Genomic DNA, 56,664 nt, shown 5'->3' on the forward strand with positions numbered 1-56,664 from the left:
GTCTTTGGAATAAACGCCCTTGGGAAGTTTTCCCGTCACGTTGATGCGGAACGTCGCCGGAACCCTGATCCACGTTTTGCCGAAACGAGTCACCGCAACCATATCCGTTGAACCGCAGCCCGTCGCAAAGCAGCCGAACGCGCCGTGAACCGTCGTATGCGAATCGCCGATAATGCATACTGTGCCGCACTTCAGGTACGATTCATACACGTGAGCGTGAACGTGTCCCGTAGCCCCCTCTTCCCAGAAGCAATGATGAGAATTCGCGTATTCACGGCACAGCGCGTGCTCGTTTGCAACTTCGCGCGTCGACTCAGGGCCAAACTCGTTCGCAAAAAGAACTTTTTTTGGATCGAAAACCGGGTCTTTATCGTATCCTCTCTCCTTCATCAGACGGACAAGCAGAGGCCCCGAGCCGTCATGAAGCGCGGCAAAGTTTACGTTTACAACAACGGTTTCGCCCGCTTTAACGGATCTGCCCACATTTTCGCTTAAAATCTTTTCAACAAGAGTCTGTCCCATGTTCTCCTCCGTAAATTAGACTAAACTTTTTATTCCGACTGCGAACTCACAAAACACCGAATAAGTTCTTCCGCATTTGAAAGCTTATCGAAATCTTTAATTTTATTGACTAATGTCTGAATCTCATTTTTGGTGTAAAATGGAGTTACGTTACTATTGAATTTAGCAATAACATTCTCAATTCTTATAGGATTTTGTAGCGTCCCCAATTCATACCGCTGATCCTTGATATATTCATGCCCGTCTTTTGTCACGACCTTGAGCCAGCCGGGGAACCGACCGGGATTACGCTTGCTCTCATCAGCCACGCACTGAATCCGCGACATCAGATCGAGAACTGCGGGGGCTTTTGCGTACTTCATATCGACCTCCCACGGGCCGATCGCGCCTTTGATCGCCGCGATCGCCACGACGTACGGCAGGCTGAAGCGCATCATATAATCGCTCTGCGGATGAATCTTCGCCTCGCGCGGATCGCACACGATCTCGTAGCAGCGTTTTTCAATGCGGCACTCGGCTGACTGAATATCATCGGCCGTAAATCCGTATTCCTTCTGAAGAGCAAGCATACAATCGATAAACGAATGGGTCATGTGGCACACGGGGTACATCTTAAACGCGATCTCGGGCGTATGCCAAACTTTTCCGATGTCGCTAAATTCTTCCTGAAGGCCGTCGATGCCGCCCACGTGTGTTTTCCACATTCCGAACTTGCCTTCAAAAACCTTTTTCGGGCCGACATACCCGTGCTTGGCCATCAGCAACGCATAAATTGCGCTGTGAGCCCCCCAGCCCGGATGGATCTTTTTCGTCCACGAACCGTCGTTCAAAAACTCCTGAAGAGCCGCCGACTGGCTTCCACAAATGCCCAGCGCGTTGACCAGAGTTTCTTTGGAAAGCCCCATCAGCTTTGCTGCAACGCACACTGCGGCAAACGGCGCGACGATCCCCGTTCCGTGATAGCCGACATCGTGGAATCTCCCTTTTGCAGCCAAACCGAGGCGAACAATAATCTCCCAGCCCGCTACAATTGCCGTCATCATATCGCGCCCGGAGGCGTTCACATACTCGCCCACGGTCACTGCCGTGCTCGTCACGGCGGCGCTCGGGTGCACAATAGCGGCCACATGCGTATCGTCGTAATCCGCGCCGTGAATCAGTGAAGAGTTATACAGAGCCGCGTCGGCAAGCGAAGCCTTGTCCCTTCCGCCCCACAAAGTACAGCCAGCCGGGGACTTCAGCTCAAACAGAGCGTTCTTCACCGCCTCGGCATGAGGCAGTTTTTGGCACGACATCGCGACTCCGAATGTATCCATCAGGAGCATTTTTCCATAATCAATCACATTCAGGGGAATCTGCTCATACGTAAGACTCAAAGCAAATTCCGCCATTTGTTCTGATATTGTCAAATTTTCTGCCATCATAAGACTCCTTTTTCAACACATCAAGAATCATTTAACGTTCACGGCAAGGAGGAAACGTTCCGTCTCGGCAGAGGCGGAACAGGACACATGGAGCTTAACCTGCGCGAAATCAATTACGTTCTCTCGATCAAAAGCGAAGGCAGCGTCACCAAGGCGGCCCGCGCTCTGCACATTGCGCAGCCCTCGCTCACTCAATCGTTGAAAAAAATCGAAAAACGCCTCGGCGCGCCTTTATTTGACCGCTCTTCCGGCTCCATGCGCCTCACCTATGCGGGCGAACGCTTCGTCGCCGCCGGGCTCAAAATCCTTCAGATCTCGCGAGACCTTGAGAACGAAATCCACGACATCTTAAAAAACGACGCAGGGCGCATCCTCTTAGGAATCACGCTGTACCTCGGATCGTACATGTTTACCCGCATCAAAAAGATTTACTCGCAACTTCACCCCAACGTCGAACTTCAAGTTCTTGAAAGAACCTCGGCCGAACTTGAACGCCTCGTTTTATCGGGTGAACTCGACACGGCCATTCTTCCCTTTACGGGAACCGCCATTCAGGGACTCGCCTACGAACCTCTTTTTAAAGGGCAGGTCCTTCTCATGATGCAGAAAGGGCATCATCTTGAAAAATTCTTCTACAGAAAAGACGGCGCCCCCCTGCCGTACATCGACATCAAACTTTTAGGAAAGGAACCTTTCATTGAAAGCGCCGAAGGCCAGCGAATGAATCAGGTCGCGGAAAAAATCTTTGAAGCCGCCGGGATCAACCCGCCGATAGTCTTCAAATCCCGCAGCATCGAAACTATCAAACGCATGGCATCCGCCGGAATAGGTCTTGCCTTTCTGCCCGACTATTACCGAAATTTTATTGATAATCACACAAAGGCTTCTTATTGCCTGCTGGACAAACACTACATCCCGGACTGGCATGTTTGCGTCGTTTATCAGGATAAGAAGCCTCTTTCTCCAATCCTCAAGGAATTCACAAAAATCCTGAAAGCGGAATTTTTACACTTTCCGGAAAACTATTCTCCCATTAGGATTGAATAACGTCACGCTGCAACGGCTTTCTTACTCAGAGTCTTTTCAACAAAATACAGGAAAACTCCGATTACAAGGCCAATCACCGAGCTGATAGTTTCAGGCGCAATCAGCATTGCACCGGCAACAATCCAAATGACGCGGCGTAAAACTGACACGCGAGAGAGGAAATATCCCTGAAGGCCGACCGTCATGCAGAATACGCCGGCAACGCAGAAAAAGACAGCAAGTCCAATCTCCCACAAAGAGCCGATCATTACGAGCGCAGGCTGGAAAACCATGCAGAATGCGATTAAGAACGCAGGCAGCCCCATCCACCATGCGGCGTACCCAATGCGCGCCGACGAAGCTCTTGCAATCGGAGCGGCAGCAAATGCGGCCATAGCCACAGGTGGAGTAATCGCCGACATCGATCCAAAGAACAGAACGAACAAATGCGCCGCAACGGGAGGCACGCCTAAAGAGACAATAGCAGGCGCTCCGAGGATCGCTAAGATAATGTAGCAAGCTGACGCGGGAAGGCCCATACCCATAATGATGGAACACAGCATAACAAGGATCAGCAAAAGCCACAGTCTCCCGCCCGCAAGAGCAACAAGAATATTCGCGAGTTTGAGAATTAAGCCCGAGGTCTGAAGCGCAAGCAGAATCAATCCGGCACAAGAGCACGCCATAATTACCGTCATAGAACTGCGAGCTGTTTTTACAAGGATTGTAAGCCAATCTTCAGCAAGAACTTTCCGCAGTTCTTTCTTTGTAAGAGACAAAACGATCAGCAAACAGCAACAGTAGAAACAAGCCTTATCAGCCGGATACTGAAGAACTCCCAATACATAAACCAAAAGGACAAGCGGCGTAATGTAAATGAAACCGCTTTTTTTTATAACATCCTTAAACTTGGGGATCTCATTCTCAGGCAGCCCATGCATATTCAGCGACGCTGCGCGAAAATCCACACAGAGATAAAGCGCCAGATAATAGAGAATCGCGGGAATTGCAGCCGCTTTACAGACATCCCAATAAGGAATTCCCAGAATATCGGCCATAATGAACGCAGCTGCGCCCATAACAGGAGGCATGATAAGGCCGCCAGTTGAAGCCACTGCAGAGACGGCTCCTGCAAAAACGGGAGTATATCCGACTTCCTGCATCAAGGGAATCGTTATCGTTCCGGTTGCAACGACGTTAGCCACGGCGCTGCCGCTGATAGATCCAAATAAAGCGCTGCCGAAAATGGAAACTTTCGCGGGACCACCTCTCACTCTGCCAAATCCGCTATTCGCCAAGTCGAGGAAGAATGCTCCTCCGCCTAAAGAGTCAAGCAGTTGCCCAAACAGAAGGAAAATAAAAACCTGATTTGTAGAAACTCCTAAAATGCTGCTGAAAATTCCTTCCGTTCCCATATATCCCATCGAAATTAACTGAGAAAACCTTACACCAGGATGACGGAACATAGCGATGGGAACGTACTTTCCAAAATAGGCATAGGCAAGGAAAAAGATCGCTATTAATGGCATCGCAACCCCTGTGACCTTACGGGTTCCAAAGAGAACTAACAAAATAAGCGTCGTTCCAAAAACAAAGTCTTCCGTCTCAGGGAAAGTTAAACGCATTGGCTCCGCCATATCAAGCCACTGCCACGTTACGTTAAAACACACTGCAAGAGACACAACAGCAAGAATTATCCCAAGCAATAAAACTAAATTTTGATACTCGGGTTTCTTTGCCTTCGATTTTACAAGAAAAACAAGAGCCAGTCCCAAGCCAAGATGAATGCTTCTTTGCTGCATACCAGGAAAGGGCATTGTAGCAGCCGTATAAATCTGGAATAGAGTTAGAACCGCACCTACAAGGAGAATCAGTTTATCGCTCAATTTCTTTAATGACATGTCACTCGCCTCCTTGTTTCCTTATTCATCTTTTACGATTGACATAAAAGCGAGCAAAAACGATCGCTGCCGTTTTATTAAAACAACTTTTCTGCCCGCTCAACTACATTTTCTTCTGCGCCTTTACGCCGCCTTGCGCTGTTTGAAGAACTCTCTCGTCCTCTGCACAAGCGGCCAGATCAGGAAAATCGCGGAGAGGATTAGCAGGATCAGACTGATCGGGCGCTCAACGAACACTGCCAGCGAACCGTCAGCATAAACCATGCTCGACATCCAGTTGTTCTCCATCATGCCCCCGAGGATCGTTGAAAGGATCAGCGGCGCTTGGGGCAGGCCGAACTTCCAGAACAGATAACCGATCACGCCAAAGAAGATCATGACGCCGATATGGAACGGGTTGTTCTGATACGCAAATGCTCCCGTGACGCACAGAACAAGGACGCCGGCGGCAAGAATCTGCGGATTCAGCTTTAACACCTTCGTCGCAACGTGTTTGCAGAACTGAAGGCTCATCGGCAGCATAATAAGATTGGCAAGAATGAAGCCCACGATGATCATGTAGCCCATATCGGCGTGTTCGCCAAAAAGCTCTGGCCCCGTTTGAAGACCCTGAATCGTTAAAGCGCCAAGGAACAGCGCTGAGGTTCCGTTGCCGGGAATTCCCAGCGAAAGTAGGGGCACCATCGAGCTGGCCACGACGGCGTTGTTCGCCGATTCAGGAGCCGCGACGCCTTCGGGCACGCCCGTGCCGAACGGAAGGTCGGGACGCGATTTTTTCGCCTGATCGTAGGCAAGGAAAATCGCCATCGTCATTCCGGCCCCGGGAATGACGCCGAGGATATTCCCGATCGCGCTTGACCTGAGCCACGTGGGAAACAGGTGTTTGCACATTGCCCACGAAGGAACCGCGATTTTATCGTCTGTCACCGATTTTGCGGCTTCCAAAGCAATCGCCGCTTCGGACTTTCCTTTGCCGACGGCATCGCAGATCTTCAGGATCGAGAAAATCCCAAACAGCCCGATCATTCTGGGGATCAGAGGAATCCCGTCAAGCAGTGACGCATAGCCGAACGTATATCGGTCAAGCCCTGTCATGGGGCTCATGCCGATGCAGGCAAGCCAAAGGCCCAACGTCATCGATAGGAAGTTTTTCGCGATGTCTTTGCCTGCCATGCCGATAACGGTACTCATACCGAGAATGGCCAGCATAAAATATTCGGGAGGGCCAAAACGCAGCGCGAACGAGGCGAGGATCGGGGCAAAAAGCAGAAGGACAATGGCGGAGCTGATCCCGCCAAAGAACGAGCTGAACATGCAAAGGCTCAAAGCCCGTTTGCTGTATCCCTTCAGCGTCATCGGATACCCGTCCCATGCCGTTACCATTGCGGAAGCTGTGCCGGGAATCTCAAGCAGAACGGCGGGGATTGAACCACCGCAGGCCGAAGCCGTGTAAATGCCGACCAAAAGCGACAGGGCGACATGAGGATCCATTCCGAACGTTATCGGGATCAACACGGCGATGGTAATGCTGTCGTTTAATCCCGGCAGAGCGCCGACAACCAATCCGAGCGCAGTTCCTCCGATAAGAGCGAGGAGCACAAGCGGATTAAAAAACTGCTCTAACCCGAGCATTATATTTTCCATAAAATTTCTCCCTTACAGTTCAAACCGCGCTGAGATGCGCGTTAAGAGAAGGTTTCGGGCGCAAGGCCCGAAACCTCTTTTGTTAAAATTCAAAGAAAAGCATTGGCAGCGGAACGTTCAAAAGCACCTTGAACACGAAGAAGACCACTGCAGTAATGCTCACGGCCGAGATGAGGACAACGCCCCATCTTCTGTAGCCCAGCGTCACCATCGTGTAAATCGCGAGCACTGTCGTATCGATCACATAGCCTATTTTTTTAAGCATGAACACATAAAGCGACATGACCGCGACGGCTTCGATAACCTTCCACACGTTGCTGTTTTTGAATTTATTCACATGCTCAGATTTCGTAAGATCGAAATAAAGCTGAAACAGCGCAACACTTAACTGAAAGCCGCCCACCATCAAAGGGAACGTTCCTTCTTCAGAACCCATCTGATAAGCAGTAACTACGATCCAAATGCTGAAGATCACAAAAAAAACAGGCATTATGAGGTTGATTGCTTTTTCCTTGCTCAAAAAAAATTCCCCCTCTGACAGTCAGCTTTCGGTTTTACTGTTTCTTGGTCAGCACGGGCTTTAAAGCTTTGATCCCGTCGGCCGTAAAGTCGATATAAGCCTGATACTCAGCGGGGCTCTGAACGCCGGAAACCATTCCCGCTTTATCCATCATATCAACGTACTCCTGCGAAGAAGCGACTTTACGGAACTCTTCAACAAGATACTGATAAATGTCATCAGGAACGTCTTTTCTGCACGCGATGCCTCTGTTAGCGCCGTCGATCCAGCCCTTATAGCCCTGCTCAAGGAATGTGGGGACATCGGAAATCGACTTTTCGCGCTCAGCGGCCATAACGCCGATTCCGCGAACCTTGCCGCTGCGGATGGCGCTGGCAGCTTCGGAAACCGTCATATACGACACGTCGCAATGGCCGCCCATGAGCTGAGCCATCTGCATGGCCGCGCTGTTGCTGTGAATATAGGCGAACTTAAGATTCATCAGGCGAGCCATATTCAGTGCGCGAACGTGATGCCCCGAAGAATGGCCGGGCGTGGCGACTTTAATGGTTTGGGTCTTCGCGGCCTCAAGAAGCTCATTCAGGTTGTGATAGGGCGAATCCACGGGGACGGCAAGGAGCTCGGCGTCAGGATTGCAGCCGATGATCGGCTTAAAATCCTCATACGAATACTTCACGTTTTTCAGCAGAGAATTGTTAATACAGGAACTCGTATACAACATTACGGTGTAACCGTCAGGCTCGGCCGTTTTAGCCACATAGGTTTGGCCAATAACGCCGCCGCCGCCCCCCATGTTCTCAACGATCAGCGAACGCCCGTCAAAATACTTTTTACCGGCGGCCGTCGAAAGAATGCGGGCCATGGTGTCGGTTCCGCCGCCGGCCGAGAACGGAACAACGATTCTGATGTCCTTTTGGGGGAACCCAGAGGACGTGGCAGCCACGGCGGCTGTCGCGACAAGGGCGCCAAGAAGCATTCCGAACAACGGTTTCACAGCAAACTTTTTCATAACAAAAGCCTCCCTATAAAATGTTAACGGAACAGTTTTTGATACTCAACGTAAACCTGGTCCAGCCCTTTTTCAAGAGTAATGCGAGGGCAGCCAAAGTTCAGGCGCACAAATTTTTTGCCCTCGGGTCCGAATGAATCGCCGCGGTTAATGGCAACCTTGCAGCGGTTAATGAAGAAATCCGCCAGCGCATCGCCCTCCATGCCCGTTTCAGAGCAATCAAGCCAGGCAAGATACGTTGCCTCGGGATGTACCATTCTGATTTTGGGCATTTTTTCTTTTAAGAATTCCTCAATGTACAACACGTTGCCTTCGAGGTAAGCCAAGAGCTGTTCGAGGTAATCATCGCACTCGGTGTAAGCCGCAATGTACGCCGGAAGGGCAAAAATGTTCTGCTGGATCGCGCGGTTTCTCTTAAACTGCTTTTCCAGCTTAGCGCGAATTTCAGGATTGGGAACGACGATCCCCGAGCCTCTTAATCCGGCGGTGTTAAAGGTTTTTGACGGCGCATAGCATGTAACCGTCATTTCCTCATAGCGCTTATCGAGAGAAGCCAGAGGTGTATGCTTATGCCCGAACAGGATAAGGTCAGAATGAATTTCGTCGCTGACAAGGATAATGTGATGTTTGAGGCAAATTTCAGCGACTTTTTTCAGTTCTTCGACGGTCCACACGCGCCCTGCTGGATTATGAGGGTTGCAGAAGAACATGAGTTTTGCCTTGGGGCTTGACGCGCGGCGCTCCAGATCGTCAAAATTAATCTCATAGCGGCCGTTCTTATACAGGAGCCCGTTATCGCTGATGACGCGGCCCGTATCGCGCACGGCGTTTGCAAACTGCGGATACACCGGCTGCTGAATGACGATTTCATCGCCCGGCTCGGAATAAATCTGCGCCATCGTATTCATCACGGGCACAACGCCGGTGGCAAACATAAGCCATTCGGGCTGAATCTCCCAGCCGTGGCGCCTTTTAACCCAGTCTACGGTAACTTTCTGGAACTCGGGAACTACGAACGTGTAGCCATAAATGGGATGCTGAGCGCGCTTCGCGACCGCGTCGACAACAGGCTGCGGAGTCTGAAAATCCGTATCCGCCACCCACATGGGCAGCGCGTCCGGATTTCCCACGCGGGGGCCGACGTTATCCCATTTGGAACTCTGCGTTCCCCTGCGCTCGATCACTTTGTCAAAATCATATTTCATGTGCAGAAATCCGCTCCTCTTGATTTTTTTACAGAAAAACTGTCCCTTCTTAAAAGAACGGGAAGCTCTTTAAATATAGCCTTTTTCTCTAAAATAACGCTCTGTTCCGGGGTGAAGCGGCGCAATCTGCGTGTCAATCGTATTACGCGCCGTAGCGCCTTTTACGCCGGCGAAAATCGTCGTCCATTCGTTATAATTCTCATCCAACGTTTTTGCGATTTCATAAGCAACTTCTTCCGGGAAATCTTCGGTAACGAGCAGTGCATACGGGCTGCCGATGCTGTGATAATCTTCCGTCTGGCCAATATAAGTTCCTGCAGGACGAACGGCAGGCGAAAGGTATGAATGAGTTTTCAGGAAAAGTTCTTTTTGTTCCTGACTGAATTCAATAAAGCGAGCGCCGCCGCGCATGGCAAAAATTTCCGTCACAGCGACGTGCGGATCGCACGCGCAAATCCAAAGGGAGTCAATATTGCCTGTTTTTAAAGCATCCATGCTCTCGGAAGGGGTCAAATATTGGAGATTGTAATATCCGTTATCGCGCCCCATCGCTTTAAGCAGATCGGCAACCAAAAGCTGACCTGAATTGCCTTTATTGCAGATAGAGACTTTTTTGCCTTTCAGGTCCTCAATCGTTTTATAGGGCGATCCGGCAGCGACGATAACGCTTAATGTGCTGTTGGGAGAACCATATAATGTACGCAGTTGAGGGCAAGGCTTGATTTTTCCTGAGCCATGATAGTACTTATCAATGTATGCCGCTGATGCAACGCCAACCGGCAATTCTCCGGCTGCAACGCGAACCAGATTTTCGCCGCCGCCCGTAGTAATCTGCGGCGTCACGTTGATATTGGGATTTTTATCGCTGATCAATTTTGCGGCTGACGACACGTACATGTACGTCCATCCGCCGGTAGTTGTCGCCCCCATCATGATTTCGGCAACGCCATTAACCACGGGAATATTCTTCGATCCTTTAAATTCCATTGCGTTCGCCGAAGAAGCGGCGATAGACGCGATGCCTAAGACTGCGACCATTTCCTTGAAGAATTTCATTTTTCTCCCCCCTTATTCTTTCAATAATGCCTTACTTCAGCAAACCCTTCTCTTTAGCATATTTCACAACGCCGGAGTGAAGCGGTGCATAGGCATTCTTAACAGTCGCTTCAAGAGTGGAACCTTTTACGTTAGCAGCGATATTAACCCATTCGTCATAGTTCTCATCAAGGACTTTCGCGATCTGATAAGCAAGATCCTCGGGAAAATCTTTGTTAACGACAAGCACATACGGGCTGCCCACGCTGTGAAGATCTTTTGTCTGACCTTTGTACGTTCCGGCAGGGCGAACTGCGGGCTTCAGATACGGAATCTCCTTTAAAAGGGTATCAATGACTTCGGGTTCAAAATCAAGGAAACGGGCTCCGCCGGGCATGTTGAAAACTTCAGTCATAGCGGTATGAGGATCGGAAGTATTTGTGAAGAATCCGTCAATATTATGCGTTCTCATCGCGTCAAGGCTCTCGTTCATCGTCAGGAACTGGAGCTTATAATAATTGCCGTCCTTTCCCAAGGCTTTCAAGAACGCAGAGATAGAATCATACGCCGAACCACCTTTGTTTCCGATAGAAACCTTCTTGCCTTTAAGATCATTGATTGACTGATACGGAGAATCTTTATGCACAATCGCGCTGAAAATCGTCGACTTTGAGACCCAGATAGTTCTTAAGTTTTTATGAGCTTTAATTTTAGTTCCTGAAATGCCATCATAGAAAGATTGGATAATATTGCTTCCAACAACGCCCATTGGCATTTCTCCGGCAACAATGCGGATAATGTTCTCGTTTCCACCCGTAGTAATTTGTGCGGTTATATTTACAGAAGGAACATATTTGTTAATGATCTGCGCTGCGGCGGCTCCCCAGATATACGTGAATCCGCCGGTCGTCGCGGTTCCCATCATGAGTTCCCGTTTTTCCGCCGCTCCTGCATTTCCTCCAAAAGAGAACACCGAAGCAGCCATCAGGCACGCAGCAAACAGACACTTTCTCATTTTCTTCATCGTTTTCTCCTCCTGTTATTCTGTTATTAAATAAGCAACGCAATTTTCCCATACTTAATTTTTAGCGTTAAAATACAGTTTTTAGGTTTGATTGTCCAATACTAAAAAGATAATATAGAAGATAGAGAAAAACTATCTTCGATTAGGCCTTGTTAAAAAACGTCAAAGTTGCCCCAATCGATCCAATCATTTAAACTTTCCCCATGGAAACGATAAAGATATGAACTAACCTCCAGCGAGTGGAATCGAATCAAGAGAATGTTGCCGCCAGAACACCCGAAATCAGGTCAACGCGGACGCACGGCAAAATACGATAACCGTAGGATAAGCAGTGGAATTCTGTGGCTTACCGGAAGTGGAGCTCTATGGAGAGAACTTCCGGAGCGTTACGGCAAATGACAGGTAGTCTCCGCACATTTCAGGCTGTGGAAACAGCGGGGAATATTCGAGGCAATCTTTGCTGCGTTAAGTGCCAATGCCGATATGGAAAATCTCTCTATCGACTCGACGTCCTGCAAAGTACATCAAAGTGCCAACGACAAGGGGGAAACCCTCGGAAGGGGAAAGAAGGGGCTCAAGCGATCAGCATGTTCAGGGGCGGCAGGAATACGAAAATTCACGCAACAGGAGATGGTTGAGGCAATCCGCGCTAACACTCCTGCCCAGTCCAGGCAATGACCATGATTCCCGTCATGCCGTGTCCTTGCTCGGGCAAACGGAAATCAGAGTGAACAACATCATAACATCGTCGGCGATAAAGCTTACGGTTCGCAAGCCATCAGAGAGTACATTACTTCTCGGGAAGGGCTTGTTTGTAAGGAACGACACCTGGTCGAATGTTTCTTTCAGAAACTCAAATGGTTCTGTAGAATTTTCACCTGTTATGACGAACGTGACGCTTCGTTCTTCGCCTTTGTTCTTGTTGCTGCCAGTGTTATTTTATTGAAGCAGTATAAGTTAAAATATTTTTTAACAACTGCCCTAGCTCGGCTAAACAAATCTTTGTTGCTCTTTATACTATTTCTCAATTAAAATGCCGAACACAGAGGCGCTGCGAGGGAGATTCACAAAGTGAGCTGCGCAGACTACGCAGCAGTCGAGTATGTCCGAGCGACTAAACTTCCTCGCAGCGCCTTGCAAATCATGTTAGTGCTTTTTATCAAGAAATAGCATTACATAAAAAATTATGTCGCTTGTTATGCTTAGCATAACAAGCGACGCGTTTTTATCCAAATATTTTGAATCAAAGAAGATGGGGGTCTTTTGAGTTTTACAAGCCTCTCCAGAACTCGTCAACGCAATCATGCATTAGGGCGGTATCAATCGCGTGCTGTGAAAGTTCCTGACCGATTCCGGGAATATTAGGAATTCCATAGCGACCGTTCTTCGGTTGATAATCATATTCACACAGAACGGTCAGCGCCGGCTGTGTACTGCGAAAATGATGTTCGTGAATGCAGAAATTTGGGATCGCTGCTTCAAGTTGAAGCGCCGCCGCTGTAGAAATGGGAGAACCTGCGCAGTGGGCCTGAACCGTTGCGTCAAAAACCGCCGCCATATCGCAGATCTTCTTTCCTTCCGTTAAGCCGCCGCAGTTGCAGATATCAGGCTGAATAAGCTGAACAGCATCCTGCTTAAAGAAATTGTAAAATCCCCATGTGCCAAAAATACGCTCACCTGATGCAATCGGTGTATGGATTTTATTACGGATTACCTTGTGCATATCAGGATTCAGCGGAATTGCGGGTTCTTCATAAGCCATCACTTTGTATTTATCGCAAAGCTCTCCGAGCATAACGCCGCTGATCGCATCGGTGCGGCAATGATTCTCAACAATAATATCAAAGTCATAGCCAAGTTCCTTACGAATGGCACCCATGCGCTCGTCAATCATGTTAATAAACGGACGCGTAAGGATTCCCTCTGCAACCGTCGTCGGAAGGCGTTTCGCGTCGCGGTCAAACTGCGTAAAGTCAATTTTTACGCAATCGTACCCCTGAGACAGAGCGTATTCGACAATTTTTACATAATCTTCTGTTTTGCCCCAAGGTCCGATTTTATCGTACCAGCCAAACTGGAGCTGCGAGGCATAGCAGCGTACGTCATCGCGGCATTTTCCGCCTAGGAGCTGGTAGACAGGCACGCCCAGAGCTTTTCCTTTAATATCCCAAAGAGCGATATCAAGAGCGCTGATTCCCGCAAAAACAACCGGGCCGCCGCCCATTCCCCAGAAAGAACTCTTGAACAAACGGTGCCAGATTTGCTCCGTATTCATCGGATCCATTCCGATGATCAGCCTTGCAAGATCTTTAACCATTCCATAAGCTGCAGGAGCCCCCGTTCCTAAGGCAATGCCGGCTTCTCCATCGCCATAAAGCCCCTCATCGGTATGAACGCGGGTAATGATGGGACGGCGACTGGCTCTCTGAACTGTGGCATCGAGCATATAGACGTCAACTTTTGTGATCTTCATAAAAACACTTCCTTGGAAATTTCTTCAGAAACTACGCCTTTTCTCTTCTTTTGCGCAAGGCGCGGCAAATCGGCATGAGAAGGAATATAACGGTCAGGATAAGCAGAACGTCGCAAATGGGACGACTAAAGATCAGCATGATATTTGAGCGGAACATGACCATTGTCCCTATGTAATAACTTTCTACCATGCTTCCAAGAACAACTGAAAGAATGAGCGGGCCAAACGGAATTTCATACTTCTTCAGAATAAATCCGATTATCCCGAAAACAATGGCAATCATGATGAACTGATAATTGTTCCCGGTCGTAAAGGCTCCGGTAACGCATAAAATCAGAATTAATCCGTTCAGAACTTCACGTTTTAATGACAAGACATACGTTGCGCAGTAATTGACGAAAAGGTGCATAACGGGAATCAATAGAATACTCGCGAGCAGGAACGCGGCGATTAAGGTGTATGCAACGCTTGCGCTGTGAACAAAGAAATTTGGGCCGGTGCGAAGCCCCTGAATAAGCAAGGCCCCCAAGAAAAGCGCCGAGGCCGCGTTTCCCGGAACGCCAAGCGCCAGCAGAGGAATCATCGACGAACCGACGACTGAATTATTGGCGCACTCAACCGCCGCGATCCCTTCAGGAACGCCCGTTCCAAACTTCAAATCAGGACGATAGCGTTTTACCTGATCATAAGCCATAAAAATAGCAACGGTCATGCCTGCTCCAGGGATAGCACCAACGATATTGCCGACCACGGTTGATTGCATCCAGATGGGAAGAAAACTGCAAATCATTTTTTTATCAGGATAGGCCATACGAACGCGCTTTGCGGTTTCTTTTAAAATAAAAGCGGCATTTCCCGCTCTTTGCAAAGGCTTCATATTCGCGATAACGCCCAAAAGGGCGCTGATTCCAAACAAACCAATCAGCATCGGAACCAGAGGAACGCCTTCCAGCAGAACATTGAAACCAAACGTAAAACGTTTGATGCCGCCCTGAGGGCTAATTCCTATAATGCTGATCAACAGTCCGAGCAAAATTGCCATAATATTTTTTGATATGCGCCCTGTGCTCATGCCGATAACAGAGGCAAAACCCATTAGACACAGCGCAAAATACTCAGGCGAAGCAAACTTTAGCGCTTGTTCGGCAATAAACGGAGCTCCAAAGCATAAGACCACCGCCGCGATAACGCCGCCGACAGCGGAACTGACCGCCGTAATGCCAAGCGCTAAACCTCCCTCGCCGCGCTGCTGCATTTTATAGCCGTCGAAAGCTGTTACAACGGCCGCGCCCGTTCCTGGAATTTCCAGAAGGATAGCGGAAATGCTGCCTCCACACGTAGAACCCGTATAGATTCCCGCAAGAAGACACAGAGCAGCGCCGGGATCCATCCCGTAGGTAATGGGGATCAACACTGCCATAGTAATGGAACTGTTCAGACCGGGCAGAGCACCTACTAACACGCCAAGGGCCGTGCCGCTGACCAAAAGGAAAATATCAAACGGAGCGGTAAAAATATTGCCAATGCCGGAAAAAAGATTTAACAGAGCATCCATAAATACGGCCCCCTTAAACACCCAATAAAGTCGGCAGCGGAACTTTCAGCAAAATCTTAAAAATAACAAACGTGACTCCAACAAGAGAGGCAGGCCACAAAATAGCGCCTATCCAGCTTTTATAACCAAGCCCTCTTATGATGCAAAACCCCAACAAAAAGGTTGACGCCACGTAGCCGATCCTTGGGAAAAGAAAGACATATGCGACCATTGCTGCAATCGATAGGAGGATACCCTTCCAATTAATCTCGGAAAAAACAATCGGCTTTCCTTTTCCCACTAGCTCCTCTATGATCATCCAAACTGACACGATAAAAACTAAACACCCCAGAAGCATGGGGAAATATTTATCGTTTCCACGGTATGCATGCCCTTCAATAAAAATATACACCGAGAAAAAAGCTAGAAATAGAGGCAATAAGATATTTGAAAGTTTTTCTTTTTTTTTCATGGATGGTTTGCTCCTCCTTAAAAAGGTGTCTCTCAATCGAATTGACGACTTTTGAGACACCTTCCTAAAAGTACAGCCTTTATCTTTGACTATTTCTCAACTTCTTTTGAGAGCTTCTCCGTCATTGACTTCACCGTGTTATATGTGTCGTCCATGTACTTCTTATATTCTCCGGGCGTCTGATACGCCGGGATTGCATTAATCTGGTACATTTGCCGAACAAAGAAGTCCGTTTCGATAACTTTTTTGAATTCGTCAACAAGATACTGATAAATCTCAGGATCAACGCCTTCACGGATGCAAATGCCGCGATTTGCGCCGTCTACTAGATTGACGCCCTGCTCAACGAACGTCGGAATTTCGGGGCAGTCCGCCATTCTTTCTTTGGTCGCAATCGCCAGAATCTTTACCTTTCCGTCTTTATAAGCGTTTTTCGTTGCTCCCCAAGTGTTCATACTGAAGTCAGCATGATTTCCAACAACTTGAAGAAGTTGTTCCGACGCGCTGTTAAAATGGATATACTGAAAGTTAAATCCATTATCTTCGGCAATATTCATCATTCTCAGATGGTGCCCCGTCGTATGTCCCGGAGTAACGCCAACAACATATTCAGCTTTTTTGCAATAGTCATAAAAATCTTTCAGAGTATTACAAAGGGAATTGGCTGGCACATAAAGGACTTCAGGGTCAGGATTATATCCGGCGATTGGAAGGAAGCTGTCATATTTATAGCTCGTATTATTGAAAAGCGCGTTGTTGATGAGCGAAGAAGTATACAGCATCAGCGTATATCCGTCGGGTTTTGCCCTGTATCCGGCGGTCTGACCGATAACGGCCCCGCCTCCGCCAATGTTTTCCACGTACATATTTACGCCTTTAAAAAATTTTCCGTGATTCGCGGCAGCGACAAGCGCTCTCATAGAAAGATCCGCGTTCCCCCCCGCATTAAAGGGGACGATCACTCGAATATCCCTCTTGGGATAATCAAGATCTTTTGCAAGAGAACTCTCGTTCATTCCCAGGCTGCTGAAGGTTACGGCGGTCAGCGCGCAAGCAAGCAAAATTTTTTTCATCATAATCCCTCCTAAAAAATATAGATACCATCAACTAACTAAAATAACGTTGATGTTTAGAATATATCGATCTATACTACTATAAGTCAAATATGGCCTTTCTATAAAAAAAATAAGTTTTTCCTATAAATTGGAGACAGCAAAGAATGATCAATTTAAGCGTTAAAGATGCGGAATATATTCTGACAATTGTTAAAGAAGGTAATCTAAGTACAGCAGCGCAAAAATTGTGTATTAGTCAGCCGTCATTAACCCAACTGATCCAACGCTTAAAAGGACAGACAGGATCAAATTTGTTTTATCGAAATGGGCACAATTTTGTGCCGACAAAAGAAGGCGAGCTGCTTGCTGGGGCCTGCCAAAAAATTTACATGCTCAGCCGCGATTTAGAAAAACAGCTCGACAATATTTCAAAGAAACGAAAAGGAACCGTAATTGTAGGAGCCCCTTTCAATATCGGAGCATATCTTTTTCCACGCCTGTTTAAAATCTATCAGGAGAAAAAAGCTTCCGCCAAATTTCAGCCTTATGAAGCCCGCTCGCCGCAATTAGAAGAATCTCTTTTAAAAAATGAAATTGACTTGGCGGTCATGTCGAAAAAGCAGAAGGTATTAAATCCTCAACTGGAACGTATCCTTCTTATGCAGGAGCGACTTCTTTTATCGGTTCCGCAGGGGCATCCCTTGAACAGGGCCGCAAAGAGAATTCGCGGTAAGAGACATCCTTTTATTGACATCAGGCTTACCGATGGCGCCGACTACATTCTGAGCGCACCAGGACAGCGGCTTTACGATGTCTGCAATGAGATCTTTAAAAAAGCGAATATAACGCCTCACCCGGTGCTTGTATCGCGCAGTTTTGAGGTGAAAGAACGTATGTCGGCGGCAGGGCTGGGAGTGACAATTTTCCCGGAGCATTATGTTGAGTTTTATCAATCAAAACTTGATGCCAATTATTATTATCTTCTTCCTCCATATAATTTTTTATGGGATATTTCTCTTTATTACCGCAAAGACGATCTACGGCTTTCGGCCATAGCGGAGTGCATTCATATTCTGAAAAGATTATTTCAGGAAGAACCCATCGCAGTTCCTCCCGAAAAAGAAGACTTCACGCTGTTATAAAATTCCCGTAGCTTATGAGAGGTTTTTAGAGGCACCCTAAAGAGTGGCGGCGCTTCATCCGATGCAGAAACGCCGCCGCTTTTCCGCCTCGAAGGCGGGATCGTTTTTCGATTCCCCAATTTCGATTCCCCAAAGAAATTCTTTTTTCCGTCAACTTTCCTTTGAAAAAAAACTCTCTGAATTGTACAATGGAGAAACGATCTGTTTCACCAACATCATATCCAAAGAACGGAGTGATCGTTTTATGAAGAAACTGTTTGCTGTTCTCGCTTTCGTCGCTGTGGCGGGCTGTGCCGGCGCGGCCGCGGCCGCTTATCCCGAAAAACCGGTGCACGTGATTGTCCCCTCAGAGGCGGGCGGCGGCACCGACACGATGGCCCGTCTGCTGGCCAAGTTCGGCGAGAAGTATCTGGGCGCGCCCATGGTGATCGACAACCTGCCTGGCGCCGGCGGACAGATCGGATTCCAGGCCATCGCCAACGCCAAGAAGGACGGCTACACGTTCGGCTGTCTCTACACGCCGCACCTGACGGCCCACGTCTCCGCCAAGCGCGCGCAGTACACGCTGGCAAGCTTCGACTATGTCGGCAACCTCGTCACCGATCCGGGCGCGATCGTCGTCCCCGGCAACAGTCCGATCATGGATCTGAAAGGGCTGGCCGAATTCGTCAAGAACAACGAAAACTGCACGGCGTCCACCTCCGGTCCCGGCGGCGACGACGATTTCGCCCGCCTGGCCGCGGAGGCCGATCTCGGCATCAAGCTGCGTCCCGTGCCTTCCAAGGGATCGTCCGCAGCCAAGGCCAACGTCATGGGCGGACACGTCACGGTTGGTTTCATGAACGTTTCCCAAGTCGAGGCGCAGGTCCGTTCCGGCGAGATGCGCTGCCTGGCCGTGATGGCTGGCAAGCGCAGCGACATGATGCCCGACGTGCCCTGCACGGCCGAGCTCGGCTATCCCAAGATGGTCTCCGACTCTTCGCGTGGCTTCGCGGCTCCCGCCGGTATGGACGCCGAGGCGCTCGCCAAGATCCGCGAGATGTTCACCAAGACGATCGCCGATCCCGAGTTCCAGGCAGCCGCCAAGGGCGTGCTGCTGATCAACGAGATGAACGGCGACGAGTACAAGGCGTACCTCGAAGCGCTGCAGGCGGCAACCGACAAAGCCTACGAAGTCGCGCCCTGGTAAATTTTCGCCGCAGACGTTCACATTCCGATGAACAAAAAAACGGTCAGCATTCTTTCCGGCGCCGCGGGGATCGTCCTCGCCGGCGCCATCTATTCCGAAGTTCTCAAATTTCCGGCCTACGCCGTGCATGCTTCGCAGTACGTCAAATTCCTGCTGGCGGTGATGGCGATCCTCTGCGCTCTGCTGATCGCCGCGTCACTGCGCGGCGTGGATCCCGGCAAACCGCAGTGGGTGAAGGCTCCCGGGGCGTTTACCGCCACGGTGGCGCTGACGCTCGTTTATGTGTTGTCGCTCAAATACGTCGGATTTTATGCGGCCAGCGCCGTTTACATGCTCGTCCTCGCGCTCCTGCTGGGGCTGCGCCGGCCGCTGCTGCTGATCGTCAGCACGGCCGCGCTGCTGGCGCTGGTGTACGGGGTGTTCGTGCGCTTCCTCGGCGTGCCGGTGCCGCTGGGGATCTTCGAAGAATTCACGTTTGCCGACGTGCCCGGCTCGCTCGCCAAGGCCAAAGCGGCCCTGGCGCTTCTGTAAAGGAGGCGGAATGATGATGGAAATGATCACTGAGGCGGCGTTGAGCCTGTTCGCTCCCGCGCCGCTGATTGCCATCGTCGCGGGCACGCTGGGCGGCGTCATCATCGGCGCCATTCCCGGCCTGACGGCGACAATGGCCGTGGCGCTGCTGATCCCCGTCACGTTCGGCATGAATCCCGTCGTCGGTCTGGCGCTGATGGGCGGCGTCTATTCCGGCGGCATGTTCGGCGGCGCGATCTCGTCGATTTTGCTGTCCACGCCCGGCACCCCAGCCGCCGCGGCGACGGCGCTCGACGGCTATCCGATGACCCGCAAGGGCAAAGGCGGCGTGGCGATCACGATCGCCACGGTAGCCAGCTTCTGGGGCGGCATCATCTCCACGTTCGCGCTGCTGCTGGTGGCTCCGGTGCTGGCCAAGTTCTCGCTGCGCTTCGGCCCGCCGGAGAATTTTCTGCTCGCCGTCATGGGGCTGACCAGCATCGTCACCCTGACCAGCGGCAATCTGATCAAGGGGCTGATCTCGGGCGTGATCGGTCTGCTGCTGGCCGCCGTCGGCATGGACCCGATGGACGCCTATCCGCGCTTCGCCGGCAGCGTGCCGGAGCTGTTCGACGGCATCAAGGACATCCCCGCGCTGATCGGCCTGTTCTCGGTCAGCCAGCTGCTCGATCTGACCGGCGAGGCCAGCATCGTGCAGGAACTGGCGGCCGACGTCTCGACGCTGAAGGACAACAAGATGCCCAAGGGACTTTATCCCACAATCTGTCGCGGCGGCGTCATCGGCACGATCGTCGGCATGCTGCCCGGCGCGGGCGCGACGATCTCGGCCTTCATCTCCTACAACACGGCCAAGTCGCTCGACAGGGAACCGGAGACGTTCGGTCACGGCAACCCGAAGGGCGTGGCCGCGTCGGAGAGCGCCAACAACGGCTGCGTCGGCGGCTCGCTGGTGCCGATGCTGACGCTGGGCATTCCCGGCAACTCGGTGGCGGCCTGCCTGATGGGCGGCCTGACGATCAACAACCTGATCCCCGGGCCGGAGCTGTTCACCAAATACGGCACGATCACCTACGGCTTCATCCTCTCGCTGTTCCTCGCCAATATCGTCTTTCTGTTCCTCGGCATCTATCTGGCGCCGTTTTTCGCGCGCATCTCCACGGCTCCCAACTCGCTGCTGGTGCCGGCGATCGCCGTGCTCTCGGTGGTGGGCAGCTTCGCGATGCGCAACATGATGTTCGACGTCTGGACGATGCTGGCTTTCGGCGTCGGCGGCTACTTCCTGCACCGTATGGGGTTCGATCTCGGCGCGGTGGTGCTGGGGCTGATCCTCGGGCGCATCACGGAAGAGGGCTTCGGCGGCGCGCTGGCGATCTCCAACGGCTCGCCGGCGATCTTCTTCACGCGCCCGCTCTGCCTCGTGCTGTGGGCGTTGATCGCCCTGCTTCTGCTGCCGGCGCTGCGCAAGAAAAAGAAGACGGCGTAGCCTTCCGTTCCGCCCCCAAAATCATTCCGCCGCGGCGGAATGATTTTGGGGGCGGAATTTTTTTTGGAACCGCGACGCCGGAGTCATCGCCGCAACCGCGCTATGCTATAATTTAAATCGATGTGTTTTTGCAGACGAAATCAAACGAAAAGAACGCCGCAAAGCGGTTTTTTTCCGCTGCGGCGCAGGAGCGTGAGATCATGAAAATAGTGGTCGTGGGCGCGGGCAACGTGGGCTGCACGGTGGCACGCACTCTATCCGCCGAGGGACGGGACGTGGTGATCATCGAACGCGACGCCGAGACCGCCGCCCGCCTCGAAGAGGAACAGGACGTCAGCGTCGTCCGCGGCAACGGCGCGCGTCCCGCCGTGCTGGAAAAGGCCGGCGTCGTCAAAGGCGGCAATGTGGATGTGCTGATCGCCTGCACCGATCGCGACGAGACGAATCTGATGGCCTGCTGGCTGAGCAAACGCGCCGGCGTGCGGCAGGTGCTGGCCCGCGTCAGGGATCTGGAATTCACCGACACGCCCGACTGGGCCGAGGACCTCGGCATCGACGTGCTGGCCTCGCCGGAGCGTTCGCTGTCGCGCGAGATCGCTTCGCTGCTGCGCTTCAACGCCGCCGTCCATTCGTCGGAGCTGTTCAACGGCCGCGCCGGCAGCTTCGCGTTCCGCGTCGAGGCCGATTCGCCGATCTGCGGCATGAGCCTGCGCGAGCTGGGCGTCAAGTATCCGGGACTGGGAGCCATCATCGTCTACGTGGAACGCGGCGACGACGGCTTTGTGCCCTCCGGCGACTGGACGGCGCGCGAGGGCGACCTGTGCTTCGCCGTCACGCTGCACGAGCGCGTCCCGGCGCTGATGCGGCTGTTCGACGTCGAACATCACAAACGGCTGTCGCGCGTCATCATCGTCGGCGGCGGCAAACTGGGCGCCAATCTGGCGCACCGGCTCAGCTCCAACGTGCCGCGCGTGGAGACGACGCTGGTCGAAAAAGATCTGGAAAAATGCGCGCGGCTGGCCCGCGAGTTCCCCGACGTGAAGGTCATCAACGGCGACGGCATGGACAAGGATCTGATGCTCCAGCTCGGCGTGGACAAAGCCAACGGGGTCGTGGCCGCCACGTCCAACGACGAGATGAACGTGATCATCGCCGCGCTGGCCAACGTGCAGGAAGACGTGAAGACGATCGCCGTCGTGCGCAAGGACGTGTACGAAGATCTGGAGGGCAAGCTGCCCGTGGACGTGCTCGTCAATCCCAACAAGACGCTGGCGTCCACGTTCCTGCGCTACATCCGCTATCCCAATTCGGCCGGCATGCTCTCGCTGATCGACCGCATCGGCGCGGAGATGCTCGAGTTCCTGCTGCGTCCCGGCAATCCCGCCGTCGGCAAGCGCATCATGGATCTGAATCTGCGCAAGGGGATCCTGATCGCCATCATCAAGCGCGGCGGCAAGTACCTCGTCCCCGGCGGCGCGGAAACGCTGCTGGAAGGCGACGTGATCTCCGTCTTCGCCATGGCCGAGATGATGCCCGAGGCGATGCGTTTCTTCAAGGTCGATCAGGCATGAACTTCCGCGTCGTTCTCTTCGTGCTCTCGCTGATCGGTTCGATCGTCTCCGGCAGCATGTTCCTGCCCGCCGCCTGGGCGTGGTTCGACGGCACGCCCGACGCCGCCGTACTGCTGCGCTGCGCGCTCTTCTCGCTGGCCGCCTGCGTCGCGCTCGCGCTGGTCACGCGCCCTTCGCGCAAAAGCGCTCCCGGCCACAGCGACATCGGCGTGCGCGAGGCGTTCGCCATCGTCTCCTTCTCGTGGGTCGTGGCCTCCGCCATCGGCGCGCTGCCTTACGCGCTCTACGGCACGACGGCGAACTTCACCGACGCGTTCTTCGAGGCCATGTCGGGCTTCACCACCACGGGAGCGTCCATCCTTTCCAACATCGAAGAAAATCCCCGCGGCATCCTGCTCTGGCGCGCGCTCACGCATTGGCTCGGCGGCATGGGCATCATCGTCCTCAGCCTCACCATTCTGCCTTTCATCGGCGGAGGCGGCATGCAGCTTTTCAAGGCCGAGTCGCCGGGGCCGCTGCCGGAAAAACTCACGCCCCGCCTGCAGCAGACCGCCGCGATCCTGTGGGAGATCTACATCTTCCTCACCGCGCTGGAAGTCGTCGCGCTGATGCTGTGCGGCGCCTCGTTCTACGAGGGCGTCACCCACGCCTTCGCTACCGTCGCCACCGGCGGGTTCTCCATCTACAACGACAGCATCGCCCACTTCCGCAGTCCCGCCGTCGAGTGGGTCGTCGCTGCGTTCACGTTTCTGGCCGGCGTCAACTTTTCGCTGCACTATCTGTTCCTGCGCGGCAGCTTCGGCGCGTATTTCAAAGACGACGAGTTCCGCTGGTACGTCCGCATCATCCTGATCGTCGCCGCGGCCGTCGCCTGCTCGGCGCTGTGGAGCAGGCCGGACATGCCGTTCGGTCAGGCGCTGCGCCATGCCGCCTTTCAGACGGTGACGCTGATGACCACGACCGGATTCATGGTCACCGACACGCTGCAGTGGCCGTATTTCGCCCAGATGGCGCTGCTGGCGATCATGCTCGTCGGCGGCTGCGCCGGCTCCACTTCGGGCGGCGTCAAGGTGGTGCGCTTCATGATCGCCGCGCGCCACGCCAAAAACGACATGATCCGCACGCTCCAGCCTCACCGCGTGCTCTGTGTGCGCGTCAACGGCAAGCCGCAGGAAAGCCGTCTGATCAGTTCGGTGCTCTCGTTCTTCGTCTGCTACATCGTCATCCTCATCGCCGTCAGCCTGTTTTTGGCGGCGCTGGGCATCGACCTGCTCTCGTCCTTTTCGGGCGCTCTGGCCTGCGTCAGCAACGTCGGCCCCGGGCTGGGCGCCTTCGGCCCCGCCAGCAACTACGCCTCCGTCCCCGCCGCCGGCAAATGGGCTCTGGCTTTCGCCATGCTCGTCGGCCGCCTGGAGCTCACCACCGTGCTGCTGCTGTTCGTCCCCGACACGTGGAGGAGGTAAGGCGCGGCCGGCAAGATTCTGATCGATTTTGCAGCGCGAAGGTGCTGCAAAACGGTCAGGGGTTGCAATCCCGAAGGAACGACAAAGCCGGATAAGACACGGGCTGAAACTCCCGCGGCTTATCCGGCTTTTTTTGATTGGGGATGTCTGAACGATGAAAATAATACTATTTCTCGATAAAAAGCATTAACAGAGTTTGCTGGGCGCTGCGGGGAAGATTCGCAAGGCGAACTGCGCAGACTGCGCAGCAATCAAGATGGTTCTGAGCGACTGAACTTCCTCGCAGCGCCCTTGTGTTCGGCCTTTTATACTGAGAATAGCATAAATCGGAATTTTACGCGCAGAGCTTTTGCTCTAGGACGCTTCCCACTTCTTGAAACCTTCGCCGACGACTTCGGAGACGTCGCTGAGGATCAGGAACGCGCCCGGGTCGATGGAGCGCACGAAGCGCTTCAGTTCCACGGCCTGACGGCGCGTGAGGATGACCATGATCATTTCCATGGGGGCGCGGCGATACGCTCCTTTGGCGGCCACGAGCGTGGCTGTGCGCTCCAGCGAGTCCATGATGAAACGGGTGATCTCGCCGGTCTTGGCGCTGATGACCATGACCTGCGTGCGGCGGTCGAACGATTTGATCACCCAGTCGATGACGACGGATTCCACGTAGAGGCTGAAAGCTCCCATGAGGACGCGCTCGAAATCGACGGCCACGAAGGACAGCACGAGGATGCCGACGTTGACGAAGAACGACGCCGAGCCGACGTCCACGCCCCAGCGTTTTTTCGCCACGGCCGCCGCCACGTCCATGCCGCCGGACGAAGCGCCTTCGCGAAAGAGGATGCCCATGCCGAGGCCGCCGACGACGCCGCCGAACAGCGCGGCCAGGATCGTGTTGCTGATCAGCGGATAACGGAACATCTCGAACAGCGGCAGCGCCAGGGTGGTAAGCAGGGTGTTGTACAGCGTCCAGAGCGCGAAGCGCGGCGACAGGGCTTTCCAACCCCAGGCAAGCAGCAGCGCGTTGCCGCCGGTGAGCACCCAGACGGGCGAAATCCCCCAGAGGTAGTTGGTGATCAGGCCGACGCCGGTCACGCCGGTGCTGGCGAACTGGTAGGGTTCGATCAGCGCGGCGATGCAGAGGCAGATGAGCAGCGTGCCGACGGTGACGTTCAAAAACGTCGCCAGTTCCCGCCGGCAGGCCGCCCGAAGCGCCAGTCCGCCGATTTTCAACCGTTTATCCATGGACATGCCCCCTTGCAGAGCGAATTCAATTTTAACAAGCCAACTGGAATATGATAACATAAAAACCACGCGTCGAGAATTTTTTTTAACCGCGTCCGACGCGCCGGTTCATTTTCCGCAAAAGAATGCAAAAACGGCTTGCCCTGCGGCCGAATCCTTTTATAATGGAAGCATCGTCGGCGCTGCCGCAAAAAAATTTTCGGAGGTGAGCCCATGCCCTGTGAAAAATTCATCGCCAATTTACGCCGCAACCGTTTTCAGGCCGTCTATTTCGCCGCCGCCGCAGCGGCCGCCGACTATCTGGCTTCCCGCGTGCGCGGCAAAACGGTGGGCTTCGGCGACTCGCACACGCTGCTGGAGATGGGGCTGGTCGAACGCCTGCGCGAGCGCAACGTCGTTTACGATCCCACGCCGCTTTCCGGCGCGGAGTTCAAGGCCGCGGCGGACCGGGCCATGACGGCGGACGTCTTCATGCTGTCGGTCAACGCCGCCGCGGAAACGGGTGAACTGGTCAACATCGACAGTTCAGGCAACCGCGTCGCCGGCTCACTGTGGGGGCACGAAAAAGTCTATTTCGTCTTCAGCGCCAACAAGATCGAGCCGACGCTGGAGGCGGCGATTTTCCGCGCCCGCAACACGGCGGCGGTGATCAACGCCTCGCGCTTCGGCTTCAAGACGCCGTGCGCCGCCAGAGGAGACAGATGTTACGACTGCTCGTCGCCCGACCGCATCTGCAACACGCTGGTCGTGTACATGAAAAAGGAGAAGTCGATGGACATGGAGGCGGTGATCGTCGGCGAAAAATTGGGGTACTGAATTCGAGACAAGACCCGCCGCGGAGAAGCAGCGAAGCGGAGAAAACCCAAAGAATACGATCCGATGAAAGACAAAAGCGCGGGGAGAGATGAACGGACCGTCACCGTTCACTTCTCCCCGCGCTTTCGTTTTTGGAACCGACGTTCAACGTTACGATCCTGCTTCGCCTCGCCGTTTCTCCGCAGGAGCTGCCGTTCAAAAGCGTAATGACTACTTGACGGCCACGACCTCGATCTCGACCTTGCCGTCCTTGGGCAGCTTGGCGATCTGCACGGCGCTGCGGGCGGGGAACGGCTCCTTGAAGTACTGGGCGTAGATGCCGTTCATGACGGCGAAGTCGTTCATGTCCTTGAGGAAGACGGTGGTCTTGACGACCTTGTCCATCGAGCTGCCGGCAGCTTCGAGCACAGCCTTGACGTTCTCGAGCGACTGCATGGTCTGTTCCTCGATCGTCTCGGGCAGTTTGCCGTCGGGCGTCAGGCCGAGCTGGCCGGAGGTATAGACCATGGAATCGGTGGCGATGCCCTGCGAATAGGGGCCGATGGCGCCGGGAGCCTTTGTCGTTGCAACTGCGCTTTTCATTGTGATGTTGCCTCCTTGGAATGATCGATATGAACTTCACGGGAAAACCCCGGGATCTTTTTTGATTATACCCATCTGCGCGCGTTAAGGCAAATTCCAAACGGACGCTTTCGCGGACGCCGTCTGTGCTAGAATAGATTTTAAGATTTTTTTGCCTTAAGGAGGAATCACCGTGAACAAAACGTTCCGCCGCGCCCTGGCCGCCGCGTTCGCCATGCTTCTGAGCGCCGCTTCGGCTTTTGCCATGACGATCGGCACGTTCAACATCGAATTCTTCACCATGAGCGGTTCCAGCGAAGACCGTTCCCAGCCCTACACGCCCGCGGACATGCGCGAGCTGGCGGATTCGATCCGCCGCAGCGGCGCCGACGTGCTGGCGCTGCAGGAGATCGAGGGCAACGCCACGATGCGCTTTTTCACCGCCACGGCGCTGCCGGGCTGGAAATATTTCGGCAACGACACCGACGGCACGCAGGACCTGTTTTTCCTCTGGAACCCGTCCAAGGTCACGCTGGTCGGGACTCCGCAGCTGTATTACGCCAATCGGACGGGACGCTTCGAGGGGCGCAAGTTCAAGCTCTTCGACCGCCCGCCGCTGGTGGCCCGCTTCAAGGACAACGCCTCGGGCAATATTTACACGCTGGCAAACGTCCATCTCAAGAGCATGACCACGATCGGCAAGAGCGACGCCGAGTACGCGGCGCGTTACAACCTGGCCAAGCGCGCCGCGCAGACGAAAAAGCTCGACGAGCTGGCGCAGCGTCTGGAGAAGCCGGCGTTCATCCTCGGCGACTACAACAGTCCCGACCCGCAAAAGGAAGTGAACTTCCCGCTGCTGGGTCTGCGATACGGCTACAGCTTCGACAACTGGAACAACAATCTCGACTACATCGGCTATGTCGGCATCGGCCGCGACAAGCTAGGTGAGGTGAAGGAGACGGAGACGCGCATCCGCCACCGCTCCACGAGGCGCAAGGACCATCCCGACCACGATATCGTCGCCGTCGAGATCCGGGATTAGGTCATGAACGCCCGCCGTTTTCCCTTCGCGTGGTTTCTCTCGCTGCTTGGCGCGCTTTGCCTCGGCGGCGCGGTGCAGGCGGCAGGAAGCGCGCCGCGGCGCGAGCGCATCCTCCGCTTCGACGTCGGCGCCACGGTCAACGAAGACGCTTCGCTGACCGTGCGCGAAGACCTCGAGTTCGTCGCCATGGGAATCAAGATCAGCCGCGGCATCGTTCGCGGCATCCCCGTCCGCTATCGCGACGAGAACGGCCGTCCCGTCGCCGTGGGGCTGAAGGTGCTGTCCACCTCCGTCGATGGGATCGAACTGCCGTGGAAAGAGTCGAACGAAGGGCGCGGCCGTTTTATCCGCATCGGCGATCCCGCTCGGACGCTTTCACCCGGCGTCCACCGTCTGTCGCTGACCTACCGCACCACCAAGCAGCTGGGGTTTTTCGCCGACCACGACGAGCTGTACTGGAACGTGACCGGCAACGACTGGGATCTCCCCATTCAAAGCGTCTCGTTCCGCCTCGCCCTGCCGGGCAAGGCCGCGGGCGATGGATTCAACCGCGTCGCATGGTACGCGGGACACTACGGCAGCACGTCGAGCGACGGCGCGCGCCTCGACGATTCCCGCGCCGTTCTCACGACGCGCCCTCTGCAGCCCGGCGAAGGACTGACCGTCGTGTATTCGTGGCCGAAAGGCGTCGTCGCGGCGCCGCAGCCTTCCTTCGGCGAGCGCTTCGAGGATTTCGTCTCCGCCCACGGCGACGCCATCGCCAGAGGGCTGATGTGGGCCGGCGCGGCGCTGGCCGCATCCTGCCTCACTTGGGGCGCGCTGCGCGCCCGCGGCGAGCACAGCGGCGAAATCACCGTGATCCCGCTCTTTCACGCGCCCAGGGGCATGACGCCCTCGCTGGCGCGGCGCCTCACGCGCGGGACCGACGACTTTGCCAGCCTCAGCGCCGAGCTGATCGCCCTAGCGGTAAACGGCGCGCTGAAAATCAGCGGCGACCGGCGCGGCGGCTACCGCCTCGAAAAGGCCGGCGGCGCGCCGTCCGACGGATTGCCCGCCGCGCTGATGGGCGCGCTCTTCCCTTCTTCCTCCCAGGAAGCGCTGAACGTGACCAACGCCCATCGCAAACGTTTCGAAAAGTCGCTCGAACTGATCAAAGGCGACGCCCAAAAACGCGCCGAAGGCAACTTTCTTGACCGGCGTGCGCCGCTGCGCCGCGCTTATTCAGCTTTGCTGGCCGGCGCGGCGGCAACGGGGGCGTTGTTCCTGCTGACCGAGGCCGTCTCCGCCGAGTGGGGAGCCGTCAGCCTGCTCCTGGGCGCGCTGGCGCTCCTGTCGCTGCGGTATGCGCGGCGAGAGCCCACGCTCGCGCCGCGAAGCTTCGCGCGCTCGCTGCGGAACGGCTTCAGCCTGAAGGGCTTCTTTGCGGCGCAGGCAGGCGTCTTCGTTGCGGCATTGCTGGCGACGGCCGCGGCGCACAGCAGCGACCGTCCCCTGGTCTTCGCGGGCGCGGTGCTGGCGCTGCTGGGACTGCCGCTGGGTAAAAAGCTGATCTTCTGGACGGACAAAGGACGGAAACAGTTCGAGCAGGCGCTGGGACTGAAAATGTTCATCACCGCCGCGGAAAAAGACCGCCTGGAGATGCTGAACGCCCCCGACGATACGCCGCAGCTCTTCGAGGAACTGCTCCCCTACGCCGTCGCCATGAACTGCGCCGCAACGTGGGCCAACCGCTTCGAAAAAGTCCTCGCCGCGGCCGCCTGGCAGCCGGTGTGGAACGACAGCCCCGCCTGGCGCTCGAGCACCGCGCACGCCCTTTGGAGAAGCGACGGCATCGCCCACGGGCTGAGCGACTTCTCCAAAGGCTTCTCTTCCAGCCTCGGCGCCGCCGCGCGCGCCCCCGGTTCGTCTTCGGGGAGCAGAGGCGGCTCCGGCGGCGGATTTTCCGGAGGCGGCGGGGGTGGAGGCGGCGGACGCGGGTGGTAGCTCAGATCGGACAAAAAACGCGAAAGCACCGCTCTCATCTGCGCTAAGTCCCTCAGATGAACAGCCTGGCGAAAATAGACCCATACTATTTCTCAATTAAAAGACTGAACACAAGGGCGCTGCGAGGAAGATTCACAAAGCGAACTGCGCAGCAGTCGAGGTAGTTCTGAGCGACTGAACTTCCTTGCCGCTCCCTGCAAACTATGCCAATGCTTTTTACCAAGAAAGAGTACCAGCTGCGATACACCGCTCCGCCGCCGTCAGCCCGTACAGAATTCAAGAGCACCTCTCACCGAGTTTGAGAAGTGCTCTTGAAAATGATCATGCTGCCGATCGATTAGATTCTGCGCACCACCATGGCCACGCCCTGGCCGCCGCCGATGCAGGCGGAAGCGATGCCGAGCTCCTTGCCCTGCTGCCCGAGCGCGTTGATCAGCGTAGTCGCGATCTTGGCGCCGGTCGCGCCGATGGGATGCCCAAGGGCGATCGCGCCGCCGTGGACGTTCAGCTTTTCCATGTCGAACGGCATTTCGCGGTGACAGGCGATGACCTGGGCTGCAAACGCTTCGTTGATCTCGATCAGATCCATGTCGCTCAGTTTCAGTCCGGCTTTGGACAGCGCCTTGGGCATGGCGACAACGGGGCCAAGCGGGAAACGCTCGGCGTCAAGCGCCGCGACGCTGTAGCCAAGGATCTCGGCCAGCGGTTCGAGGCCGCGTTCTTTCGCCCATTCGCGGTCGGCTACGATGACGATCGCGCCGTTGTCGCACAGGGCCGAACTGCTGCCGGCGGTGATCGTGCCGCCGTCCTTTTTGTAGATGGGAGGGAGTTTGGCGAGTTTCTCCAGCGAGGTATCGGCGCGGAAGATCTCGTCGGTGTCGCAGACGATCTCGCCCATCTTTTTGTCCTTGACGGCGACGGGAACGATCTCGTCCTTGAAAAGTCCGGCTGCCGCAGCGGCGGCGGCCTTTTGATGAGAAGCGAGCGCGAATTCGTCCTGTTCCCGGCGCGAGATTTTGTACTCGGCGGCGATCTCTTCGCACAGTTCCCCCATCAGGTGCTGAGCGACGGGGCAGAAGAAGCCGTCTTTGTGCAGAGCGTCGAGAACTTTCTGTTCGCCCATGCGATAGCCCCAGCGCGCCTTGGGCAGAAGATAGGGGACGTTCGAGGCGCTCTCCATGCCGCCGGCGACGATGACTTTGGCGTCCCCGAGGCGGATGCGGTCGGCCGCCAGCATGATGGTGCGCAGGCCGGAGCCGCAACGGATGTTCACGGTGAACGCGGGAACGGAGCTGGAGATGCCGGCGCCGTACATGGCGATACGGGCGGGGTTGGCGCCGACGCCGGCCTGCCAGCCGGTGCCGAGGATCACTTCGTCAATGTCCTCGCCTCTGACGCCGGCACGCTGAACTGCCGCTTTGAGTGCGATGGCACCCAATTCTGGGCCGCTCATCTTGGAAAGCGCGCCGCCGAACTTTCCCCCGGCCGTACGCGCTGCGCTGATAATAACGGGGTTGCTCATTTTATTTCACCGCCTCCGTTTCTGACACTTCCGTGCCTTTCATCTGCGTGATGCTTTCAGCCTCGGCATAGTCCGCTTCGGTGTGAGCGCGGACGTCTTCCTTGGTCACTTCGGGCGCGATTTCCAGCAGGGTCATTCTGCCGTCTTTAATGGAGAACACGGCGAACTCTGTGACGATCAGGGAAACCACGCCTACCGCCGTCAGGGGCAGGCGGCACTTTTTGAGGATTTTGGAATGTCCTTTTTTATCGCAGTGGGTGGTGGCGACGATGACGCGTTTGGCGCCGACGACGAGATCCATCGCTCCGCCCATGCCGGGCAGCAGTTTGCCGGGGATGATCCAGTTGGCGAGGTCGCCTTCCTGATCGACTTCCAGCGTGCCGAGAACGGTGGCGTCGACATGTCCGCCGCGGATCAGGCCGAAGCTCATGTCGCTGCCGAAGAACGAGCAGCCGGGCAGCGGCGTGAGGAAGCGTCCGCCGGCGCCGATAAAGCGGTAATCTTTATGCTCGGGCTCAGGGCCAGCGCCGAGACAGCCGTTTTCAGTCTGAATGATGAGACGGCGTCCTTCGGGCACAAAGTTGGAGACCAGCGTGGGGATGCCGATGCCGAGATTGACCACGTCGCCGTCTTCAAACTCCAGAGCGATGCGTTTGGCAATACGATTGCGGACGACGTCTTCGTTAAGTACGGGCAGCATAATAGTTGTCTCCCTTCACGACCAGGATGTCCACCAGAATGCCGGGGGTCACGATGTTGTCGGGGTCAAGCTCGCCCACGTCGACAATCGAATCGACTTCGGCAATCACCAGATCGGCCGCGGTGGCCATGGTGGGATTGAAGTTGCGGTTCGTGCCGAAATAGGTCAGGTTGCCCATGCGATCGGCCGTGTGAGCTCGGATCAACGCCACGTCGGCGCGCAGCGGCAGTTCGAGCAGATATTTTTTGCCGTTCACTTCGATGACTTGCTTGCCCTCCTCCACTTTGGTGCCGACGCCGGTAGGCGTCAGGAATCCGCCCAGACCGAAGCCGCCGGCGCGGATGCGCTCGACGAAAGTTCCCTGAGGAACGAGTTCCAGTTCGAGCGTGCCGGCGTTGTACTGCTCACCGGTCTTCTTGTTGATGCCGATATGCGAGGCGATGACCTTTTTGATCTGTCCCGCGGCCACAAGCCGGCCGTGCCCGACGTCAGCGTAACTCGTGTCGTTGGAGATCATGGTCAGTCCGTTGGTGCCGGCTTTCTCGAGCGCTTCGACGAGCGTGTAGGGAACGCCGCCGAAGTTGAATCCCCCGATCATGACGGACATGCCGCCTTTGACGTTTTTTACGGCTTCATCGGCCGACATGACCGGCTTGATTATCTTTTGTGCCATTTCTCTTCCTCCTTCGTCCGATCTTTGCGAACCCCTTATTTCTCCCCTGCGAGATTTACACGCTGACGGTACTTCTGCCACAGAAAGAGCGTCGCGATAATGGCGCAGCCTACGACATTGCTGGTCAGCGTGGGATAGATGACAAAAAACGGCACGGAGACAAGGGCCATTCGTTCCAAAACGTTCAGATCGTCAACCAAAAAACCTTGGACGCCCGCTGAAAGTCCTATGATGCCAACCAAGGCGGTACCGCAACCAATAATGATGTGCCAGATATCGCCCTGAAGCAGTAAATAGGGATTGTAGACAAACATATAGGGGACCAAAAAGCCTGCCACCGCAGTCATCAAAGCTGTATAGCCCGTCTTCATGGGGTTTGACTTCGCTATGCCGGCTGCCGCATAGGTTGCAAGCGCCACAGGAGGCGACACATCGGCCAAAACGCCAAAATAGAGACAGAACAAGTGGGCCGATATCATCGGAACTCCCATCTCGTAGAGCGCCGGAGCTGCCAAAGTAGAAGTAATGATATACTGCGCCGTGGTTGGAATGCCCATGCCCAATATAATGGAGCCTATCATGGTGAGGAATAGCGCCAGCGGCAGGATACCGCGGGAAAGACTCAGCACGTAGGATGAAAAAGCCAGTCCCACGCCCGTAATGGAGATCACGCCGATGACAATGCCGGAACACGCGCAGGCCGCCGCCACCTCGATGGCGCCGAGACCTCCCGCAATGAGAGCCTGAAGTATCCGGGCAGGCGTCAGACGGTGTTCAGGCTTGCCGAACCAGGATACGACAATGAGCATCACGATGGACCAGAACACGGCCTTGACAGGCGAGAATCCCTTGCCAAGAAACGTGACCAGTACGATGATAGGCGCCAGCAGAAACCATCCGTCCCGAAGGGGTTTCAGGATACTGGGCACTTCGTCGGCATTAAGGCTTGCCATACGTTGTTTGCCGGCACGAAAGTGTACCATGGCAATGATGGAGATGAAGTAAAGCGTAGCGGGAATGGCTGCCGCCACCACGATATCCCAATAAGCAATCCCCAAAAACTGAGCCATGATGAAGGCAGCCGCGCCCATGACCGGCGGCATGACTTGCCCTCCCGTGGAGGCCGCCGCTACGATAGCCCCTGCGAAATTGGACTTATAGCCCGACTGTTTCATCAAAGGGATGGTAAAAGCGCCGGTGGTCACTGTATTGGCGCAAGAACTCCCCGATACCATGCCCATAAGGCCGGAGGCAATTACCGCGGCCTTGCCGGAACCGCCACGACTGCGTCCCGCTACCGCTACGGCCAAATCGATGAAGAATTGCCCGGCTCCGGACAAGTTCAAAAACGCTCCGAAAAGCACGAACAGAAAGATGAACGAGGCCGATACGCCTAAGGGAGTGCCAAAAATCCCATCGGTTCTCAGATAGAGAAAGGGGGCTATTTCCTCTAGGGGAAACCCCCCGTGGGCCAGCATACCCGGGAAATAAGGGCCCCAAAATGCATAGGCCAAAGCCACAGCAGCCATGATGGGCAGAGGCCAGCCCATGGAACGCCGAGCTCCCTCAAGCACCAACAGCGTCATGATTGTGCCTATCCAGATATCCGAAGGAATCGCCATTCCCTCGCGCATGGCGATATCCTCAAAATTGAGGAGGATATTGAGGCACCCTGCGATGGAAAGGGCGATCAGCACCCAATCCCAAAGGTCGACCTTGTTCTTGGGGCGGTTCTTCGTACAGGGGTAGCGCAGAAAGAGCATGGCGCTGATGAACATCCAGTGCCATGCTCGTTGATACATGGCCGAAAGCTGGCCGAAATAAGCCGTATAAAGGTGAAAGCAGGACGCACAAAGAGCCAAGCCGCACAGCAAATAGTTTTGCCAGCCCGACAGAATTCGAAACTTGGCTTCCTCGGGGTTGTCTATTTTTACCCTCTCGGTTTTCGGAGGACCGACTTGAGACTCCCTCTCCTGCAAACGCGGTTCTACCATGAAATGCCTCCTTAAAAAATTAAGAGGGGGCCGGGAGAGTTTTCCAGCCCCCTTCCGGGACACCGAATCCTGTTCTCTTGCGAAGGCTGGCACGTTTTATTTGAGAGTGTCGAACCCCTGTTCTTTGAAATACTTTACGGCGCCGGAAGCGAAGCGAATGATACCTACGCTGGCCTCTTTGGGATTGAAGTGCTCCGCCTGGGTCGTTACCTTTTTAAAAGCCTCGCGGTTTTCCACGATGGTCTTGACGAGACGATAGGAGAGGTCTTCCTTCATTTTGCCGTTGACCACCAGGAAGTTGCCATCTGCTACGGTTAGGCAGTCTTCTGCCTGGTTATATACATTCTTGTCAATAGTGTAAGAAAACAGGAAAGGATTCGCCTCGCATACTTTCTTGACCACGTCCTCAGGAATCGGGATCAATACTACGTCGCGCACCGCGGCCACTTCGAGCACCGCCGAACCGGGAGCCGCGAAGTTCCAGAATACCGCATCGATGTTGCCATCTACCAAAGCGGTAGCGCCCTCAGGCTGAGTCAGCTGCTCCCGCTTGATATCTTTCTCTGGATCCCATCCAGCCGCTGCAAGGATGAGGTTGGTCAACACCTGATCTCCGCCGCCGGGGGCACCTACGGAGACCCTCTTGCCCCTCAGGTCTTCGAAGGTCTTGATGCCCGTCCTGCCGGTAGTAACAATATGCTGGGGGGCCGCGTACATATTCATGAGGATGTAGAGATCCAGCTTGCCATCCTTTTCGAAGGCTTCAGTGCCCGTATAGGCCTGCCACAGCGTGGAACCCATCACCATGCCTATCTGTACGGCGTCGCGAGCCAGCAGGCGGCAGTTTTCGCGAGAGGCCGAGGTGGCGCGGGAAGTCGCTTTTACGTCAATCTTGGCGTTGTTCAGGATCTCCGCCATGGAACCGCCCAGCGGATAATACGTGCCGCCCACGCCGCCGGAGCCAATGGTGACGAAGTCAAGAGCGAGGGCGGAATTGACGATGGCGAAAACCAATGCACACGCCATCAACGTGATCTTCGTTTTTCTCATGGATAGTATGCCTCCTTCAAAAATGGAATAATGGATGATACGCTCGAACTCGTGGAACCATCAGGCGCGAAAAAACGCCTTTTCCTCTTGTGCATAAGACGCCTTCCCCGATTCCTTTCGGCGCTGGGAAAGATTTCAGCTATGCCAGCTTCGCCGCGGCGGCCGCAAGTCCCAATTCAAGTTTTTCAAGCAGTTCGTCGATCTGCTCCGATGTGGTGATCAGCGGCGGAGCGACCAGGAAATTGTCGCCGTCAATGGAGTCGACCATCCCGCCGCCGGGGTAGATGACCAGCCCGCGAGCGAGACATTCTTTCATTGCCACGTTAGCAGCGCCGACATTCTTTGCAAATGGCGTCTTTGCAGCCTTGTCCCGAACCAGTTCAAAGCCCCACATGAAACCCTTGCCGCGGACATCGCCCACGATAGGATTGCTCTCGCCAATTTTCTTGAGCCCCTCGCCGAATTTGATTCCCAATGTAGCTACGTTCTCCACCAGCTTATGTTTCTTCATGTACTTGATCACGGCCGCAGTGGCGGCTCCGCTCAACGGATTCCCCGTATAGGTGTGTCCATGAGTAAAGGCTCCAGTCCCTTTCTGGATCTCTTCGGCAATCCAGTTCGAGGCGATCACGCCGCCGGTAGGAATGTATCCTGCCGCCATACCTTTGGCGGTCGCAATGATGTCGGGCTTCACTCCCCAGTGATTGACGCAGAAGTTTTTCCCCGTGCGCCCCATGCCCGTCATCACTTCATCGGCAATAAGCAAAATGTCATATTTAGTACAGATCTCGCGCACCAAAGGCCAGTATTCGTCCGGCGGCACCAAGCCCCCCACGGAGGAGCCCACAATAGGCTCGGCAATAAACGCCATGACATTGCCTGGGCCTACGCGCTTGATGACCTCCTCGAGCTGACGGGCACAGCGCATATCGCAGGAAGGATGCGCCAGACCGAAGGGGCAGCGGTAGCAATAGTGAGGTGCAATATGGGGATTTTCTTTGAAGAGAGGGGCGTAGATGCGCCGCCTGGGAATCGAGCCGCCGATGGCCATAGTACCCAAAGTGCTCCCATGGTAAGCGTTCCACCGAGATATTATCGTCGACTTGCTGGAGTACCCCCCGTCCCGTTCGGTGTAGTACTGGCGCGCGAGCTTGACCGCCGCCTCGATAGCCTCGGAACCTCCGCAGGTAAACCACACATACTCCATGCCCGCCGGTGCCAGCGAAGCCATTTCTTCCGCAGCTTCCGAGACGCTGTCCAGACGCCAGCGCGACGTGTGGGCGAACTCTATTTTGTGCATTTGCGCCATCACCGCTTCGATAATTTCTTCGTTGCAGTGTCCCAAATTGCAGATCAAAGCTCCGCTGCATCCATCCAGATATTTCTTTCCTTCCTTGTCATAAATATAAATACCCTCGCCTTGGACCGCCGTGAGATATTCCGTCTTAAAACTCCGCGGGAACAACTTGCCTGTCATCTTCGCTCCAACTCCTTTCCAAGACTTATGACTTATGGATCCATGTAAAGAATGCGCTTTATATGGTGATGCAGGACAATATTGCTTCTCGTTTGAGAGCTCTTTCGCAGCTCATGACATCCTTCCTGACCAAAAGCTCCGCCCTATTCATCGTTATCGGAAAATCATCTATATTCGTGAGAGAGCCTTCTTGGCGCTATAAATAATATTATAATTCATATTTAATCAATAAAACCGACAAACATTTTCTCTCTCCCAAGATCTTCAAAACAGAGCGACAAACAATTTTACGATACGCTTGCCGCTTTCTTCTCACATGGCTTACACTCATTTCATTACTTAGATAGCTGGTCTAATATTAATAGAAAACGCAACTACCGTCTTTATTCAAACAAACAGAAATAATAAACAAATTTTGTAGAAAACAACAAGAGGTCACTTCGAGAGCAAACCGAAGCGACCTCTTTGATTACCATCTCAAGAATACCGGAGGCAAACCAATAAGTAAAAAATGAAAGTGCTCTCTCCTGTTTTCAAAGGCTGTTTCATCGTCTGAAATGAACGTCAATCATTCCCGGCTCATTTCAAAACAGAACAGCGCGCGGGCCAATATGGCCCGATCTCTGTAACGGAACAAATCGAGGCCCGTCAAATCCTTCATGCGCTGCACGCGGTAACGGAGCGTGTTTTCATGCACGTGAAGAGCCCCTGCCGCCTCGCTTAGGTTTTCCGTTCGGTTCATTGCCCTCAACGTATCCCGAAAAGCGGTATTGCCGTGGTCGCGGTCATACCGAAGCAGAGGATCAAGAACTTTCTTCACGAGCAGGCGGCTTTCCAGCGTATCCGCTCCTTCGATCTGGGAGAGCTCGAAGAGCCAATCGTCACAGCAAAGGAGCGCTCCCGGACTGTCGCATCGGCTGCAGACCGCGCGAAAACAGTTTTTCGCCATGCGGTAGCTGTCGCGGATCTCTTCGATCCTCCTTACCGACGGTCCGACCGACAAAACGGCCGATGGGTCGGTCGCCAGCAGCTCTTTGGCCTTGATCATATACTGAGGCAGTTTCTGCCCGCCGGTCGACGAACACAGCAGCACGCATTCCAAGGGAGTCACCCAGAGCAATATCTTATGCGGGATCAGACGTCCAAGGCTCCCCATGGTGAACTGCGCTCCCCGCCGAAACGTCTCGTCCAGTCCCGGCCGGGCCGAAAACACCAGCACGCGGAACGCTTGTTCGGTGTCCAGGCCGCAACGCTCCAGCGTACGGCTGATGAACTCTCTTTTATCTTTGGGATTGTAGAGCAGGCTGTTCCACAGACTCATCAGCGTCCGGCGAGTATCCTCGAAGCGCTCGTTCCACTTCATCGTCAGTCTCATCTGCAGCTGTTGGATCATCAGACGCTCCTTGTCGCCCAGAGCCGGCTTATGATGCACGACCAGATAACCAAGACAACAGTTCTTGCCCGTCAGAGGGAAGACATGCCACGGAGGCTCATGAAACTCTCCCTGCGTCACGCAGGCCTTGCGAAACACTTCGTGCGCCCCCTGCAAAAGCGTGTTTTCAGCTCGCCCGATCTGCTGTTTTTGCGGCCATATGGGTTCCTGCAGGTCGGGAGGAAGAAGGAAGCAGAGCGCGCGGATCCGCTCGGAAAGCTGCGACAAGAGGACGGAATCCCGGCTGTCTTTCATCGCCAGTTCGTAGAGGTCGTGGAAATATTGGTTCACTTCCATCAAAACGCTGGCCTGATAGAGGTTGATCTCGGCCATGATGGACTGGATGAGCCACCTGAACTGGCAGTCTGCGCGAATCTCGAACAGAGGAACGTTTTTCTCGTCGGCAATTTTGATGAACTCATCGGGGATTTCGTCGATATGAGGGCCGAGCTTGAACCCCATCGCCGACACGACGTTCGTCAACGCCCGAAAACCTTCCAGCGCCAGCGGCGGATTGGTTCGTGCCAAATACCCCACGCTGAAGACAAACTCCTGCCCTTCGAGGCGGCTCGCCAGCTCCGGCGATTCCCAGACAGTGGTATATGCTACCTGGCGGTCGAGCCCTTCCTCGCCGGCGACAAGACGCGTATATTTTTTGAAATTATGGAGCTGCGCGATCTGCCGCACCGTCACCGCCTGCGGAGCCCCAAGCGTTTTCACACCATGTTCCCCCTTTCCTTAGAAGGCAAATTCGCCCGCGTTTCAGCATAATAATACAAAAAAACGACGAAATTGAAAGGCCTTGCCGCCGTTTTTATGCCGCAGCGCCATTACTCCAGAGCGAAAAACGCGGCGGCCTGCGCTTTCGCCGGACGTTTTTCGGCGCGGGGCACGTCGCCCGTCCCAGAGCCCCATTCCCAGACGGCGCCGCTCATCATATAATGGACGGGAGGCGCGCCCGGAAGAGATCCGCGGCGGCACAATCCCACGAAAGCGGGGGATCCGATGGACATACAAATTCTCGAACTGCTCGACGGCGCGCGGCGGGCCCGCGGGCTGACGGTCGTCATCGACGTGTTCCGCGCTTTTTCGCTGGAAGCCTGGCTGTTCGCGCGCGGCGCGGCAGCGATTTTCGCCGTCGGCGCCGAGGCGGAGGCTCGCCGCTTGAAAAGCGAGCATCCCGGCAGCGTGCTGATCGGCGAGCGCGGCGGCGCGATCCTGCCGGGGTTCGATTTCGGCAACTCGCCGTCGCAGACGCGCGGCACGGATTTTCGTGGAAAAACCGTGATCCACACCACCAGCGCCGGCACGCAGGGGCTGGCGGCCGCCTCCGGCGCGGCGGAGATCGTGGCCGGCAGCCTCGTCAACGCCGCGGCCACCGCGCGCTATATCCGCAGCCGCGATCCCGGGCGGGTGTCGCTGGTGGCGATGGGGCTGGCGGGCGTGTCCGGCACGCCGGAAGACCTCCTGTGCGCTCGCTACATCGCGGCGCGGCTCAAAGGGGAAATGTTGGACATGGAACGCGAACTGGCCGCCGTGCGCGCCGACCCGGAAGGGCAGAAGTTCTTCGACCCCGCCCGGCAGGACGTGTTTCCCGAGGACGACTTCTGGATGTGCGTCGACGCGGACCGCTTCGACTTCGCGATCCGCGCGCAGCGCCTCGGCGACGGACTGTTCCGCATGAGTGCGCTCGCGTGCTGAAACACCCGCGTTCCACGCGGAACAAAAAACGGCCGGAAGCTGACGAACGCTCATTCGTCAGCTTCCGGCCGTTTTCACATTTTCGCCTTTTCCCTAGTAGTTCTCGGCGTGGATCTCGAAGTAACTCTGCGGATGGGCGCAGGCGGGGCACACGGCGGGCGCCCTGACGCCGACGACGATATGGCCGCAGTTGCGGCACTCCCAGATCTTCACTTCCCCCTTCTGGAAGACCTCGCCGCTCTCGACGTTCTTGAGCAGAGCGCGGTAGCGCTCCTCGTGATGCTTTTCGATGGCGGCGACAAGGCGGAACTTGGCGGCCAGCGCGGGGAACCCCTCTTCCTCCGCGGTCTTGGCGAAGCCGTCGTACATGTCGGTCCACTCGTAGTTCTCCCCCTCGGCGGCCGCGGCCAGATTGGCCTTGGTGTCGCCGATGCCCTCCAGCTCCTTGAACCACATCTTGGCGTGCTCCTTCTCGTTGTCGGCCGTCTTTTGGAAGAGCGCCGAGATCTGCTCGTAGCCTTCCTTCTTGGCGACCGAGGCGAAATAGGTGTACTTGTTGCGCGCCTGCGATTCGCCGGCGAACGCCGCCTGCAGGTTCTTGAGCGTCTGAGTGCCTTCGTACTTGTTCTGCGCCATTTCCAATGATCCCCCTGATCTTTTCAAAACATGTCTTCCTCCGTCCCCCCCGGACGGAGGAAAATTTCCCCCTGGCTGCCGGCAGGACCGCCAGCCCTCCCACACACGCGCTTACCGTGCCGTCCCCTCCGCCTTGCGGCGGCATTCGGGACAGACGTAAAAGACTTTCAGGTCATAGGACGTGACGCGTTCCCCCAGCTGCTCTTCCAGCCCCCCGGTCAGATCGGCCAGCGTCACGTCCGTCAGCTTGCCGCATTTCTGGCAGATCAGATGATCATGCTTCTCGATCCGGTCGTAGCGCTCCGGCGATCCTTCGACGTGAACGCGGCGGATCAGCTTTTGCGCGCAGAGCGCGTGGAGATTGTTGTACACCGTCGCCAGAACGACCTTGGGCCGCGTCTTTTTCAGCTCCCAGAAAATCTGTTCCGCCGTCAGGTGGCTGCGCGAAGCGTTCACGATGTCCAGAATTCCCTGAGCGTATTTTGTCATGGCCTCGCCCCTTTTCTAGAATTATTCTAATTCTATTTTCTCGATCTGTCAAGCGCCTCTTTTTCGTTCGGCACAAAACGCTCGGAGCGCGGCGAGCGGCCGAAAATCTTCCGGCTGGTCGCCGCGCTCCGTAAAAGCGCCTCGCTAATTGCGTTCCGGCGCGTACAGTTTATACAGCGCCTGCGTACCGTCGTTCTCGCCGCCTTCGTCGGCCAGACGGCGGTAAAGTTTGTCGGCCAGCTCCAGACCGGGCAGATCGAGCTTCATTTCCCTGGCGCAGTCAAGGGCGATGCCCATGTCCTTGATGAAGTGCTTGACGTAAAAACCGGGCTTGAAATCCCCTTTCAGCATGCGCGGCGCCAGGTTACTCATCGAAAAGCTGCCCGCCGCGCCGCCGGAAATGCTGGCCAGTACCGACTGCGGGTCGAGCCCGGCGGCGCGCGCATAGGCCAGCGCTTCGCAGACGCCCATCATGTTGGACGCGATGGCGATCTGATTGGCCATCTTGGTGTGCTGCCCCGCGCCCCACGCGCCTTGCAGCTTCCACTCCTTGCCCATGGCGGCGAACAGCGGCTCCGCCTTTTTGTACGCCGTTTCCGGGCCGCCGACCATGATCGTCAGCTTGGCGTCGCGCGCCCCCACGTCGCCGCCGGAAACGGGCGCATCGAGAGCTTCGCCGCCAAGTTCCCGCGCTCTGGCGCCGATTTTCGCGGCCAGCAGCGGCGACGAGGTGGTCATATCGATGACCAGCTTGCCCGGAGTAAAGCCCGCGAACAGACCTTTTTCGCCGAAGTAGACTTGCTCCACGTCGCGCGGATAGCCGACGATCGTGACCACCGCGTCGGCCGCGCGCATTACCGCAGCGGGACTGTCGGCCCACGCCGCGCCGGACGCCAGCAGCGCTTCGGCGGAAGCCTTGCTGCGGTTGGAGACCGTCAGTTCGAAACCGGCTTTCATCAGGTTCGACGCCATCGCTCTCCCCATCACGCCCAGCCCGACAAAACCGATCTTCTTCAAAGTCATCAGAACCTCTCCTTTTTCATCAGATCCCGCGCGGCGCAAGCCGCGTTCGTTTTCCTTTTTGTTTCATTCTAGCACGGATCGTTCGCATGAAGCGACATGAGTTCTCTCCGCCGGATATTTATCAAGCCGGCATGGAAATGTTATAATGGCGCAAATTTGAAAAACCCAGTCAGGAGGCCTGACCATGGAATACAGACTCAGTCATCGCGCCCAAAACCTGCGACGCTGCATGATGGACGCCTTTCATCTGCGCGACGCGAAGGACATGATCTTTTTCAACTCCGGGCAGCCCGCGGCGGATCTTTATCCCCGCGGCCTGATGCGCGCCGTCCTCGACAAGCTGCTCGCCGAGGAGCCGCAGATACTCGCTTACCCCGGTTCGCAGGGCGACGAAGAACTGCGCGAAGCCCTGGCCGAACGCCAGAACCGCCTCGACGCCGGCGCCGGCATCCGGGCGGAACAGATCGTCGTCACCAACGGCGGCACCGGCGGCGCCGATCTGCTCGCACAGCTGTTCGTCGATCCCGGCGACGCGGTGCTGAGCGAAACGCCGACGTTTCCCGAGACGCTGGACTGTTTCGCCAAAGCCGGCGCGCGCCTCGCGGGCGTCTCCATGGACGCCGACGGCCCGTTGCCCGACGAACTCGAACACCTGGCGCAAAAGTGCCGGCCGCGTTTCTTTTATGTCATCCCCAACTTTCAGAACCCCACGGGGCGCTGCACTTCGCCCGAACGTCGCGGCGCCGTCGCGGAGATCGCGCGCCGGCACGGCTTCTTCATCGTCGAGGACGATCCCTATCGCGAGCTGAACTTCGACGCCGCGCCGCCGCCTTCCTATCATTCGCTGGCTCCTGACTGCACGATCTCCATGGGCAGCCTCTCCAAGACGATCGCCCCGGGCATCCGCATCGGCTGGCTGGTGCTGCCGGAAGAGCTGGTCGAGCGCGCCGTGATGACGCTCAAGGCCACGGCGCTGTGTTATCCCGCCCTGCTCCACCGCGCCGCCGCGCGCGTGCTCGAACATCCTCAGTTCGACGCGCACATCGACGAGCTACGTCGCGATCTGAAGCGACGCTGCCGGCTTTTGACTGAATTGATGAGCGCACAGATCCCAACGGAATGGCTGACGTGGGAAACGCCGCTGGGGGGAATGTTCCTGTGGTGCCGCCTGCACGGCGGCGTTTCGGCCATGAATTTCGCCGTGCGCGCCCGCGACCGTTGGCACGTGGCTTTTTTCCCCGGCGTGTGTTTCACGCCCAACTACGAAGGGGAAGAGTTCTCGCTGCGCCTCACCTTCGCGCGCCAGACCGACGCCCAGATGGCCGAGGGCGTACGCCGCATCGCCGCGGCGCTGAAGAGCTTTCAACAAAACTGATGCGGCATGAGGGAAACGAAATGCGTGGAGCCGTCTGAATGATCAGTCCGGCGTCACCCTCCGTTCGGAGAAAAAGCGATCTCGAATGAGCGTTTCCCCTCGCTCTCGCGGCGCCGTCTTAGAGCGATCAACACATTTTAAAAGTGCCTTGCATAATACTCAACGGCTCGTGTGGCACATGAGCGGAAGTTTCCGAGACTGCCTTCGCGAAAGAAGGAGACGCTGCGCAACTTTATTTTTTAAGGAGGAACGTTTATGTCTTTTATCAGCGCCGACGACACGTGGGGCCTTTGGGCTGTTATGGTCGGCGTCGCTTCGCTGAGCATCTGGCTGGAGCAGACGTACCGATGGGCCGGCAAGGTGACGGGGTGCGTTCTGGCCCTGCTCATGATGATGATCCTGGCCAATTTCCAGGTGATCCCCACCGACGCGCCCGCATACGACAACGTGTGGAACTACGCGGTGCCGCTGGCGGTGCCGCTGCTGCTGTTCAACTGCGATATCCGCACGATCGGGCGCGAGACGGGCAAGCTGCTGATCGTTTTCCTGCTCAGCGCGGCGGGCACGGCGGCAGGCGCGCTGCTGGGGGCGTTCGCGCTCGGCAAATACGTGCCGGAGCTGAAAGCCTTCGCCGCCATGTTCGCGGGCACGTACACGGGCGGCTCAGTCAACTTCACGGCCATGGCCGACGCCTTCCTGACGGACAAAAAGCTGATCTCCGCCGGCGTCGTCGCCGACAATCTGCTGATGGCGATCTATTTCTTCGTGCTGATCGCCATTCCCGGCATCGTCTGGTTCCGCACTCACTACAAACATCCGCTCGTCGACAAGGTGGAGAGCGGCGCCGCTTCGGCCAACGCCGCCGCCGACTACTGGAAGCCGAAGCCGGTAGGGCTGAAGCACATCGCTTTCAACTTCGCCGCCGCCACGATCATCGTCGCCGTGTCGAGAACGCTGGCCGCGTATTTCAGCAGGACGATTCCCGCCGCTTCGACGGCGCTGTCGATCGCCAATCAGCTGCTGGGCAACCAGTACCTGGTGATGACCACCGTGACGATGATCCTGGCCACGTCGTTCCCCGGCGCGTTCAGCAACGCGCCGGGCGCGAGCGAGACGGGCACGTTTCTGATCTACATCTTCTTCGGCGTCATCGGCGCGTCCGCCTCGATCATGGAGATCGTCTCCAGCTCGCCGATCCTGTTCGCTTACGCCGGCGTCGTCATCGTCATGAACATGATCGTGACGTTTTTCTTCGGCAGGCTCTTCCGCTTCAACCTTGAAGACCTCATCATCGCCTCCAACGCCAATGTCGGCGGCCCCACAACGGCCGCGGCCATGGCCATCTCCAAGGGCTGGTTCGACCTGGTCGGGCCGGCGCTGCTGGTCGGCACGCTGGGCTATGTGCTCGGCAGTTATCTCGGCGTCATCGTCGCCAACGTCGTAGGGTAAGGTTTTAAACAAAGACCGCCGCAGAGACGCAGAGGTACAAAGAAAAACAAGAAGCAGATCGGGACGCAAGGAGCCGATGGTCACGTTGACCATCGGCTCTCTTTCTGTCATTAATAATTCAGTTTTCGCTTTTCTCCGCTTCTCCGTGGTCGGTTTTGTTTAAAACTGACCGCGCCCGGCTCAATAGCACTCGGTGAGGATGTCGAAAATCTCGCCGACGGTGAGCTGGCGGCAGCAGCCTTCCTTGATGTTGGTGCTGCGGGCGACGGCGTTGTAGAAGGAGCGGTCGGCGATGCCCATCTTGCGGAAGCTGTTGGGCAAGCCGACGTCGATCACGAACTGTTCCAGCGCGGCGATGCCGGCCAGAGCGGTCTCGCGGTCGTCGCCGCGGTCGGCTACGCCCCAGACGTTTTTCGCCCAGCGGGCGAAACGCTGCGGCGCGGCCTTGTAGAGGTGACGGTAGAGGATCGGCTGGATCACGGCCAGCCCCATGCCGTGGTTGCAGTTGGTGTACGCGCCGACCTGATGCTCGATCTGGTGGGCCTGGAAATCGGTGACTTTGCCGATCTTGAGCAGGCCGTTTTCGCTCATGGCCGCCGCCCACATCAGCTCGCCGCGCACGCGCAGATCGCCCGGATCGTTCACGAGGGCGCGCGTGCTGCGGATGACGTGGCGCATCACGGCCTCGGCGATCTCGTCGGTGAGGTTGTCGTCGAGCGGCTTGCCGAAGTAGCTCTCCATGCAGTGCGAGAGCGTGTCGAACGCGCCCGAAAGGACCTGCGCCCTCGGCGCGGAGAGCGTATAGGCGGGATCGAGCGCCGCGAAGGACGGCGCCGCGCCGGTCATGCCGGCCTTGATCTTCTTCTCTTCGTTGGTGATCACGGCGATGTCGTTTTGCTCGGAGCCGGTGCCTGCCACGGTAACGACGACGCCGAGGGGGATGAACTGCGCCGGGGCGGCCTGAAAGCGGAACCTCATCTCCCACAGGTCTTCGTCGGTCAGGGCCTGAGCGGCCACGATCTTGCAGCAGTCGCTCACCGAACCGCCGCCGACGGCGAGGATCAAATCGACACGCTTCCCTCGGGCGAGGCGCGCGCCCTCCTGGACTTTGGCGTACGTCGGGTTGGGCATGATGCCGCTGAACTCGACCACGTCTTTATTGGCTTCGCCCAGAAGCTTCATGACCGTATCGTAGACGCCGTTTCTTTTGACGGAACCGCCGCCGTAGGCGAGCATCACCGTGCGGCCGTACTTGGGCAGTTCGGTCCGCAGCGCACGAACGGCGGCGTCCGCGCCGAAATAAGTGACGGTCGGATAGGAAAAGACAAAATCGCGCATGAAAAAGACCTCCTTTGCAGATCGGGATCGTTTACGCCCAGCATCAGTTTAAGGGCAAAGCCGCGCAAAGTCCACCGCCAGGACGCCGCGGCGCGAAGAAAAAAATCGCCGCCGTCTGCGGCAAAAGAAGAAACGTTTTCAGCGTTCCACGTGGAACATTTTTCTTCGTTTGTGTGTTTGCAAGGGAGTAAAAAACATGTCATACAAACGATATCTTTTTCGAGGCTCCGCGGCGACTCTTATTCTGCGAGAACTCAAAGCGGATTGACGTGGACCATCACGTGCTTGACCTGCGGAAAGTTCGTTTCGACCGCGTCGTGGACCCTTTCGGCGACGGCGTGGGCGGCGGCCAGCGAACAGCGGCCGTCCACGCCGATCTCAATGTCGACATAGACGCGGCTGCCGAACTCGCGCGTGTTCATCAGGTCGATGCGGCGCACGCCCGCCTGAGCGGCCACGCACTCGCGCAGCGCCCGTTCGGTGGCCTCGTCGCAGGCGTGGTCGACCATCTTGTCGGTGGCGTCCTTGAAGATGTCGATCGCCGCTTTGACGATGAACAGACAAATGACGAGACTGGCCGCCGGTTCCAGCACCGGAGATCCCATGCGCGCGCCGCCGATGCCGATCAGCGCGCCCACCGACGACAGCGCGTCGGAACGGTGATGCCACGCTTCGGCCTTCAGCGCCGTGGAGTCGATGCGCCGCGCCCGCAGCCACGTGTACCAGAACATCGATTCCTTGACGGCGATCGACAGCGCCGCCGCGAAGAGCGCGATGCCGCCCGGCTGCGGCATGTTCCGGTACGCGCCGCTCCAGATCTTCTCCAGGGCGCCCCAGCCGATCAACAGTCCGACCGCCGCCAGGATGCCGCCGAGGATCAGCCCCGCCACGCATTCGAGCCGCTCGTGCCCGTAAGGATGCGAGCGATCCGACGGCCGCGCCGAGGCCTTGACTCCCGCGACGACGATGACGCTGCCGAGGATGTCGGAGGTGGAATGAACGGCGTCACTGATCATGGCGCCGGAATGCCCGATCGCGCCGGATGCGAACTTGAACGCCGCCAGCAGCAGATTGCCCGCGCCGCAGACGACGGAAACGCGCGTGGCGATTTTTTCGAACTGATTTTTTTCCGGCGCGCCGACGCGTTTTTCTCGATCCATGACAATTTCCTCCTGAACGGATGGTTTCATGAAATCCGTCCGCTTCGCGAAGCACGAAAAAATCCGCGGGACGCGCTCGAATCGCTTCCGTCCCGCGGATCGTCGTCCGCTACCGCGCCGCGGCGGCCCGGCCCGATCCCCGAGGGGACGGCCTGTTCAGTTTGTGCAGTGTTGAAGGTTGTGCCAAAGCCTTGAATGAATCTTAACAATCGGCCGCGGAATTAGTCAAGCCATATCGCCGCGCGCTTGCCGGAACGAGAACGCGCTGTTATAATGAACGGCAAAATTCCGCCGCGGCGCGGACATCGCCAGAGGAGGAGGACCCTTATGAATCGCCTGAAATTGGTCCGGCCGGACGCGACGCACGAAGCGCAGGTCATGGACTACCGCCGTGTTTTTCTGGAAAACGGCGAATATTTCGCCGGCTGCGCCGGGCTCGAAGACGTCGAAAACTACGCCGAATGGCTCGACTTCGAAAATCGGCTCTCGAAAAAGTACGACGACGGTTACGTCCCTTCCTCGGTGTTCCTCGCCGTGAGAACGGAGGACGAAACGCTCGTCGGCATCCTTGAGATCCGCCACCGCCTCACGCCTTTCCTGCTCCGCCTCGGCGGGCACATCGGCTACAGCGTCCTGCCTTCGCAGCGGCGCCGGGGCTGCGCCGCAGAGATGCTCCGCCTCGCCCTGGAAGAGTGCCGGAAGCTGAACCTCGATCGCGTGCTCCTCACCTGCGACAAGGCCAACGTCGCCTCGGCGCGCACGATCGCCGCCAATGGCGGCGCGCTGGAAAACGAGATCGAAGACGACGCCGGCATGGGGCGCTCGGGCACGATCCAGCGCTACTGGATCGCCGTCGAGTGACGCTCGTTCGCCGGGAAGGAGAACGCCCATGATTGGTCAGATACGCACCGCCGGCGCGGAAAAATTCGACGCGCTCTGGCGCTTTTACGAAGATGTCTGCCGCGCGCAGGAACACGACGAATACGGTCCCGACTGGCACCTCGGCGTCTATCCCGCCGCTGCGGACCTGAAAGCGCGCCTCGCCGCCGGCGAAATCCTCGCCGGCTGGAAAGACGGCCGCCTCGCCGCCGCCATGGCCGTCACCGCCGGCGAGGACGAGATGTACCTCGGCTCGCCGTGGCCGCTGGAGGCCGCTCCCGACCAGATCGCAGTCCTGCACCTCTTTGCCGTCCACCCGGATTTCCGCGGCCGAGGCGCGGCGCTGGAAATGCTGGCGGCTCTGTTCGACCGCGCCCGCGCGCGGGGCTTTCGCGCCGTCCACCTCGACGTCGCCCAAGGCAATCTGGCCGCCGAAAAGCTCTACCTCAAAGCCGGCTTCGCCTTCGCGGGGACCCGGCGCGTCCATTACGACGACCTCGGCGACACGACCGTGCGTCTCTTCGAATACGCGCTGTGAAACAAAAGCCGCCACGCAGACGCGGCGGCACGGAGAAAAACAAAAGAAAGGCTTGAACTGCCGCTTCGCGACGAGACCATCATAATTGAAAATCAGTACCGACAAAAAGGCACGACGCCCAACCGAGCGTCGTGCCTTTGCCGTGATGTCACGCCAGTTCCGTTTTTCGCGGCGAAGCCGCGGCAAGGTCTTTGACTTTCTCCGTGCCTCCACGTCTCCGTGGTGGCCTTTGTTTCCGCCTTTCGCTAGCTCAGAGCTTTTTCCATCAGCTCGGTCAGATCGGACATGGCGGCGTCGATGACGCTCAGGGCGGCGTTCATGGCGGCGCGCTTTTCGGCGGCGTAAGCCTCGTCCTTGATGCCGAGCAGGTTGATGCGCACGTTGTAAGCGGCGCAGGTGCCGGCGGCGCGGGCGAACTGGCCGGCGGTGCCGGCGTCGCTTACGGCGTTGACGTTGCCCTCCCGCACAGCCACGAGCGCCAGCTTGGCCACCTCGGCGCAGAGGTTCAGCGTGCGCAGCGGCACTTCTACGGTGCTCTTGGCGGCCTCCTGCATAGCGGCCCTGCGGGCGGCTTTCTGTTCGTCGGTGTCCTTGGGCAGTTTCATGGCGGCCATGAAGTCGTTGAAGGCCGCGGTGTCCTCGTCGATCAGCTTCAGCAGCGTTTCGGCGTATTTCTTGCCCTTGGCGCAGAGCGCGTCCATGTCGGCCTGGACGGCGGCGTACTTTTCGCGGCCGCGGGTGAGCTCGCCGACCATGGAGACGAGGCCGGCCGCCAGCGCGCCGCCGAGCGCGGCGATGCTGCCGCCGCCGGGCGCGGGCGAGTTGGAAGCCAGTTCCGTGACGAAAGCGGGAAGAGTCATCTCATGAAGGATCATCGCGGGAGCCTCCCTTAGTCCTGCTGCATCAGGTCGAGCAGCTTCAGCTCGAGCACCTGCTCGTTGTGGAAGTTGTCGACCTGCAGGTAGTAGGCGGCGCTGTCGAGCATGGCGCCGGCGGGGATCATGCCGTAGACTTCGGTGCCGTTGACGGTGACGCCCCAGCGGGCCGCTTCCATGCGGATGAACTCGAGCACGCGGTACATGGCCGTCTTTTCGTAATCGACGAGATTCATGGAGACCTGAACGAGGCCTTTCTCGGGCAGGTCGACGCCCATGCCCTTGACGCAGGAGAAACCGCCGTTGCTGGCGCGGACGCGCTTGCCGATGATCTTGGCGATTTCCACGTTGGTGGTGTTGAGGTTGACGTTGAAGGCGACCAGGAACTTGCGCGCGCCAATGGCGGTGCCGCCCGCGGTGGGATGCAGCTCGTTGGGGCCGACGTCGGCGGCGCGGCTCGGATCGGTCTTGACGAGCTCTTTCAGAGCTTCGTACTGGCCCTTGCGCACCTGCTCGAGGCGCGTGCGGTCGGGACGCACAGACGAATCTTCGTAATAGAACACGGGCACTTTCAGCTCGTCGTAGAAGCGCTGCGCGAACTGGTGCGACAGCTCGACGCACTCCTCCATGGTGATGCCTTTGACGGGCGTGAAGGGGATCACGTCGACGGCGCCCATGCGCGGATGCGCGCCCTTGTGGGTGTTCAGGTCGATGGTGGCGACGGCGACCTTGCCGGCCTCGATCAGGGCGTCGCAGATGGCGTTCGGCTCGCCGCAGAGCGAGACAACCAGACGGTTGTGGTCTTCGTCGGCGCGGGAGTCGAACAGGTAGCAGCCCTTGCGGTTCTTGAACGGAGCGACGATCGCTTCGATGACGTCCTGACGCCGCCCTTCGCTGAAATTGGGTACGCATTCGATCAGTACAGACATGTGTGACAAAACCTCCTTGATTTTCACAAAAATGCCTCCCGCCGTCGCGGGACGGCTGATTCAACCGATATTACGCCTCCGGCTCGGCCGCGGCCGCCGTCATCGCGGCGACTTCCTCGCGCAGCGGGCGCTCCACGTCGCGCTCCACGTCCAGCCCAAGCAGACGGCCGTCTTCCATGGTTTTGCGCCCGCCCACGTATACGTCGCGCACCGCGCCGTTTTTGACGACCTGCAGGTCGGCCCAGCCGCCCATGCCGAGCGCGCCGATATATCCGGCGCCGAAGTCGAAGCGCTGGCGGCCGAATCCCTCGATCGTCTTCGGGTCGATCACGCCGCGGTAACGCGCCTTGAGGAACTCGCGCTCGCCCTGCACGTTCAGATCGTCGTTGCTGGCCTCGCCGTCGGTGCCGCACCACAGCGGGATCCCCGAGGCCAGCAGCGCGGGCACGTCGGGAAAGCCCGTTTTCACGCGTGCGTTCATGCGCGCGTTGAGCGCAACCTTCATGCCGTTGCGGGCGATGAGGCGGCGTTCCTCGTCGTCGAGCCAGCAGCAGTCCGACACGATCACGTGTGACAGCGACGGCACGCGCCCCTCGTCCAGCAGGCGCTGCAAAAACGCCATCGGCCGGCAGCCGTGCCGTTTCAGCGACAGCTCCACGTCGCCCCGATCCTCCGAGAGATGGAACTGCACGGGACGGCGCAGCTCCCAGCCCAGCGCGATGCCGCGCGCGATCGCGGTTTCAGTGGAAGCGTGCATGCTGTGCAACGCCGGGCAGATCATCAGCGCCTCGTCTTCGAGCGCCGTCAGCTCGCGCAGATACTGCTCCGCAACTTCCGGCGTCTCGTAATAGGAGCGCTGCGAGGCCTTTTTGCCCGCGAAGGCGTCTTCGTTGACGACGTCGTAATTCATGCGGCCGAAGATCAGCCGGATTCCCACCGAGCGTGCCGCCGCCAGCACTTCACGGTCCAGTTCGTTGCCGCGATTGCCGTGCAGATAATAGCTCGCCATCACGCTCGTCGTGCCGAAAGCCATCATGCGCGCGAAGGCACGCTCGCAGGCCAGACGTACCCGCCGCGGCGTCATCGCCGTGGAATAACGGTAGATCGTGCGGCGGCACCACGTGCCCAGATCCCATTCTTTATCGACGATATCCGCGTAGATCGACTGCTCGGGATGGGAATGGGCGTTGAAAAGCCCCGCCCGGATCACGGCGGCGTCCGACGAGCATTCGTCCGCGCCGCCGAGCGGCGTCAGTTCGGTCACGAGACCGCGCTCGTCCCACCCGATCCGTCCGTAAAAGACCGACGCGCCGCCGTCGATCCAGCCCGTGAGCTGCGCCATGGTCATCACTCCTCCGAAAAAGTCTTTTTACGAAGATCCGCTTCCCCGCGGCCGCCTTGAATTTTTTCGGACGGGCGCGCCGCCGACACGTTCCTGTTGTCATTTAAACATTTTATTACCAACTATGCAAGTCTTCGGCCCTGCGCGGCTCTCCGCAACGAACGGCTTTTCCCTCGCCGGCGGCGCGGCGCGTTATCGCCTTTCAAATGATTTTATGCCGCGAATTTTTCATTGTATTGAATCTAACAATATGATAAAATTTTTTCGATTTTAAGGTTTCGATTCATTCGGACCGTGCGGCCCGAAAATCACCTTTTCATCCAAGGAGTGATCGTCAATGTCATGGAGTTTTGCGGAGAACGTTCTGTCCATCCAGTTCGACGCGCTGTGGACCACCGCCGTCGCCCTGCTGCTGCTCATCGTCGGCTACGGGCTGCGCCGCCGCCTGCGCTTTTTCGAGACGTTCTGCATCCCCGCGCCGGTCGTCGGCGGCCTGCTCATGGCCATCCTCGCCCTTGTCCTGCATCATAACGGCGGCGCCAGCGTGAAGTTCACCACCTCGCTGCAGTCGCCTATGATGCTCGCCTTCTTCACCACCGTCGGTATCGGCGGCAGTCTGGCCCTGCTGCGGCGCGGCGGCAAGGCGCTGATCGTCTATCTGGTCTTCTGCTGGATCCTCGCCGTCGTCCAGAACGGCGCGGGCGCGGCGCTGGCAAAGCTCTTCGGTATCCATCCCGCCCTCGGCGTCATGGCCGGAGCCGTCTCGCTCGAAGGCGGGCACGGCGCGGCCGCTTCCTTCGGACCGCTGACCGAGAATCTCGGCGTCACCGGCGCAGCCGCCGTCGCCATCGCTTCCGCCACCTACGGTCTGATCGCCGGCGGCCTGCTCGGCGGCCCGATCTGCAAATGGCTGATCGACAAAAACCGCGTCGACATCCAGGCCAGCGACGACGCCATCTATCAGAAGAGCGCCGCCGAAGTCATGCACGAAGGCGGCAGCAGCGAGGTCACTGCCGACGGCTTCATGAAATCGCTGTGCCTCGTGCTCGTCATCATGGCGCTCGGCTCGCTGCTCTCCGGTTATATCGCCCGCTTCACCAAGGGAACGAACTTCAGCCTGCCCGGCTACGTCACCGCCATGTTCGTGGCCGTGATCTTCCGCAATCTCAACGATCATCTCCATCTGGTCAAGATCAACACCAAATGCGTCGACCTGATCAGCGACGTCGCCCTCGGCGTGTTCCTGACCATGGCGATGATGAGTCTGCGCATTTGGGATCTGTACGATCTGGCGCTGCCTCTGATGGGCATCCTGCTGTTCCAGACGCTGCTGATCGCCGCGCTCGGCGTCTTTGTGCTGTTCCCGCTGCTGGGCAGGGATTACGACGCCGCCGTCATGTGCGCCGGATTCCTCGGCCACGGTCTGGGCGCCACGCCCAACGCCGTCGCCAACATGGGGGCCGTCTGCGAACGCTACGGCGTGATGTCGCACAAGGCGTTCCTTATCGTGCCGCTCTGCGGCGCGGTACTGATCGATCTGGTCGGCCTGCCCAATATCGTCTGGTTCATCAACTGGTGCACGGCCGCGCCCAAGTAAGCCGCAAGAACAAAAAAATCAGCCCTGCCGTCCGGCAAAGCTGATTTTGTATAAAAGACGCCCGAAGCGAACGGTTCGAACTCGTTCGTCTCGGGCGCCTGTTTTTTGCATCTCTTTTCATGGCGGCGCCCCGTAGGACGCCGCTCTTGTTTTCACGGTTATTCGTTGTTCAGCAGCATGGTGGAGGTGCGCTCGGTCACTTCCGCCTTGAGCGAAGTCACGGGCGCGTCGTCAAAAACCGCGCCGGCGCGCGACCGGGCCGCAAAAAGCGTGCGGCACGCGATTTCATGCAGTCTTCGACGCGTCTTCGGCATTCTGAAAAGGGTGAAGAACCTGTGCTCTTTTTAACGAAAACGAGTATGAATATCCCCAGTTGTTTTTTGCGGAAGTTTCTTCGTTTTGCCTACAGCGACAAATGCACGTAATTCCGCCGCGGATCCGGCAGCACGTACCGAAAGCCCAGCCGCCGCGCCAGCGCGCAGAAACGCGCCTGTTCCCGCGCCGCGACCGCCACGTCGGCCGCCTGCCCGGTCAGGTGGCGGCTGCGCGGCACGCCGCCGACGCGGGCGTTGTGCCGCCCGCAGCGCCGTCCGCTGGTAAAGGTCAGACGCTCTTTCCAGCGCGCTTGAAGTTCCGCCAGCTTCGCGAGCAAAACGGCGTCCATGCCGGCCGCGCCGCAGCAGCGGCAGCGCAGCGCTTCCAGCTGCCGAACGTCGAGCCCGGCCGTTTTACGCTGAACGCGCAACGCTTCCAAGACCGTTCTCACGCCGCGTTTCGCCGCGCCGCCAGGTTCGCCGGACGACCAAGAGACCGCCAACGCCGCCAGAACGGTCAGCAGTTTCCACAACTCCATCGTATCACCTCCCTTCGCCTGAAGTCCTCGCCGGAAGACAATACACAGAGTGTTTTTACATCTCTATAATTACAACTAGAATATAACAATGCGACGCATCTTCAGGCGAAGCGTAGCAAAAAGTCCGATGCCTTAAGGCATCGGACTTTTTTCATTCGCGTGGTCCCGCGCGGGACCACGCCGTCTGTTTTCAGCGGAGCTTCGCGCGGGGACCGCTTATCGGCCGAAGAGCGCCGCGATCTGCTTGACGGTGTCGTCGAAAACGACGCTGAAAGGCTCGCCGGCGAAGAGGCGCTGGAAGGGGACGCGGCTTGCGGGGAAGAACCAGCCCACCGCGGCCGCGGCAACGACGACGACAGCCAGCCAGAACCAGAAGCGGCTCTTCCGCGACGCTTTGTCCTTTTTCGGCGCCACGACCGCGGCGGCTTCGCCAACGCGCACGCGCTTGGGGTCGGTCTGCAGAGGCGTCTTCACGACGGGCTTGGGCTGTTCGACGGGACGGGTCGCGCCGCAGTAAGGGCAGAAGTGCTGCTCGTCGTTTTCGAACTTCTTTCCGCAGGATGTGCAGTAAATTGCCATTCTCATCTCTCCTTTGAAGTGATGCCGGCCAAACTGGCTTTCAGTTTTTATGATCCGCCCGCGACGCGTCCAGCAAGGACTGGATCAGCGCGTGCATTTCGCAACAGCGGTCGCACTCGTCCAGCTCCTGCCGAGTGCGGCAATCGAGCTCGACGGGCGCGTTGAGGCCGAGGTCGGCAAGAAGCCCGGCGGGAGGCAGCTCGATGTGCGCTTTTACCTCGTGATACGCGTCGAGATGGGGCTGACGGCGCGCAATGCCTTCGGCGTGCAGCGGCAGCGAAGGACCGTTGAGACGGAAGCGGATCCGCTTCGCCCACGGATGGCTGGTCGTGATGACCTCCCAGAAGTCGAAATAATGAAGAAAGCGCGGCGGCTCGTAACTCTGCTTCTTGCCGTCGATCATGCGCTTCTCCTCGTGACTGATGTGCTCAACCTCCAGCTCAACGCGCTCGACCTGCGCCAGAGAGACGAGGTCGGGATTGACGGCCAGCAGGTCGTCATCGGCGTCTTCGAGCACGACAAAACGTCCCCCCGCTTCGTCGATCATCAGCCGCCCGCCGTCACCGACTCCGCGCGAGCTCGAGAAGCCGCGCAGTTCCTCGAGGTTGCGTTCGCGGTCCCGAAGCTGTTCGTCGATCTGCGCCACCGTGCTCTCGCGGCGCTCATCGAACCACGGCGAAAGCTTCTGGGCGCACTTCTTGCACAGATTGCCGTCCGCCAGCTTGCGGTTGCCGAGCAGGCCGATATCGCCGCCGCAGATGGAACAGATCTTTTTCTCGAAAAGTTTGCCGAAGAGCCCCATGCCGATCTCCCCTTGTCTTCCAGTTTTGGAAGCCCCGCACATTCGCGCCGCGGACGATCTTTCATAGTCGCATTATACCCTATCCGCCGCCATTCCACATCGCCCGATCGGGTGAAATGCGAAAGATCGAACGCAACGGCGAGAATCAGCCACAACTGGTAAATCAGTTTACGCGCCCATCGAGCAAAGGAGAATAGCCGATGTCCCCACTCAGTCTCGGTGACATGGAATCTGCAGATCGCAAGAGAAAGACGAACGAGAAACATGGACCGCTTCTTTGCTCCGTTGAGCTGCGCCGATCCTGTCATGTGCGTCCGCGCAGGGCGTGCAGGAGAGTTTCCCACATGCGGGGCATGATGGCCCCGAAGAAGGAATGTCATAGGC

50 protein-coding genes, 1 pseudogene and 1 riboswitch (1 of these 52 running past the window's edge) are annotated in these 56,664 nt (G+C 57.1%); of the genes and pseudogenes, 17 read left to right on the forward strand and 34 right to left on the reverse strand.

What is annotated here, in order from left to right:
• Both FYJ74_RS09430 and FYJ74_RS09435 read right to left on the reverse strand, forming a co-directional pair.
• Positions 1 to 522, reverse strand: the beginning of a protein-coding gene (locus FYJ74_RS09430; RefSeq protein WP_154529326.1) for an aconitase/3-isopropylmalate dehydratase large subunit family protein. The gene continues 738 nt to the left of window position 1, outside the view; 522 of the gene's 1,260 nt are visible here — the first part of the coding sequence; the start codon lies at positions 520 to 522; its stop codon lies beyond the left edge, outside the window.
• 29 nt (positions 523 to 551) lie between these two features.
• Positions 552 to 1,943 carry an MmgE/PrpD family protein gene (locus FYJ74_RS09435; RefSeq protein ID WP_154529327.1) on the reverse strand — a complete coding sequence of 464 codons (1,392 nt, stop codon included), beginning with the start codon at positions 1,941 to 1,943 and terminating at the stop codon, positions 552 to 554.
• A gap of 90 nt (positions 1,944 to 2,033) precedes the next feature.
• Here FYJ74_RS09435 and FYJ74_RS09440 point away from each other — a divergent pair, with 90 nt between their 5' ends.
• A complete protein-coding gene (locus FYJ74_RS09440) occupies positions 2,034 to 2,993 on the forward strand; it encodes a LysR family transcriptional regulator (protein ID WP_154529328.1) in 960 nt (319 codons plus the stop codon).
• Positions 2,994 to 2,995: 2 nt separating this feature from the next.
• Here FYJ74_RS09440 and FYJ74_RS09445 read toward each other — a convergent pair whose 3' ends face one another.
• From FYJ74_RS09445 to FYJ74_RS09475, 7 genes are all read right to left on the reverse strand, one after another.
• Positions 2,996 to 4,873, reverse strand: a complete 1,878-nt coding sequence (locus tag FYJ74_RS09445) for a TRAP transporter permease (protein WP_154529329.1) — start codon at positions 4,871 to 4,873, stop codon at positions 2,996 to 2,998.
• Positions 4,874 to 4,996: 123 nt separating this feature from the next.
• Positions 4,997 to 6,517 carry a tripartite tricarboxylate transporter permease gene (locus FYJ74_RS09450; RefSeq protein ID WP_154529330.1) on the reverse strand — a complete coding sequence of 507 codons (1,521 nt, stop codon included), beginning with the start codon at positions 6,515 to 6,517 and terminating at the stop codon, positions 4,997 to 4,999.
• Positions 6,518 to 6,599: 82 nt separating this feature from the next.
• Complete coding sequence (locus FYJ74_RS09455; protein ID WP_154529331.1) at positions 6,600 to 7,037, reverse strand: tripartite tricarboxylate transporter TctB family protein; 438 nt, start codon at positions 7,035 to 7,037, stop codon at positions 6,600 to 6,602.
• 34 nt (positions 7,038 to 7,071) lie between these two features.
• A complete protein-coding gene (locus FYJ74_RS09460; RefSeq protein WP_154529332.1) occupies positions 7,072 to 8,046 on the reverse strand; it encodes a tripartite tricarboxylate transporter substrate binding protein in 975 nt (324 codons plus the stop codon).
• Between the two features lie 23 nt (positions 8,047 to 8,069).
• Positions 8,070 to 9,251: a MalY/PatB family protein gene (locus FYJ74_RS09465; protein ID WP_154529333.1), complete on the reverse strand. Its 1,182-nt coding sequence runs from the start codon at positions 9,249 to 9,251 to the stop codon at positions 8,070 to 8,072.
• A 69-nt stretch (positions 9,252 to 9,320) separates the two neighbouring features.
• Positions 9,321 to 10,307: a TAXI family TRAP transporter solute-binding subunit gene (locus tag FYJ74_RS09470; RefSeq protein WP_154529334.1), complete on the reverse strand. Its 987-nt coding sequence runs from the start codon at positions 10,305 to 10,307 to the stop codon at positions 9,321 to 9,323.
• A gap of 31 nt (positions 10,308 to 10,338) precedes the next feature.
• Positions 10,339 to 11,310 (reverse strand): TAXI family TRAP transporter solute-binding subunit, encoded by a 972-nt coding sequence (locus FYJ74_RS09475; RefSeq protein ID WP_154529335.1) that lies wholly within the window; start codon positions 11,308 to 11,310, stop codon positions 10,339 to 10,341.
• Positions 11,311 to 11,547: 237 nt separating this feature from the next.
• On the opposite strand from FYJ74_RS09475, the pseudogene FYJ74_RS12020 reads away from it, so the two are divergent.
• Positions 11,548 to 11,709, forward strand: a pseudogene (locus tag FYJ74_RS12020) (transposase); the annotation flags it as partial.
• Between the two features lie 871 nt (positions 11,710 to 12,580).
• Here FYJ74_RS12020 and FYJ74_RS09485 read toward each other — a convergent pair.
• The 4 genes from FYJ74_RS09485 to FYJ74_RS09500 form a co-directional block, all read right to left on the reverse strand.
• Positions 12,581 to 13,783: a mandelate racemase/muconate lactonizing enzyme family protein gene (locus FYJ74_RS09485; protein WP_154529337.1), complete on the reverse strand. Its 1,203-nt coding sequence runs from the start codon at positions 13,781 to 13,783 to the stop codon at positions 12,581 to 12,583.
• Positions 13,784 to 13,814: 31 nt separating this feature from the next.
• Positions 13,815 to 15,338 carry a tripartite tricarboxylate transporter permease gene (locus FYJ74_RS09490; protein ID WP_154529338.1) on the reverse strand — a complete coding sequence of 508 codons (1,524 nt, stop codon included), beginning with the start codon at positions 15,336 to 15,338 and terminating at the stop codon, positions 13,815 to 13,817.
• Positions 15,339 to 15,351: 13 nt separating this feature from the next.
• Positions 15,352 to 15,789, reverse strand: coding sequence for a tripartite tricarboxylate transporter TctB family protein (locus FYJ74_RS09495; RefSeq protein WP_154529339.1), 438 nt, complete (start codon positions 15,787 to 15,789; stop codon positions 15,352 to 15,354).
• 89 nt (positions 15,790 to 15,878) lie between these two features.
• On the reverse strand, positions 15,879 to 16,862 hold the full coding sequence (locus FYJ74_RS09500) for a tripartite tricarboxylate transporter substrate binding protein (protein WP_195838881.1): 984 nt from the start codon (positions 16,860 to 16,862) through the stop codon (positions 15,879 to 15,881).
• A gap of 146 nt (positions 16,863 to 17,008) precedes the next feature.
• Here FYJ74_RS09500 and FYJ74_RS09505 point away from each other — a divergent pair, with 146 nt between their 5' ends.
• The 6 genes from FYJ74_RS09505 (at position 17,009) to FYJ74_RS09530 (ending at position 24,223) form a co-directional block, all read left to right on the forward strand.
• The gene (locus FYJ74_RS09505) at positions 17,009 to 17,986 is read left to right on the forward strand and encodes a LysR family transcriptional regulator (RefSeq protein WP_154529341.1); all 978 of its coding nucleotides are present in this window, start codon (positions 17,009 to 17,011) and stop codon (positions 17,984 to 17,986) included.
• A 244-nt stretch (positions 17,987 to 18,230) separates the two neighbouring features.
• Positions 18,231 to 19,175, forward strand: coding sequence for a tripartite tricarboxylate transporter substrate binding protein (locus FYJ74_RS09510; protein ID WP_120372693.1), 945 nt, complete (start codon positions 18,231 to 18,233; stop codon positions 19,173 to 19,175).
• A gap of 27 nt (positions 19,176 to 19,202) precedes the next feature.
• On the forward strand, positions 19,203 to 19,706 hold the full coding sequence (locus FYJ74_RS09515) for a tripartite tricarboxylate transporter TctB family protein (protein WP_154529342.1): 504 nt from the start codon (positions 19,203 to 19,205) through the stop codon (positions 19,704 to 19,706).
• A gap of 16 nt (positions 19,707 to 19,722) precedes the next feature.
• On the forward strand, positions 19,723 to 21,189 hold the full coding sequence (locus tag FYJ74_RS09520) for a tripartite tricarboxylate transporter permease (RefSeq protein WP_229769446.1): 1,467 nt from the start codon (positions 19,723 to 19,725) through the stop codon (positions 21,187 to 21,189).
• A gap of 200 nt (positions 21,190 to 21,389) precedes the next feature.
• Complete coding sequence (trkA, locus tag FYJ74_RS09525; protein WP_120372696.1) at positions 21,390 to 22,760, forward strand: Trk system potassium transporter TrkA; 1,371 nt, start codon at positions 21,390 to 21,392, stop codon at positions 22,758 to 22,760.
• Positions 22,757 to 24,223, forward strand: a complete 1,467-nt coding sequence (locus FYJ74_RS09530) for a TrkH family potassium uptake protein (protein WP_154529344.1) — start codon at positions 22,757 to 22,759, stop codon at positions 24,221 to 24,223. Before trkA ends, FYJ74_RS09530 begins: the two co-directional genes overlap by 4 nt.
• Positions 24,224 to 24,577: 354 nt before the next feature.
• Here the strand turns inward: FYJ74_RS09530 and FYJ74_RS09535 are convergent, their stop codons facing one another.
• Entirely contained in the window at positions 24,578 to 25,465 is an 888-nt protein-coding gene (locus FYJ74_RS09535; protein WP_154529345.1) for a YitT family protein, read from the reverse strand.
• A gap of 213 nt (positions 25,466 to 25,678) precedes the next feature.
• On the opposite strand from FYJ74_RS09535, the gene FYJ74_RS09540 reads away from it, so the two are divergent.
• A complete protein-coding gene (locus FYJ74_RS09540) occupies positions 25,679 to 26,281 on the forward strand; it encodes a lactate utilization protein (RefSeq protein WP_154529346.1) in 603 nt (200 codons plus the stop codon).
• Positions 26,282 to 26,491: 210 nt separating this feature from the next.
• Here FYJ74_RS09540 and FYJ74_RS09545 read toward each other — a convergent pair whose 3' ends face one another.
• Positions 26,492 to 26,863, reverse strand: coding sequence for a RidA family protein (locus FYJ74_RS09545; RefSeq protein WP_154529347.1), 372 nt, complete (start codon positions 26,861 to 26,863; stop codon positions 26,492 to 26,494).
• Between the two features lie 172 nt (positions 26,864 to 27,035).
• Here FYJ74_RS09545 and FYJ74_RS09550 point away from each other — a divergent pair, with 172 nt between their 5' ends.
• Positions 27,036 to 27,884 carry an endonuclease/exonuclease/phosphatase family protein gene (locus tag FYJ74_RS09550; RefSeq protein ID WP_154529348.1) on the forward strand — a complete coding sequence of 283 codons (849 nt, stop codon included), beginning with the start codon at positions 27,036 to 27,038 and terminating at the stop codon, positions 27,882 to 27,884.
• Positions 27,885 to 27,887: 3 nt separating this feature from the next.
• The gene (locus FYJ74_RS09555) at positions 27,888 to 29,867 is read left to right on the forward strand and encodes a DUF2207 domain-containing protein (RefSeq protein ID WP_154529349.1); all 1,980 of its coding nucleotides are present in this window, start codon (positions 27,888 to 27,890) and stop codon (positions 29,865 to 29,867) included.
• Between the two features lie 337 nt (positions 29,868 to 30,204).
• Here the strand turns inward: FYJ74_RS09555 and FYJ74_RS09560 are convergent, their stop codons facing one another.
• From FYJ74_RS09560 to FYJ74_RS09595, 8 genes are all read right to left on the reverse strand, one after another.
• Positions 30,205 to 31,389, reverse strand: a complete 1,185-nt coding sequence (locus tag FYJ74_RS09560) for a thiolase family protein (protein ID WP_154529350.1) — start codon at positions 31,387 to 31,389, stop codon at positions 30,205 to 30,207.
• A gap of 1 nt (position 31,390) precedes the next feature.
• A complete protein-coding gene (locus tag FYJ74_RS09565) occupies positions 31,391 to 32,089 on the reverse strand; it encodes a 3-oxoacid CoA-transferase subunit B (RefSeq protein ID WP_154529351.1) in 699 nt (232 codons plus the stop codon).
• Positions 32,073 to 32,762 carry a CoA transferase subunit A gene (locus tag FYJ74_RS09570; protein ID WP_154529352.1) on the reverse strand — a complete coding sequence of 230 codons (690 nt, stop codon included), beginning with the start codon at positions 32,760 to 32,762 and terminating at the stop codon, positions 32,073 to 32,075. The genes FYJ74_RS09565 and FYJ74_RS09570 overlap by 17 nt, the downstream gene beginning before the upstream one ends.
• 35 nt (positions 32,763 to 32,797) lie before the next feature.
• Positions 32,798 to 34,756 carry a TRAP transporter permease gene (locus FYJ74_RS09575; protein WP_154529353.1) on the reverse strand — a complete coding sequence of 653 codons (1,959 nt, stop codon included), beginning with the start codon at positions 34,754 to 34,756 and terminating at the stop codon, positions 32,798 to 32,800.
• A gap of 96 nt (positions 34,757 to 34,852) precedes the next feature.
• Positions 34,853 to 35,806, reverse strand: coding sequence for a TAXI family TRAP transporter solute-binding subunit (locus FYJ74_RS09580; RefSeq protein WP_154529354.1), 954 nt, complete (start codon positions 35,804 to 35,806; stop codon positions 34,853 to 34,855).
• Between the two features lie 139 nt (positions 35,807 to 35,945).
• Positions 35,946 to 37,283, reverse strand: coding sequence for an aminotransferase family protein (locus FYJ74_RS09585; RefSeq protein WP_154529355.1), 1,338 nt, complete (start codon positions 37,281 to 37,283; stop codon positions 35,946 to 35,948).
• Between the two features lie 568 nt (positions 37,284 to 37,851).
• Positions 37,852 to 39,435 carry a PucR family transcriptional regulator gene (locus FYJ74_RS11965; protein ID WP_154529356.1) on the reverse strand — a complete coding sequence of 528 codons (1,584 nt, stop codon included), beginning with the start codon at positions 39,433 to 39,435 and terminating at the stop codon, positions 37,852 to 37,854.
• Positions 39,436 to 39,545: 110 nt separating this feature from the next.
• A complete protein-coding gene (locus FYJ74_RS09595; RefSeq protein WP_154529357.1) occupies positions 39,546 to 39,728 on the reverse strand; it encodes a hypothetical protein in 183 nt (60 codons plus the stop codon).
• Here FYJ74_RS09595 and FYJ74_RS09600 point away from each other — a divergent pair.
• A complete protein-coding gene (locus tag FYJ74_RS09600; RefSeq protein WP_154529358.1) occupies positions 39,721 to 40,416 on the forward strand; it encodes a 2-phosphosulfolactate phosphatase in 696 nt (231 codons plus the stop codon). The two genes, FYJ74_RS09595 and FYJ74_RS09600, sit on opposite strands and share 8 nt — an antisense overlap.
• A 93-nt stretch (positions 40,417 to 40,509) precedes the next feature.
• Here the strand turns inward: FYJ74_RS09600 and rbr are convergent, their stop codons facing one another.
• The 3 genes from rbr to FYJ74_RS09615 all read right to left on the reverse strand — a co-directional run bounded on the left by rbr (position 40,510) and on the right by FYJ74_RS09615 (position 42,564).
• Positions 40,510 to 41,052 (reverse strand): rubrerythrin, encoded by a 543-nt coding sequence (gene rbr / locus FYJ74_RS09605; RefSeq protein WP_154529359.1) that lies wholly within the window; start codon positions 41,050 to 41,052, stop codon positions 40,510 to 40,512.
• A gap of 111 nt (positions 41,053 to 41,163) precedes the next feature.
• Positions 41,164 to 41,541, reverse strand: a complete 378-nt coding sequence (locus tag FYJ74_RS09610) for a Fur family transcriptional regulator (RefSeq protein ID WP_154529360.1) — start codon at positions 41,539 to 41,541, stop codon at positions 41,164 to 41,166.
• Positions 41,542 to 41,685: 144 nt separating this feature from the next.
• Positions 41,686 to 42,564, reverse strand: coding sequence for an NAD(P)-dependent oxidoreductase (locus tag FYJ74_RS09615; RefSeq protein ID WP_154529361.1), 879 nt, complete (start codon positions 42,562 to 42,564; stop codon positions 41,686 to 41,688).
• Between the two features lie 184 nt (positions 42,565 to 42,748).
• Here FYJ74_RS09615 and FYJ74_RS09620 point away from each other — a divergent pair, with 184 nt between their 5' ends.
• Both FYJ74_RS09620 and FYJ74_RS09625 read left to right on the forward strand, forming a co-directional pair.
• Entirely contained in the window at positions 42,749 to 43,939 is a 1,191-nt protein-coding gene (locus tag FYJ74_RS09620; RefSeq protein ID WP_154529362.1) for an aminotransferase-like domain-containing protein, read from the forward strand.
• A 255-nt stretch (positions 43,940 to 44,194) separates the two neighbouring features.
• Positions 44,195 to 45,388 (forward strand): DUF819 family protein, encoded by a 1,194-nt coding sequence (locus FYJ74_RS09625; RefSeq protein WP_154529363.1) that lies wholly within the window; start codon positions 44,195 to 44,197, stop codon positions 45,386 to 45,388.
• 180 nt (positions 45,389 to 45,568) lie between these two features.
• Here the strand turns inward: FYJ74_RS09625 and FYJ74_RS09630 are convergent, their stop codons facing one another.
• On the reverse strand, positions 45,569 to 46,726 hold the full coding sequence (locus FYJ74_RS09630) for an iron-containing alcohol dehydrogenase (RefSeq protein ID WP_154529364.1): 1,158 nt from the start codon (positions 46,724 to 46,726) through the stop codon (positions 45,569 to 45,571).
• 254 nt (positions 46,727 to 46,980) lie between these two features.
• Entirely contained in the window at positions 46,981 to 47,886 is a 906-nt protein-coding gene (locus tag FYJ74_RS09635) for a cation diffusion facilitator family transporter (RefSeq protein WP_154529365.1), read from the reverse strand.
• 85 nt (positions 47,887 to 47,971) lie between these two features.
• A riboswitch (NiCo riboswitch) is annotated at positions 47,972 to 48,056 on the reverse strand.
• Between the two features lie 157 nt (positions 48,057 to 48,213).
• Here FYJ74_RS09635 and FYJ74_RS09640 point away from each other — a divergent pair.
• Together FYJ74_RS09640 and FYJ74_RS09645 are read left to right on the forward strand one after the other, a co-directional pair.
• Complete coding sequence (locus FYJ74_RS09640; RefSeq protein WP_154529366.1) at positions 48,214 to 48,747, forward strand: GNAT family N-acetyltransferase; 534 nt, start codon at positions 48,214 to 48,216, stop codon at positions 48,745 to 48,747.
• A 28-nt stretch (positions 48,748 to 48,775) separates the two neighbouring features.
• Positions 48,776 to 49,303, forward strand: a complete 528-nt coding sequence (locus FYJ74_RS09645; RefSeq protein WP_154529367.1) for a GNAT family N-acetyltransferase — start codon at positions 48,776 to 48,778, stop codon at positions 49,301 to 49,303.
• A gap of 245 nt (positions 49,304 to 49,548) precedes the next feature.
• On the opposite strand, the gene FYJ74_RS09650 is transcribed toward FYJ74_RS09645, so the two are convergent.
• From FYJ74_RS09650 to FYJ74_RS09660, 3 genes are all read right to left on the reverse strand, one after another.
• Entirely contained in the window at positions 49,549 to 50,178 is a 630-nt protein-coding gene (locus FYJ74_RS09650) for a cyclodeaminase/cyclohydrolase family protein (RefSeq protein ID WP_154529368.1), read from the reverse strand.
• Positions 50,179 to 50,192: 14 nt separating this feature from the next.
• Positions 50,193 to 51,107: a glutamate formimidoyltransferase gene (gene ftcD / locus FYJ74_RS09655; protein WP_154529369.1), complete on the reverse strand. Its 915-nt coding sequence runs from the start codon at positions 51,105 to 51,107 to the stop codon at positions 50,193 to 50,195.
• Between the two features lie 70 nt (positions 51,108 to 51,177).
• Positions 51,178 to 52,449, reverse strand: a complete 1,272-nt coding sequence (locus FYJ74_RS09660) for an amidohydrolase family protein (RefSeq protein WP_229769447.1) — start codon at positions 52,447 to 52,449, stop codon at positions 51,178 to 51,180.
• 337 nt (positions 52,450 to 52,786) lie between these two features.
• Between FYJ74_RS09660 and gltS the strand changes: the two genes are divergently transcribed.
• Complete coding sequence (gene gltS / locus FYJ74_RS09665) at positions 52,787 to 54,046, forward strand: sodium/glutamate symporter (protein ID WP_154529371.1); 1,260 nt, start codon at positions 52,787 to 52,789, stop codon at positions 54,044 to 54,046.
• A gap of 403 nt (positions 54,047 to 54,449) precedes the next feature.
• Here the strand turns inward: gltS and FYJ74_RS09670 are convergent, their stop codons facing one another.
• The 3 genes from FYJ74_RS09670 to FYJ74_RS09680 form a co-directional block, all read right to left on the reverse strand.
• A complete protein-coding gene (locus FYJ74_RS09670; protein WP_154529372.1) occupies positions 54,450 to 54,899 on the reverse strand; it encodes a YcbK family protein in 450 nt (149 codons plus the stop codon).
• 216 nt (positions 54,900 to 55,115) lie between these two features.
• On the reverse strand, positions 55,116 to 55,478 hold the full coding sequence (locus FYJ74_RS09675; RefSeq protein WP_195838882.1) for a zinc ribbon domain-containing protein: 363 nt from the start codon (positions 55,476 to 55,478) through the stop codon (positions 55,116 to 55,118).
• Positions 55,479 to 55,518: 40 nt separating this feature from the next.
• On the reverse strand, positions 55,519 to 56,280 hold the full coding sequence (locus FYJ74_RS09680) for a DUF4428 domain-containing protein (protein ID WP_195838883.1): 762 nt from the start codon (positions 56,278 to 56,280) through the stop codon (positions 55,519 to 55,521).
• Positions 56,281 to 56,664: the final 384 nt, after the last annotated feature.

Source organism: Pyramidobacter porci (assembly GCF_009695745.1).
Taxonomy (GTDB): domain Bacteria; phylum Synergistota; class Synergistia; order Synergistales; family Dethiosulfovibrionaceae; genus Pyramidobacter; species Pyramidobacter porci.

What these genes read in the sequence shown, in the direction of transcription:
- FYJ74_RS09435 (WP_154529327.1), bottom strand. Translation starts at nt 1,943, where the DNA reads ATGGCAGAAAATTTGACAATATCAGAACAAATGGCGGAATTTGCTTTG.
- FYJ74_RS09595 (WP_154529357.1), bottom strand. Translation starts at nt 39,728, where the DNA reads ATGTCCATCGGATCCCCCGCTTTCGTGGGATTGTGCCGCCGCGGATCT.
- FYJ74_RS09625 (WP_154529363.1), top strand. Translation starts at nt 44,195, where the DNA reads ATGTCTTTTATCAGCGCCGACGACACGTGGGGCCTTTGGGCTGTTATG.
- FYJ74_RS09545 (WP_154529347.1), bottom strand. Translation starts at nt 26,863, where the DNA reads ATGAAAAGCGCAGTTGCAACGACAAAGGCTCCCGGCGCCATCGGCCCC.
- trkA (WP_120372696.1), top strand. Translation starts at nt 21,390, where the DNA reads ATGAAAATAGTGGTCGTGGGCGCGGGCAACGTGGGCTGCACGGTGGCA.
- FYJ74_RS09440 (WP_154529328.1), top strand. Translation starts at nt 2,034, where the DNA reads ATGGAGCTTAACCTGCGCGAAATCAATTACGTTCTCTCGATCAAAAGC.
- rbr (WP_154529359.1), bottom strand. Translation starts at nt 41,052, where the DNA reads ATGGCGCAGAACAAGTACGAAGGCACTCAGACGCTCAAGAACCTGCAG.
- FYJ74_RS09540 (WP_154529346.1), top strand. Translation starts at nt 25,679, where the DNA reads ATGCCCTGTGAAAAATTCATCGCCAATTTACGCCGCAACCGTTTTCAG.
- FYJ74_RS09445 (WP_154529329.1), bottom strand. Translation starts at nt 4,873, where the DNA reads ATGTCATTAAAGAAATTGAGCGATAAACTGATTCTCCTTGTAGGTGCG.
- FYJ74_RS09515 (WP_154529342.1), top strand. Translation starts at nt 19,203, where the DNA reads ATGAACAAAAAAACGGTCAGCATTCTTTCCGGCGCCGCGGGGATCGTC.
- gltS (WP_154529371.1), top strand. Translation starts at nt 52,787, where the DNA reads ATGTCATGGAGTTTTGCGGAGAACGTTCTGTCCATCCAGTTCGACGCG.
- FYJ74_RS09535 (WP_154529345.1), bottom strand. Translation starts at nt 25,465, where the DNA reads ATGGATAAACGGTTGAAAATCGGCGGACTGGCGCTTCGGGCGGCCTGC.
- FYJ74_RS09675 (WP_195838882.1), bottom strand. Translation starts at nt 55,478, where the DNA reads ATGGCAATTTACTGCACATCCTGCGGAAAGAAGTTCGAAAACGACGAG.
- FYJ74_RS09580 (WP_154529354.1), bottom strand. Translation starts at nt 35,806, where the DNA reads ATGAGAAAAACGAAGATCACGTTGATGGCGTGTGCATTGGTTTTCGCC.
- FYJ74_RS09620 (WP_154529362.1), top strand. Translation starts at nt 42,749, where the DNA reads ATGGAATACAGACTCAGTCATCGCGCCCAAAACCTGCGACGCTGCATG.
- FYJ74_RS09660 (WP_229769447.1), bottom strand. Translation starts at nt 52,449, where the DNA reads ATGGCGCAGCTCACGGGCTGGATCGACGGCGGCGCGTCGGTCTTTTAC.
- FYJ74_RS09495 (WP_154529339.1), bottom strand. Translation starts at nt 15,789, where the DNA reads ATGAAAAAAAAAGAAAAACTTTCAAATATCTTATTGCCTCTATTTCTA.
- FYJ74_RS09600 (WP_154529358.1), top strand. Translation starts at nt 39,721, where the DNA reads ATGGACATACAAATTCTCGAACTGCTCGACGGCGCGCGGCGGGCCCGC.
- FYJ74_RS09645 (WP_154529367.1), top strand. Translation starts at nt 48,776, where the DNA reads ATGATTGGTCAGATACGCACCGCCGGCGCGGAAAAATTCGACGCGCTC.
- FYJ74_RS09640 (WP_154529366.1), top strand. Translation starts at nt 48,214, where the DNA reads ATGAATCGCCTGAAATTGGTCCGGCCGGACGCGACGCACGAAGCGCAG.
- FYJ74_RS09635 (WP_154529365.1), bottom strand. Translation starts at nt 47,886, where the DNA reads ATGGATCGAGAAAAACGCGTCGGCGCGCCGGAAAAAAATCAGTTCGAA.
- FYJ74_RS09650 (WP_154529368.1), bottom strand. Translation starts at nt 50,178, where the DNA reads ATGATCCTTCATGAGATGACTCTTCCCGCTTTCGTCACGGAACTGGCT.
- FYJ74_RS09475 (WP_154529335.1), bottom strand. Translation starts at nt 11,310, where the DNA reads ATGAAGAAAATGAGAAAGTGTCTGTTTGCTGCGTGCCTGATGGCTGCT.
- FYJ74_RS09610 (WP_154529360.1), bottom strand. Translation starts at nt 41,541, where the DNA reads ATGACAAAATACGCTCAGGGAATTCTGGACATCGTGAACGCTTCGCGC.
- FYJ74_RS09490 (WP_154529338.1), bottom strand. Translation starts at nt 15,338, where the DNA reads ATGGATGCTCTGTTAAATCTTTTTTCCGGCATTGGCAATATTTTTACC.
- FYJ74_RS09560 (WP_154529350.1), bottom strand. Translation starts at nt 31,389, where the DNA reads ATGAGCAACCCCGTTATTATCAGCGCAGCGCGTACGGCCGGGGGAAAG.
- FYJ74_RS09505 (WP_154529341.1), top strand. Translation starts at nt 17,009, where the DNA reads ATGATCAATTTAAGCGTTAAAGATGCGGAATATATTCTGACAATTGTT.
- FYJ74_RS09585 (WP_154529355.1), bottom strand. Translation starts at nt 37,283, where the DNA reads ATGACAGGCAAGTTGTTCCCGCGGAGTTTTAAGACGGAATATCTCACG.
- FYJ74_RS09575 (WP_154529353.1), bottom strand. Translation starts at nt 34,756, where the DNA reads ATGGTAGAACCGCGTTTGCAGGAGAGGGAGTCTCAAGTCGGTCCTCCG.
- ftcD (WP_154529369.1), bottom strand. Translation starts at nt 51,107, where the DNA reads ATGTCTGTACTGATCGAATGCGTACCCAATTTCAGCGAAGGGCGGCGT.
- FYJ74_RS09500 (WP_195838881.1), bottom strand. Translation starts at nt 16,862, where the DNA reads ATGAAAAAAATTTTGCTTGCTTGCGCGCTGACCGCCGTAACCTTCAGC.
- FYJ74_RS09615 (WP_154529361.1), bottom strand. Translation starts at nt 42,564, where the DNA reads ATGACTTTGAAGAAGATCGGTTTTGTCGGGCTGGGCGTGATGGGGAGA.
- FYJ74_RS09485 (WP_154529337.1), bottom strand. Translation starts at nt 13,783, where the DNA reads ATGAAGATCACAAAAGTTGACGTCTATATGCTCGATGCCACAGTTCAG.
- FYJ74_RS09520 (WP_229769446.1), top strand. Translation starts at nt 19,723, where the DNA reads ATGGAAATGATCACTGAGGCGGCGTTGAGCCTGTTCGCTCCCGCGCCG.
- FYJ74_RS09670 (WP_154529372.1), bottom strand. Translation starts at nt 54,899, where the DNA reads ATGGAGTTGTGGAAACTGCTGACCGTTCTGGCGGCGTTGGCGGTCTCT.
- FYJ74_RS09460 (WP_154529332.1), bottom strand. Translation starts at nt 8,046, where the DNA reads ATGAAAAAGTTTGCTGTGAAACCGTTGTTCGGAATGCTTCTTGGCGCC.
- FYJ74_RS09470 (WP_154529334.1), bottom strand. Translation starts at nt 10,307, where the DNA reads ATGAAATTCTTCAAGGAAATGGTCGCAGTCTTAGGCATCGCGTCTATC.
- FYJ74_RS09680 (WP_195838883.1), bottom strand. Translation starts at nt 56,280, where the DNA reads ATGGGGCTCTTCGGCAAACTTTTCGAGAAAAAGATCTGTTCCATCTGC.
- FYJ74_RS09570 (WP_154529352.1), bottom strand. Translation starts at nt 32,762, where the DNA reads ATGGCACAAAAGATAATCAAGCCGGTCATGTCGGCCGATGAAGCCGTA.
- FYJ74_RS09450 (WP_154529330.1), bottom strand. Translation starts at nt 6,517, where the DNA reads ATGGAAAATATAATGCTCGGGTTAGAGCAGTTTTTTAATCCGCTTGTG.
- FYJ74_RS09530 (WP_154529344.1), top strand. Translation starts at nt 22,757, where the DNA reads ATGAACTTCCGCGTCGTTCTCTTCGTGCTCTCGCTGATCGGTTCGATC.
- FYJ74_RS09510 (WP_120372693.1), top strand. Translation starts at nt 18,231, where the DNA reads ATGAAGAAACTGTTTGCTGTTCTCGCTTTCGTCGCTGTGGCGGGCTGT.
- FYJ74_RS09465 (WP_154529333.1), bottom strand. Translation starts at nt 9,251, where the DNA reads ATGAAATATGATTTTGACAAAGTGATCGAGCGCAGGGGAACGCAGAGT.
- FYJ74_RS09565 (WP_154529351.1), bottom strand. Translation starts at nt 32,089, where the DNA reads ATGCTGCCCGTACTTAACGAAGACGTCGTCCGCAATCGTATTGCCAAA.
- FYJ74_RS09555 (WP_154529349.1), top strand. Translation starts at nt 27,888, where the DNA reads ATGAACGCCCGCCGTTTTCCCTTCGCGTGGTTTCTCTCGCTGCTTGGC.
- FYJ74_RS09630 (WP_154529364.1), bottom strand. Translation starts at nt 46,726, where the DNA reads ATGCGCGATTTTGTCTTTTCCTATCCGACCGTCACTTATTTCGGCGCG.